We start from the raw sequence: 57,671 nt of genomic DNA, 5'->3' as shown, positions 1-57,671 counted from the left end.
CCAATATTTGATATCGATCGGCATATTGAAGTGGCGATCAAACTTCGTTTTCACTGCCTTGACCCCGTGGGCAACGCCTACTCCCACAAGCGCCACCCCTACCCCTCCGACCAGCCAGCGGCCGAAGGACTGACTCATCAACCAGGTAGCGGCGTCTTTGGAGCCGCTCCCCGAGTCCCCGGAGGAATCACCGAGGGTGAGAAGCAGGCTGGCTGTAAAAACGGCGAGCATGGTATGAGATATGGCGCTTACGAAGAGACCGGCCCGGATAAGGATGCCCTTGGCATCCGTGCCGTGGTGGTCGGCATCCTTGACCGCCTGGATGCCGCGCCACAGCCCAAACCCCAGGAGACCTACAACCATGATGCCGAGGAGCACGTCACCCCAGGGAGCAAGCATAAGGCGCTCCAGGGCACCACGGCTACCGGTAGTCTGGCCGCCTTGCCCAAACGCAGCCAGAGCCGCCAGCCCGCCTACCAGAAGATAGACAATACCTCGTGCTCCATATCCTGCCCGCGCCAGGACGATAATCGCATCGCGGTGATCCGGGTTGCTCCTGCTGGTCGCCATAACAATTCCCTGTTTACGCTGGCAGTATGTGGGGGACGGAACCTACACAATAACTGAGCTACTATCTTAACTCTAGTTGACGGACGGAGACTATCAATGAACCGCGTTGCTATCATTACCGGCGCCAGCCGGGGTATCGGTGCCGCTACGGCAAAGCTGCTGGCATCCAGGGGTTACGCGGTTTGCGTCAATTTTCGCTCCCGGGTTGAACAGGCTGAAGCTGTGGTTGCAGAGATTGTGGCGAGTGGCGGTAAAGCCCTTGCCTTTCAGGCGGATGTCAGCGTGGAGAAGGAAGTGGCTGCCCTGTTTGATGCTACGGAACAGACCTTCGGGCCGGTTACGGAGTTGGTGAACAACGTGGGCGTGCTGTTTCATCAGTGCCGGTTGGTGGATATGGACGTGGAACGATTTGCCCGGATAATGACAACCAATGTCACCAGTTGCTTTCTCTGCTGCCGCGAGGCTATGCGGCGAATGCCGGACGGCGGCGCCATCGTGAACGTCTCGTCCCTCGCTGCTCGTACCGGCTCGCCTTTCGAATATACCGATTATGCGGCCTCAAAAGCCGCCATGGACACTCTTACCAAGGGGTTGTCTGCGGAGGCGGCGGAACGGAATATACGTGTAAACGGCGTCCGCCCCGGGTTTATTCACACCGACATCCACGCTGACGGTGGCGAGCCCGGTCGTGTTGAACGCCTGACGCCGTCCATCCCCCTGAGACGTGGCGGCCAGCCCGAGGAAGTCGCCCAGGCGATTGCCTGGCTGTTGTCGGAGGAATCTTCCTATGTGACCGGCTCATTGCTGGATATTGCCGGTGGGCGGAAATGATGGGATCCCTTCCCGCCTGGCTGCCCATCGAATCAACCCAAGCTACCATCAGCATTATCCTGTTGGGCGCCATTCTGTCCGCCAGCATTTTCGCCGATACCATTGCTCGTCGTACCAGGGTGCCCCGCATCTCCATTCTTATGTTGGTGGGCATTGGTATCGCTTTCGTGCAGCAAGTGTGGATTGGCAATCAGAACGGTGATTTGCTGGGCGGGCTGAGTGAGCCCCTGATACAGGTAGCGCTGGTGATGGTGGCTTTTCTGCTGGGTAGCGAATTGAAGCTGGACCGGCTACGCAATACCGGGCCGTTGATTCTGATCATTTCACTGTTCGTGATAATCGGTGGGGGCCTGGTGGTTGGCGGTGGCCTGCTTGTTCTGGGGTTTCCCCTTGTGGTTGCAGTATCGCTGGCAGCCATTTCAGTAGCGACCGACCCGGCCGCCGTCAGTGAATCGGTTCGTGAGAACGGCAAATCAGGCCTGTTACCCAGGATACTGCTGGGGATTGTCGCTATTGATGATGGCTGGGGCATCGTTGTTTTCGGGCTGAGTATGGCTGTTCTCGGCTGGCTGGTTGGCGGTGACGGTCAACAGGCCTTGCTGCATGCCTTCTGGGAAATGGGCGGGGCCATAGTGATAGGGACAGCTATTGGCCTGCCAGCGGCCTGGCTGACCGGGCGCCTCAGGCCCGGAGAGCCCACTCAGGTAGAAGCAATCGCAATAATCCTGTTACTCACCGGGCTGTCCTCATTACTGGGTGTGTCTGCTTTGCTGGCGTCCATGGTCGCCGGTAGCCTGGTCGCCAACCTGTCCCATCACCATACCCGCTCGTTCCGGGAGATTGAGCACATTGAATGGCCGTTCCTGGTGTTCTTCTTTGTGCTTTCCGGAGCAAGTATTGATCTGTACAAGGTGGATGATGCGATACTGCTGACCATCGCCTACCTTTCACTACGACTGGCCGGCCGGGTGTTAGGCGGCCATCTTGCAGTGACAGTCAGCCGGGCCAGGCACGAGTCGCTGCCCCGGAATATTGGCCTGGCGCTGACCCCTCAGGCAGGTGTGGCGATTGGTATGGCATTGCTGGCAGCGGAACGATTTCCGGAATTCAGCAACACCATTCTGCCGGTGGTGGTTGCCTCAACCATTATTTTCGAGCTGATCGGCCCGGTGCTGGTGAAGCGGGTTCTGCATTGAAGAAAAGGAGATTCTTATGAAAACGATTGGCCTTCTTGGCGGCATGAGCTGGGAATCCACCCAAACCTATTACCGATTGATCAATGAGGGTGTAAAGACGCGACTTGGCGGCCTGCATTCCGCAAAACTGGTGCTTTTCAGTGTCGATTTTGCCGAGATTGAGGCGCTTCAACATAAGGGAGACTGGGCGGAAACAGCCCGAATCCTCTCCCGGGCCGCTCAGTCGCTTCAGAATGCGGGGGCGGGCTTCCTGGTGATTGGCACCAACACCATGCACAAAGTGGCGCCGGAGATTGAACAGGCCATTGATATTCCCCTGCTCCATATTGCCGATGCGACTTCCAGGGTGCTCGCCCAAGACGGCATCACCCGCGTGGGGCTTCTGGGCACGCGTTTCACCATGGAGCAGGCGTTTTACCGCAACCGCCTGGAAGCCGCAGACATTGAAGTGCTTGTTCCGGATGACGCCCAGCGAAACACGGTTCATCAGGTTATCTACGAGGAACTTTGCCAGGGTGAAATCAATCCGTTGTCCCGCGAGGCGTATCTCGACATTGTCGCCTCACTGGCGGAGCGCGGCGCACAGGCCGTTATTCTTGGCTGTACCGAAATCGGCCTGCTGATCCGGCAGGCCGATACGCGCGTTCCGCTTTATGACACAACTGAAATTCATGCTGCACAGGCGGTTGAGCAGGCTCTTGCTGGGCCCCCGTACGCTTAGGAAAAGGCAACCTTCAGACCGATGCCCATCATCAGCAACGCAAAGAGGTTGTTCTGGGCCCTCTGGTACCTGGAATTTTCCGCAGGGAGGGCCCATAACCAGCGGCCCATGAGCGCGTAACCAATATCGAAAGCAAAACCGGTTAATACCAGTACCAACGCCAGAATGGCAAATTGGCTTGCCACTCCGGAAAGTTCCGGGTTGATGAACTGGGGAAGCAGCACCGAGCAGAAAATCAGGGATTTTGGATTGAGCAGATTGGTGGCCAGGCCTCGGTGTAAGGCAGGCAGATAACCGCGGCTCACCGAGCCGACCGTTGCCCCGGTGCTTTGAGCAGGCAAATCGCCGGCCTTACGAAAAAACTGCCAGCCCAGGTAGATCAGATAGGCAGCTCCCGACAAGCGAACGGTATGGTAAGCCCAGGGTTGTGATTCGAAAAGCGCAGCGAGCCCCACGGCTGCCAGCAAAACGTGGAGGGATCTGGCCACGGCGAGGCCCACCGCAGTGGCAATGGCGGATCTTACCCCCTGGCTGACAGTCGTGCCCAGAATAAGAATCATGTCTGGCCCCGGCGCGAGATATATCGCTACAAGGGCCAAAAAAAACAAAAGAAGCTCAGTCACTTCAGCATTGCTCTCGCGGGAATAAACACCTTGAGTATACCGCTGCCCTGGTAGCGAAGGGTTGCTTTGTGAGCCAATGGATGCTTTAAATTTGGTATCCAAAACCAATTTCAGGCGATTTATAAGTTAATCATGCCAAAACACAAGTTAGACCGATTCGACCGGAGAATTCTGGAGGCGCTACAGAGGAACGGCCGCTTGCCCAATATCGATCTGGCTGCGGACATCGGCTTGTCCCCTTCCCCCTGTTCACGCAGGGTCCGTCAGCTTGAGGAATCCGGAGTCATCAAGGGGTACAGTGCGATTCTGGATCAGGAGCAAGCCGGTCTGGGGCTTACGGTGTTCGTAGGCATCAAAGTGGAGCGACATCGTGAGAAAGAGGCGGAGACCTTTCGCGAGGCGGTCAGCGATTTACCGGAAGTGGTGATGGCCCACCTTGTTTCCGGTGAGTCCGATTTCCTGCTGCAGGTGGTCGTTCCGGATCTCCGATCCTACGAAAACTTCCTAACCAGGACGTTACTCAAGATACCGGGCATCAGGGACATTCGCAGTAACTTTGCGATTCAGACCGTTAAACCTCTCTCGCCGCTACCACTGACACACCTGCCGGACTAAAAACCTGCCGCCGGACTGTGCAGTTTTTCATCATCAGGTTTCTGTTATTTTGATGAATTCAACGCCCATGGCACAAGGAGGGTTTCGCCATGCATGCCCCATCAAAGTTCTCGTTAATCAGCGTTTTGTTTACCGCCGGCCTTCTTCTGCAAGGTTGTTCCGATAGCGGTGAAAGTGAGGATGAAGAGCCCATTGCGCAGGAGGAGGCGACCACGGAAGAAAGGGAGGGCGCCACTGAAGATACCTCCAGTGAGCGCACCAGCGCGCCACCAGAAGCAGAAGTGACCATACTGACCCCGGAAGATGGCGCCTCAGTTACCAGTCCGGTGACCGTAGAATTCGCCATAGAAGGTATGGAAGTTGCCAAGGCGGGAACCGACCGTGAGAATACCGGCCACCACCATTTGCTGGTCGATCTGGATGAGCTGCCGCCTATGGATGCACCACTGCCGTCAACGGACCAGGTTATTCACTTTGGTGGCGGCCAGACCAGTACCGAGCTGGAGCTGGAACCCGGGGAACACACCCTGCAATTGCTGTTGGGGGATCATCTGCACGTACCCCATGAGCCTCCCGTCATGTCGGAAAAGATCACTGTTACGGTGGAATAACTCCGCAACGCACGGGCAGCCGATGCAGCCAGGGACCGCCCCAGCCAACGAATGCGCCTTTACTGCGATTTAATCCTCACGGGGTGGCAAAGAGGTATTGAAGAGTGCACCGTGTACACCGAATAGCCCTGCAAGGCTACCGGCGTAACAACACTCTGCGATGAGCTTTCGATGACCACTGCTACCTGGTTTATATTACTTGGCTCACTACTGCTGGTGGTGGGCTTTACCGCCTCGTATATCAAGACCGTCCCCGCGACGTCCGCCATTGTGTACCTTTTTATCGGTTTCATCGTCGGACCGATGGGTTTTGGCCTGTTTCATTTCAATCCGCTGGAAGAGTCAGCACTGATGGAGCTGCTGACAGAAATTGCAGTGCTGATTTCGCTTTACTGTGCCGGGGTTAAGATGCCCGCACCGGTCACCCTGAAGCGCTGGCGCAATCCTCTGCAACTTGCCGTTATATCGATGACGCTGACCGTTGGCCTGGTGGCGCTGTTTGGGTACTACTGGCTAGCGCTGCCACTGGGTGCCGCGGTACTGCTCGGCGCCGTGGTGGCCCCGACAGACCCTGTGCTTGCCACGGAAGTACAGGTTCGCCATGCCGATGACCCGGACCGCCTCAGGTTTGCACTGACCTGTGAGGCCGGAATAAACGATGGCAGCGCCTTCCCGTTTATCATGCTGGGACTCGGCCTGCTGGGATTGCACGATCTTGGCGATAACGGCTGGCGCTGGCTGGCCATTGATGTGGCCTGGGCCACCGGCGCGGGTGTTGGTATCGGAGTACTGGCAGGCTATGCCGTTGGCTGGCTGGTGCAGAGGCTGCGCACCTCATTCACCACCCCCGAGTTCCTTGAAACCTTCCTGGGCCTGGGGCTGATTGCCTTCGCCTATGGCATCAGCCTTCTGGTCAATGCCTGGGGGTTTCTGGCGGTGTTCAGCGCAGCGGTGGCACTACGGCATACTGAATTGAAACTGGCGGGGCTCATGCAACAGTATTCGGACCCAACCTCCGGAGAAACGCGACCAGGCGCGGAACCCGAGGCTATTGCCCATGTGCATCAGAGCTCCCTCGTGTTCAACGAACACCTGGAAAGGCTGGCCGAGATCGTGTTGGTATTGCTGATTGGCGGCTCGCTTTTCTGGGATTCATGGAGCTGGCGTGCCGTCGGATTTGCGGCATTCGTGTTCTTTGTGGCGCGCCCCATCAGCGTTCACCTTGGCTTGCTCGGAACCAACGCTCCCATGCGCATGCGCAACCTTGCAGGCTGGTTCGGGGTGCGCGGTATCGGCTCGCTCTATTACCTGATGTACGCCGTTCAGCATGGTCTGCCAGAGGAAATCGCACTGGAACTGGTTCATCTGACGCTTGTGGTGGTGGCTTTGTCGATAGTGGTTCACGGCGTAAGCGTAAAGCCCGCCATTTCCCGCTTCTGGCGGTCGCGAAGATCCGTCCGCTGAGATTGGACACTGAGCGCTGCGGGTTCCTATACTCGAAGTTCATTCAGCTGGAAGACTCTATTTATGCGCGTTTTCGCCAACCCTGTCGGTTCCGGCTCCCTCTGGTTCGATAATCTTGCCACTGCGGACGGAACCCCCGTCGCTTACGATCCACAGGCGCGGGCCTTCCTGCCCATGCCGCCGTTCTGCGCCAACCGGAATGTCATTGGCTGCAACTGGATTGCACCGGAGCAAGGTGCCTTCTGTCGTGCCTGTGCCATGACGGCGCTGGCGCCGGATCCGTCGATTCAGAATGCGATGCCCAACTGGGCGCACACCGAGGCGGCCAAACGCTGGGTGCTCGATAACCTGGGCCGCTGGCACTGGTTCCGCCCGGAAGACCCCGGCGCACGGCCGGTTTTCCACATGCTCGCAGAGGGTCCTACGCCTGTTCCCATGGGCCATGCCCAGGGCGTAGTTACTATCAGTGTGGCAGAAGCTGACCCGGTACTGCGCACAACCCGCCGGGAAGCACTGGAGGAGCCCTTCCGGACCATGATTGGCCACATGCGCCACGAGATAGCCCACATGCTCTGGTGGCGTCTGAGCCTGCGTGAGGACTTCCTCGAGGCGTTCCGGGCCATGTTCGGTGATGAGCGCATCAGCTATCCGGGGGCGCTCCAGCACCACTATGAAAATGGCCCGCCAGCAGACTGGAAACAGTATTACCTGACCAGTTACGCCTCGGCCCATCCCCACGAGGACTGGGCCGAGACCGCTGCCCACCTGCTGCACCTGACGGACCTTACTGACAGCTTTGTGGCCGGAGGCCTGACCTCACCGCACGTTCCGGGCCCGAACTGGGATCCGTATTCCGAGCCGGACGCGCAACGGCTGATTCATATCGCCGCCTCGATCGCCGTGGGGGTGAACCACGTGAACAGGTCCATGGGCCTGGAGGACCTTTACCCATTCGTGCTATCCGACTTTGCACGGCACAAACTGTCTTTTGTCCATGACTGGCTGCGCAGGGGTGCCCAGGGGCTGTAAGGGGGACGGCTCAGCTGTCGCCCTGCTCTCGCTCCTTCCCTTCGCGGATGTTTTCCCTGGCTTCCTGCTCCTCTTCCTTGTCGGCCTCCGGTGCTTCGTGCTCGTCCTTGCGTGAGGGACGAAAACAGAGGGTTACCAGTATGGGAAAGTGATCGGAGCCGAAAGCTTTGAGACGGCGAATATTCTTCAGGGTGAAGTGCTCGGTGATAAACACATGATCCAGCGGCCAGCGCAGGTACCACCTTTCTGCATGGAAGGTACTGAATGTGCCCCGGCCACGACGCGGATCCAGCATGCCGCTGACACGGCAGAACAGCCGTGTGGTTCTGGACCAGGCAACATCATTCAGATCACCGGCGACTATGGCTGGATACCCCCCTTGTGCGACCTCTTTTCCCACCAACAGCAGTTCCGCGTCGCGCCAGAGCGATTCCTCGCTTTCACTGGGGGCCGGTGGGCGCGGGTGGAGGGCGTGTAGGCGGATACGGTCGCCACTGGGCAATTTCAGCCAGCCATGGATGGAGGGGATATCGTCCTGAATCAGGTATTTCACCTCAGCGTCTTCCAGAGGCAGACGAGAGTAAAGGTGCATACCGTAGAGATTGTCCATAGGTATACGAATAATGGTAGGCCAGTCTCCGAAAGCTTCGTCCAGTTGATCCCCCCACCATTGGTCCGATTCCAGGGTCAGCAGTACATCAGGCTGCCGGTCCCGTACCTGGCGGATCAGCCCTTCGCTATTGCGGTTGGGGGTGAGAACATTGGCAACCATCAAGGTAACGCAACGGTCTGCGTTGCCAGGCTCCGCCGTCTGGACCTGCAGGGGCCATAGCCGTGTCCATGGCAATATACGGTAGGATTGCAACACCAGTACTATGGAACACAGCGCGAGAATCCAGATCTGCAGTTCGCCCTGCCCGACGAACAGCGTCGCGACAGCCGTGATCACGGCCAACACGACGATCTGTACCCTTGGAAACTCACAGGCACGTATCCACCAGTCGTGAAGCCGCACTTTCCCGAGTACTGTGACTGCAAGAAGCACCAGCGCCACAATCAACAGTGTGTAGGTTATCAAATAAGCCTCCTGGCCATTATTGCCTGTTCGCCAACACCCTCACCCGTTCGAAATCCTCTTCACTGAATACGCCATTGACCCCTGAAATTGCCGCCAGCTTCATGCCGTGCTTCAAGCCAAGCTTGTAGATTTCCCTCACTTTCTCCCACTCGATATTCCGGCCCAGGGTGAAGTTCTCGAACCGGCCCTCCAGTGTCAACACGATTGTCTCGGCCAGACAGGCATAGGCAATGCCCTTCGGCAGGCCAATGTCCTTCATGGTCACATGCCCGGGCAGCTCGATTTCTCCTGACTCAATCACCATCACGTCCGGCCGTTTGGCGACGTCTTCCGGGGAAATGTCCAGCGGACGGGCAACATCGGTGATCACGCAGCCGGGCTTTACCCGCATAATATCCAGTACCCGTTTTCCGGCCCCGGAGGTGGCAGTGACGATCATGTCCATGTGTTCAAGGTCACGGTCAGCCGTACCCGCTATGTGAACAATAGCGCCTTCCGTCTCCCGTTCTATCGTCTCTTTCAGGGACAGGAGTTTTGCCGGCTCAGGCGCGGCCAGATAGATTTCATCCACGGCCTTGGCCAACAGGCGCGCGCAAACCGAACCTATGGCTCCCGTCGCCCCCACCACCATGGCTTTGCCCGCCATCTTGCCGCTGGCACCTATGCCCACCAGACCAATTTTCTTCATCGCCTCATGGGCCGCCCAAAGCGCACCAGATGCAGAGTAGCTGTTACCCGTTGTGATAGGCAATGGCGCACGCTTGGCGACGGTAATGCCTGCGTCGCCTACCACCTTGGTAAAAGCGCCAAGGCCCATGACCTGGGCACCAAGCTTTTTGGCCAGCCGCGCAGCCGCCAGCAGCCGGCTATAGGTAAACTCAGGGCCATGAGCCATGATTTCACGTGGTGTGCCGCCTACGGTGATGAGCCAGCCTTCGGCTTCGTCCCCCGTTGGTGACTGCACCCCTGTCACTTTGCAATAGATAAACGGCGGAGTGTAGGCCACCGCTTTTTCCACCATATTCATGACCACCGGCGGTGAAACACTGGCGATCCAGTCCAGCGGTGGGGTTTTGGTCAGGTATTGCTGCGACAGCGGATGAATCACAAAGGCAAACCGGTTAACCCGACGGTAACCGCCCGGATAGAGTATCCGGGGTTTGATGCCCAGCGTCTGGATAACTTCCAGAAAGTCATCCGGCCCCATTTGATCCGGGGTGCGGGCCAGCGCTGCGCTGATCATCGCTTCCATGACGTTGACCCCCACTGGCCGGCCATCCAGCCAAGGGCTGTAGTCCACCATCATGGCCACCCGCCGCGAGCGCATCCAGTCCAGTGTCTGGTCATCCACCCGGGACGTTATAACGGTTTTACCATCCAGCTGCTCCTGGCTGAGATCTCCCAGTTCATCCACCGCCGCAACGATAACATGGGCGTTTTTTACCGCTTCCCGCAGCGAGCCCGCTACCAGCTTTTCACCGAGGCGGAGCAGCGGCAAATGCAGGATAGCTTCCACAGCCCTTGCCGTTGCCGGCCGGAACATTATGGGGGCACTCAGAGCGGTATAGGTTTCCAGCTGGCTCAAGGAGGTTAACAGCCTTGGGACGCCAAAATCCGTGTAAGGGTCTGCAAACAGCAGGTTGTCTGTGTATTCCGATAAGGCCCTGGCTACGCGATACCCCGCCTGGCCACTCATGAACAGCACCCTGGCATTGTCGAAGAAATGACCAAGCTCGGACTGGGTGTGTCTGACAGCCCACTCCTGCAGGATGCCCCGCAATTTCGCGCCGGTGGTAACCGGCTTATCCAGGACACTGGCCTTAAGGCGCGTAATATCGGGATGTTCCAGTATTTCGCGGCCGGCATGGTACTGGTCATGAATGACGCTCAGGCCAATAGCGTCCGCTTCTGTTTTCACCGAATCCAGTACCGCTTCGCCTCGAGAAAGATCACCATCCGTTCCGATACGAATAATGCGGAAAGGCTGCCCTAGAAATTCTGTTTCAAGATCATAGTCAAACTCTGATGATCTCTGGCTGACGCTCACCACTGTCTTCACGATTCGTGCTTCCCTGGTCTGAAGTAGTTATGAACTCCGGATTAAGAGTTGTTATGGACTCCAGATTAGATGACTTCATCTGTTACTGTTATAGCCTAGGTCAAATTTCAATCCGACATTGAGCGTCTACAATTAAATCTCAGCTGACTGTCGTTATTGACTCATCGCGCACTTTTAAGGAGACCACCATGACCATTCAGGACGAACTCAACGCAACGATTCAGGCTCTGACAGAACCGGGCAAGGGGATACTGGCGGCAGATGAAAGCAACCCCACCATTGCCAAGCGTTTCAAGGCGGTAGGTGTGGAATCGACGGAAGAGAATCGGCGACAGTACCGCAATCTGATTCTCGACGCGCCAGGGCTCGGGGAGTTTGTCAGTGGTGTAATCCTGTTTGAGGAGACGCTCGGGCAGCATGCCGATGACGGTACTGCCCTGCCCGCGGTGGCAGCACGCCAGGGCGTGGTGCCCGGTATCAAGGTTGACAAGGGCAAGGGCCCATTGGTGAATGCGCCCGGAGACGAGATTACCGAAGGGCTCGACGGACTGGCCCAGCGCCTGGAGCACTACAAGGAGTCCGGAGCGCGATTTGCCAAGTGGCGTAATGTGTATCACATCACCGACACCAATCCGGGCCAGGCCGCCATTGAGGCGAATGCCGAGGTGCTTGCCCGCTACGCAGCGATTTGCCAGTCCTGCGGGATCGTCCCCATCGTGGAGCCTGAAGTGTTGATAGATGGCAGCCACACTATCCAGCGTAGCGCAGATGTAAACGAAGCCGTGATCGGCGAGGTGTTTCGTGCCCTTCGGCGCCATCGTGTTGAACTGGAAACGATGATCCTCAAACCCAGCATGGTTACACCCGGCAACGCCACCGGCAACAAGGCCAGCCCCGAAGAAGTGGCAGAATACACCCTGAGAGTTTTCCGGCGAGTAGTACCGGCAGCGGTACCTGGTATCAACTTCCTGTCTGGCGGCCAGACCCCGGAAGAAGCAACGCTGAATCTGAATGCCATGAATGCGGGCGCCGCTCAGCCCTGGAACCTCAGCTTTTCCTACGGCCGTGCACTGCAGGAACCGGCACAGAAAGCCTGGGCTGGCATTTCCTCCAATCGTGAGGCGGCACAGGCAGCGCTGGTGAAACGGGCCAGGTTAAACAGCCTGGCCAACCTCGGGCGTTATTCAGCGGATATGGAGGAGAGCTGACCGCAACGGCTCGCGCCCTGGCTTAACAGCTCACTGATCTAACAGCCTTCCGTGCAACTGGCGCTGCCATCGAAGCTCATGGTCTTCCCGCTCAAAGGAACGTGAACCGGTACGGAAGAGAGGCTGACAAATTTCGCGGTACGTGTGTTTTCGCGCACCGCGCCATTCTCCGTGGCCGCCTCATTGGCGTGTGAGGCAATGACAGCTTTGGGCCGAACCAGGTCGTTGATCACGTAAGCAGCCTCTTCAGGCCCGGTGGTGAAGGTGTCACCGATATTCATCACCACCAGTGCCGCCCCGTAGTGTTCGTTAACCACCAGTTTCTGTTCGGCAGTGATACCGGTATCCCCTGACAGATACACCACCAGCCCGTTGGAAAACGTCAGCACGTAGCCGGTAGGGGGCCCTACACTGGCGCCTACACCCGCCGCTTGAAGGTGTTCCGCCAGCGGCCCGGTCAGGAACGAGGGAGCGACGCCGTTACTGTGAACGGCAGGCACAGTGGTTATGGCCACACCGCCGACTTCCCGCTTACCACCAAAACGCACTAGCAGAGAGTTCTCGGCGTCACCACCGCCGCCCTTCAGTTTGGCGGCGAAAAAGGCAGGCATTTCACTGCCGGTCACGATTTTCGCCTCATGCTTCAACGCAATATCCACCGTGTTGGACTGCGGTAATGTCGACACACCAGTATCGGGTGATCCGCAACTGCCCCGGTTGGTCTCCTCGATGCGCTGGTCACCAACGTGGTCACCGTGCATATGGGAAACCAGGACTACATCAATCTTGCCCAGGCGGGGATCGTCGGGGCCGGCAACGGTTCTTCCGGCATCGTAAAGAATCCGGGTACCGCTCGGGTCCTCAAAGACCAGCGCCCGGTCACGGCTGCAGAACTCGCCATCGTGGCTGCCAAGGGGCGTGACTTTGACGACGCCCTCACCAGCCTGGACCAGCGTGGTTCCTCCTACGAATAAGCACGCAGCGGCCCCGACGGCGGCCACGGTTTTGTAGAAATAACGGTTGCGGAAATAACTTTGCGACATGATATCCCTCCTCCCCACCTGTTTTATTGTTGATAGCAATACTGATACGAACGGCAGAGCCATTGGTACCAGTATAGCCAGCGGAGGTGACTTGCGTTTGGGGAGGACCTCAGGCGGCGCGGGAGTCGGCGGCCGGCACGGGCTGTTCCAGGCAGGCCAGCATGGGCGCCACCTGACGGATTTTGCGGGCCTCTGGCCACCGTGCTTCGGCTTCGGCAAATCCCTGGCGAAGGAAATTGAGCCATTGCTTGATGCGACCGGTCACGTAGCGGTCTTCCAGCCAGCCCTGCAGCACGGTGGCATATTCTCGAACCAGGGCGACGGCTTCCGGCCAGGTCATATCCGGTACTGCTATACCCTGCTGGCTGGCCTTTATCTGCCGGGCCAGGTCCGGCCGCGCAATCAGGCCCCGGCCAATCATCACATCAGCGCAGCCGGAGACTTCACGGCAGCGCCAGTAATCCGCCACTGTCCAGATTTCTCCATTGGCAATGATGTGGGTTTTTACTGCCTCCCGGGCGCGGGCAATTTCCTCCCAGTACGCAGGCGGCTTGTAACCGTCGACCTTGCTACGGGCATGGATAACAATTTCTTCGGCGCCGGCAGCTTCCAAAGCCTGTGCACAGGCCACACCCATGGAACGGTCGTCGTACCCGAGACGCATTTTTGCGGTAACCGGCACGTTGCCCGGTACCGCCTGGCGCACCGCGGCCACTATCTCATGCATCAGTTCCGGCTCACGCATCAGCACGCAACCCCCCTTGTGCTTGTTCACGGTTTTTGCGGGGCAGCCAAAATTGATATCCACCTGAGTGGCGCCCAGTTCGGCGGCTTTCACTCCGTGGCGAGCCAGTTGGTGGGGGTCGGAGCCAAGCAACTGAACCGCAACGGGTGTGCCGACTTCGGTCAGTGACTGGTTGTGCAGTTCGGGGGCGTACTTGTAGAACACTCTCGGGGGCAGCATGCCATGGGTTACGCGAATGAACTCGGTCACGCAGCGGTCAATCCCGCCCACCCTGGTCAGGGTTTCGCGAATGGGTGCGTCGACCAGCCCTTCCATCGGGGCAAGGATGATTCGCATGGGTGCTCCAGCAGAGAAAAAGTCTGAAAAGATTGAGACTGATCAAAAATCAGGCGGGGCGGATTGTAAGGAATTTAGCGGGAAGTTGGTAGCCGGGCATCCTGAAATCAGGACGCCCGGCCGGTTTTTACGACGTTACTGGCAAATTATGCCGGTACGTCGAAGCGGTCGCTGTTCATGACCTTGGCCCAGGCGGAGACGAAGTCCCGGACAAACTTCTCGTGATTGTCGTCCTGAGCATAAACCTCAGCGTAGGAGCGCAGAATGGAGTGGGAACCGAACACCAGGTCTACCCGGGTAGCAGTCCACTTTTTCTGATCAGTCTTGCGGTCGCGAACCTCGTACAGATTCTCGCCCACCGACTTCCAGCTGTAGGACATGTCAGTCAGATTGACGAAGAAATCGTTCGTCAGTTGGCCTTCCCTATCAGTGAACACACCGTGTTTGGAGCCACCATGGTTGGTCCCCAGCACCCGCATACCACCGATCAGTACGGTCATCTGGGTTGCGGTCAGCCCCATCAGCTGGGCGCGATCCAGCAGCAACTCCTCCGGCTTGACTACGTAGTTCTCCTTCTGCCAGTTGCGGAAGCCATCGGCCACCGGTTCAAGCACATTGAAGGACTCAGCGTCGGTCATCTCGTCAGTGGCATCACCACGGCCCTTCAGGAAAGGTACGTGTACTTCATAGCCGGCGGCTTTCGCGGCTCTCTCGATGCCCACGCTTCCGGCCAGTACGATTACATCTGCGAGGCTGGCACCGGTGTCGGCAGAGATCTGCTCATACACTTTCAGTACCCTGGCCAGGCGCTCAGGCTCGTTACCAACCCAGTCTTTCTGGGGAGCAAGGCGAATACGGGCGCCATTGGCACCGCCACGCAGATCGGAGCCACGGAAGGTACGGGCGCTGTCCCAGGCGGTTGTGACCATGTCGCTGATGGACAGGCCGGCATCGGCAATCCTCTCTTTGACCACCTCTTCGATATAATCAGTGGGGCCAGCAGGAATCGGATCCTGCCAGATCAGGTCTTCAGCCGGCACTTCCGGGCCGATGTACCGGGATTTCGGCCCCATATCCCTGTGGGTCAGTTTGAACCAGGCGCGGGCAAACGCATCCTGGAACCGCGCAGGATCCTTGCGGAAATCCTCGAGGATCTTGCGGTACGTCGGATCCACCTTCATGCCCATGTCGGCATCGGTCATGATCGGATTGTGACGAATGGACGGATCGCTGGCGTCCACAGGCTTGTCTTCTTCCCTGATGTCCACCGGCTCCCACTGATTGGCGCCGGCAGGGCTCTTCTTCAACTCCCACTCGTGATCCAGCAGCATGTCAAAGTAGCCCATATCGAACTTGGTCGGCTCGGTGGTCCAGGCACCCTCGATCCCCGAGGTAATAGCGTTGGACGCCCTGCCTTGCATGTTGGGGTTGTCCCAGCCCAAACCCTGGCCGACCACATCGGACCCTTCCGGTTCGGAACCCAGGGCACCGGCATCGCCGTTGCCGTGACACTTACCAACAGTGTGACCACCCACGGTCAGTGCTGCGGTCTCTTCATCATCCATCGCCATCCGGGCAAAGGTTTCTCGCACCTGGGCCGCGGTCTTCATGGGATCCGGCTGACCGTTGACGCCTTCGGGATTCACATAGATGAGACCCATCTGCACCGCGGCCAGCGGGTTTTCCATGGTGTCCGGCTTACTGACGTCTTCGTAACGGGAATCGGAAGGTGCCAACCATTCTTTTTCGGCGCCCCAGTAGATGTCTTTTTCAGGGTGCCAGATATCTTCCCGGCCGAACGAGAAACCGAAGGTCTTTAGGCCCATGGATTCATAGGCAACGTTACCCGCCAGGATCATCAGGTCTGCCCAGCTGATTTTGTTGCCATACTTTTTCTTGATTGGCCACAGCAGCCGACGAGCCTTGTCGAGGCTGGCGTTGTCCGGCCAGGAAGCAATCGGGGCAAAGCGCTGGTTACCGGTACCACCGCCACCTCGGCCATCGGCCATCCGGTAGGTACCGGCCGAGTGCCATGCCATACGGATCATGAAGCCGCCATAATGACCCCAGTCAGCCGGCCACCACTCCTGGCTGTCGGTCATAAGGGCGTGCAGGTCCTGCTTGATTGCATCGAAGTCGAGCTTGCGGACTTCTTCCCGGTAGTCGAAATCCTCGTCCATCGGGTTGGTTTTGCCATCGTGTTGATGGAGGATGTCGAGGTTGATGGATTCAGGCCACCAGCCGGTCACATTCTGGCTGCTGGCCGTATTGGCACCGTGCATGACCGGGCACTTTCCGCCTGAACTGTTGTTCTGGGTCATTTCTCTCTCCTGATTCGGTTTTGGCAAAACGACACTACTTTTATTAGCACCACTAACTATAGGACAAATAACGTGCTCTACTCTGAGTATTTATTATGCCCCGTATAGAGAATGCCTATCGTGTTTCCCGCATATCACAAATGATCCTGTCCTGTTTAACGGGAACATTTCCACAATAACCCCGCGCAGATCACTTAATACAATTAATTAAAAACACAAACCTGAAAGTTTTTAGCAATAACCAATATAAGAGGGAGGATCAGATTGATCAGAGTCTTTCAATGGAGGTGAACTTCCCGGCGTCGTCAAAAAGAATCCGGAAGCTGCCGCGGATGCCGTCATTGAGGTAAAAACGGGAGAGGATACGGGCCGGGAAACGGACGGAACGCCCGTCCCGGGCCGTGGTGTGGACATCGGTGGCAATGCCCTGGTAGAGCTTTATCCACTCGTCAGGGTTGATCTGGATGTCCACAATGATCTGCTGCATAGAACCCTTAGTTCGACAGTTCCAGCAGCAGGCGGTTGAGGCGGCTCACATAAGCACCCGGGTCCTGCAGCTGCTCACCACTGGCCAGTGTTGCCTGGTCCAGCAGTACCGCAGACAGCTCTTTGAAGCGGTCCTCACCCTGCTCGCTTTCCAGGCGCTGCACCAGCGGGTGGTCCACGTTGATTTCAAAAATCGGCTTGCTGTCGGGCACCTTCTGGCCGGCAGCTTCCATGATTTTCTTCATCTGGGCGCCCATATCGAAATCGCCAACGACCAGGCAGGCCGGAGAGTCGGTCAGACGATTGGTGACCCGCACGTCCTGCACCCGGTCGGTCAGCGCCGTCTTGATACGTTCAAGCAGATCCTTATGTTCCTCAGCGGCCTCTTCCTTGTGCTTCTTGTCTTCCTCGGTCTCCACCTCGCCAAGGTCGAGATCACCCCGTGCCACGTCTTGGAACTGCTTGCCGTCGTATTCGTTCAGGTAGCCCATCATCCACTCATCAATCCGGTCAGAGAGGATCAGCACCTCAACGCCCTTCTTGCGGAAGACTTCCAGATGCGGGCTGCTCTTCGCCGCCATGAAGCTGTCGGCAGTGATGTAATAGATCTTGCTCTGGCCTTCTTTCATGCGGCCGATGTACTCATCCAGCGACACATTCTGGGCATCTTCACCGGTATGGGTGGAGGCAAACCGCAGCAGCCCACCGATTTTCTCGCGGTTGCTGAAATCTTCCGCCGGGCCTTCCTTCAATACGGTACCGAACTCGTTCCAGAACTGCTGGTATTGCTCAGGCTCTTTTTTGGCCAGCTTCGAGAGCATGTCCAGAACCCGCTTGGTAACCGCAGTACGAATGCTGTCCACGGTGCTGTCGTTCTGTAGGATCTCGCGGGAAACGTTCAGTGACAGATCGTTGGAATCGATGACGCCCTTGGTGAAGCGCAGGTACAGCGGCAGGAACTGCTCGGCGTCGTCCATGATGAACACGCGCTGCACATACAGTTTCAGCCCACGGGGTGCTTCCCGGTTGTACAGATCAAACGGCGCTCGGCCCGGAACGTACAAGAGGCTGGTGTAATCAAGCTTGCCTTCCACCTTGTTGTGGGACCAGGTCAGTGGATCTTCAAAGTCGTGAGAGATGTGTTTGTAGAATTCCTTGTACTCTTCGTCCTTGATCTCGCTGCGTGAGAGGGTCCACAGGGCTGTTGCGTCGTTAACAGTTTCTTCCTTGCCCTTCTCGCCCTCTTCCTCGGACTCGGACTTCATCACCACAGGGAACGAAATGTGGTCGGAGTATTTCTTCACCAGGTTGCGCAGGCGGAAGCCATCGGCAAATTCCTTGGCGTCGTCTTTCAGGTGCAGAACGATCTTGGTGCCACGCTCGTTAAGATCCACATTCTCAATGGTGAACTCGCCGTCGCCTTTGGATTCCCAGTGCACACCTTCCTCAACCGGCGCACCGGCGCGGCGGGTGAAAACTTCCACTGAGTCCGCAACAATGAAAGATGAATAGAAACCAACACCAAACTGACCGATCAGCTTGCTGTCTTTCTTCTCGTCACCAGAGAGCTGTTTCAGAAACTCGGCAGTGCCGGACCGGGCGATGGTACCCAGGTTCTGAACCACGTCCTCACGGGTCATGCCGATGCCGTTATCGGACAGGGTGACGGTGTTCTTTTCGGCGTCATAGTCCAGGCGTATTTTCAGCTCGGGATCGTTTTCGAAAAGGCTGTCGTCTTTCAACGCAGCAAAACGCAGCTTGTCTTCTGCATCCGACGCGTTTGAAATCAGCTCACGAAGGAAAATTTCCTTGTTCGAGTACAAGGAATGAATCATCAGGTTAAGCAGTTGCTTAACCTCGGTCTGAAAACCCAACGTCTCTTTTTGCGATTCAACCGTCATGGCTTGCTTTGTCTCCTGCTGTTTAGGTTCGGAGGAGCGGTGCGGCTGGGTAAACCTTTCCAAAACACGCTGTGAATACGTCCATGTACGCTCCGCTCCGCCATCCATGGCTCCGCAGGGTTTTGGAAAGGTTTACCCAGCCACCCCACCCAACTGTGGAGTAGTCTCCGTTCTAGCACCGAAGCCGGAGCGAGCAGTTGAGGATGGGTTTACGAAACCGTGCGGAGCCATGGATGGCGGAGCCCGAGCCGCACAGGGACGTCTCGAGGCGTGTTTCGTAAACCCATCCTCAACTGCTCGCCTGCACCAATGCTTAATATGCTGAGTTCGGAAATGGGGTTCATCCGGGGCATTTCAACCCCGACCAGATGAATTCAGTCTTCCAACAGGAAGTGGGCCCGGGCGGTAGCAATAGGCTGGGAGCGGGATTTCTGCCAGGCTGTGATCATCACGTTGGCCACGCGATTGCCCTGGCGGGTGAGCTGGCACTCGGCGAAAGTCTCACGGTTCAGGCCCGCACGCAGATAATCCAGGGAAAAATCCACAATCCGTGGCATGCGCAGGGTTTCCTGGGACATCATCAGATAGATCACCGCAGAGAGTTCCATAAAACCACCGATAACCCCACCATGAATGGCGGGCAGAACCGGGTTGCCCAGGTTTTCCTCCTTTTTGGGCAGGCGGAAAATCAGGTCGTCACCAAAGCGATCGCATTCAAGTCCAATGAACATGGCGTAGGGAATGCTTTCCAGCATACGGGAGAAATCGCCCGTTTCCTGTGTGAAGCGGAGGATGTCGGGATTCATGATTCTTTTCCCCCTTCGATAAGGTCACGGAAAGACTTGGGCATGGCTTCCTTGCCGATACGCATGAAAGTACCTACGCAGTTGGCAATGGTCTCACCCGGGTCCTGAAATGCCTCGCAGCGGGTAAAAATGATATTGCGGGTAATCCTGTAGGTTTCTGCGCGGGCGAAGACAGGCTTATGGGGTTCCGCCGGTCGCATGTAGTCCACTCGCAGGTCCAGGGTCGGGCACAACTCAAAGTCCTCCAGGGCACACATGATCACCGATCCCGACGCGGTGTCCATCAGTGTGGTGATGGCGCCGCCATGGATTACTCCAGTATCCGGGTTGCCGATGATCCGGTCGCTATAGGGCAGACACAGGGTCAGCTGACCTTGTTTGGCTGATATTACGGTCAGGCCCAGCTCTCTGCCCTGGTTGAGGGTTTCTATAAAACGGCGAACACGGTCCATTCTCATGGAATCGTTCATAAAGTATGGCTCGTCAGATCAGTTGTGGGTTTCTTTATCGGTGTCCTGCCTGGGCGCAGGTTCCTCGAACGTCTTTCCGGAACGCAGTGCCAGCAGTGCGTCTGAACGGAACTCCCGGCGGTACAGGACGATCACAGTAAGGGTGGAGGCCCCCATGAATACCACGGGGTGAATAAACCAGGACACCACGGCCAGAGCATAGTAGTAGGAGCGCAAGCCCAGGTTGAACGCATCTCCGGCCATGTTGCAGACGTTGCCTGCACTCTTGGCGAATGCCTCCCGTGAAGCAGGGCTGGCTTTGGTATCGGTTGTCAGCGGGGCGCTGCCAATCAGCACCGCCACAAAGTTGTACATGCGCATCGACCAGGTGAATTTGAAGAAGGCGTAGATGAAGATCACCATCAGTACCAGCATCCGCATTTCCCAGATTTCGCGGCTGGGCAGGGTTCCGAACGGCATGGTGCTGAACACTTCCATTACTTCCTGGGTATAGCCCAGGGCAGTGATAATGCCTGCCAGAATCAGCAGACAACTGGAGGCAAAGAAGGCGCCATTGCGTTCCAGATTGCCTACCACAGAGGCATCCGATATACGGTTATCCCGTTTCAGCATCACCCGCATCCAGTCTTCCCGGTACAGGTCCAACGTATTGGACAGGCACGGGCGATCATTGGCCTTGCGTTTGGAGTACTCGGTATAGCCGAGCCAGCAAACCAAAAACCACACGAGTGCGATCAGCTCCAGATAATTGCCCATGAGAGGGTTCCGGGTAATGATGAGTAAGGAGGAGTAAACGATAATGATAACGCAACCGCGGAGCACCCTCCAGAAAGCAGGCCCTTCGCTGTAGTAACACCGCATGCACCGGGGATATGGTATAAACGTAACTAACCGTATTAAAGGCGATATAACCGAACCGGAGTGTCGCCCAGGGAATCGACCAAGGAGCTCTACCCGTGACTATCCACGCTGGATTACGATACCTCACCGTTATTATTGTGCTGGCCATTCTTTCCGGATGCTCAACCAATCCTGTTACCGGAAAGAAGCAGCTTTCGCTGATTCCGGAAAGCCAGGAGTTGTCCATCGGCAGCGAACAATACAAGCCAACCCAGCAGACCCAGGGTGGCCGCTTTTACCTGGACCCGGACCTGAACCAGTACGTTGCGGAGGTGGGCCAGAAACTGGCAAAGGTCAGCGACCGCCCAGACCTCCCCTACGAATTCGTGGTTCTGAATAGCAGTGTGCCGAACGCATGGGCACTGCCCGGTGGCAAAATCGCGATCAACCGCGGCCTGCTGACAGAGTTTGAAGACGAAGCCCAGCTGGCGTCGGTGCTTGGCCATGAAATTGTGCATGCTGCCGCACGTCACAGCGTGCAAAGAATGCAGCAAGGCATGCTGATCAGCGCCGGTGTGGCGGGACTGGGTTTCGCACTTTCAGATAATGAATGGGCCGGGCTGATCATGGGTGGAGCCGCCATGGGCGCCCAGCTCGCCCTTGCACAGTACAGCCAGGGCGATGAACTTGAGTCAGACCATTACGGCATACGCTATATGAAAGAGGCGGGCTATGACCCTCAGGCGGCAGTGGAGCTCCAGGAACTCTTCGTAAAACTCTCTGAAGGCCGGGAAACCAGCTTTATCGAAGGCATGTTTGCCACTCACCCGCCGTCACAGAAACGGGTCCGGGAGAACCAGGAGCTGGTCGACAAGATTGGTGCTGGCGGCTATCGCGGACGTGAAGAGTACCAGAAGAAAACGGAACTTCTGCGTAGTCTGCAGCCCGCTTACGATGCCCATGACGAAGCCCTGAAACTCGCCAGTGACGACAAGCTCGATCAGGCGCTGGCCAAGGTGAACGAAGCCATCCGGATCGAGCCAGAGGAAGCGGCATTCTATTCCCTGCGCGGTCGTATCTACCGGGCCCAGGAGAACCCGGAAAAAGCCGAAGCGGACTTTGACAAAGCCACCTCTCTTTACCCTGAAATGTTCACCTATCAGCTCCACAGTGGCCTGAATGCACTCGGGCTGGAAAAACTGGACAAGGCAAAGGAGCGCCTGAACAAGGCCAACGAATCCGTACCAACATCAATTGCCTATCTGCGACTGGGCGATATTGCCGTACAGCAGGATCGCCGGGAGGACGCTATCCAGTATTACAGCACCGCGGCAGAGGCTGAAGGCGAGATTGCGCAGGAGGCAAAACAGAAGCTGGCCCAACTGACGCAAAACTAACGTCATCGTCCGCATTGACTTTTAGAGCAATAACTCTAAAAATCGAGATATCGAAACAACAATCGGACGATTGCCATGCTCGCGAAACGTATCCAGCCGATGGTCTTCCAGGCCCGCCGGCTTTATGTGGAGCTGATGTTCCAGGTCATGGGGCGCGCGCTTCAGGCCGTCAGCGAAATTGACGCTGCCGTACAGAAGGAAGCCCGGGCCCTGCCCGACGGCTTCCTGTTTGAAATGATGGTGATGCCTGACGGTTCCCGGCTTATTGTGGAGCACATCGGCAATGGCCGATTCCACTACCATGGGAACACCGCCCCCCGGCCAGTCGACCTGTCCATCCAGTTCAAGCACATTGCCCATGCCTTTCTGGTTCTGTCATTCCAGGAGAAAACGTCCGTAGCCTTTGCCAACGACCGCATGCTGGTCGATGGGGATATCAGTTATGCAATCCGCATGACCAGGATTCTGAACCGGCTTGAAACCTTCATTCTGCCCAAACTGGTGGCAGAACGTGCCGTAAAGGAATACCCCTCGAACCTGCACCTGCCCGAGAAACTCTTCAGTGCGGCTCGTATTTACCTCAAGGTAGCATCCAATTTTGTCGAGACGGTGAGAGCATAATGACCAACCAATACTATGAGTTTTTCTGCCCGGTTAAGGTAATTGCCGGTAAAGCGGCGCTGGAACACATTCCCTATGAACTGACCGGCCTGGGCGCCAAGCGTCCGATGATTGTGACCGACAAAGGCGTTCGCGCCGCTGGCCTGCTTGACCCGGTCATTGCTGCCTGTGAAGAAAGCGGCCTGGAAATCATCAGTATCTACGATGATGTTCCGCCAGACTCCTCCACCGGCGTGGTGAAGGATATTGCCGGGATCTACCGCCGTGAAAAGTGCGACTCTCTCATTGCGGTGGGTGGTGGCTCCGCCATTGATACCGCCAAGGCGGTGAACATCCTGGTCTCTGAAGGTGGCGACAATATTGCCGAGTACAGCGGCGCGGGCATTATCAAACACCCGCTTAAGCCATTTCTGGTGGTACCAACCACTGCCGGCACCGGATCTGAAGTCACCTCCGTTGCAGTAATAACCGACACGGCCAAGTCCGTAAAACTGCCATTCACCTCGTCATTCCTGCTGCCCAACGCCGCGGTTATCGACCCGAGAATGACGCTTACATTGCCGCCGCACATTACTGCGGCAACAGCAATGGACGCCATGACCCATGCCACGGAAGCGTTCACCTGCATGGCGAAGAACCCGCTCAGTGATGCCTATGCAACGGCCGCGATCAAGAAAATCAGCGCGTCACTGCTGAAAGTAATGGACAATCCCAAGGACAGTGACGGCCGGCTGGAGCTGGCGCAGGCATCAACCATGGCCGGCATTGCGTTCTCCAACTCCATGGTCGGCCTTGTTCATGCCCTCGGCCATGCCACCGGTGCCATCTGTCACCTGCCCCACGGGTTGTGCATGAGCCTTTACCTGCCTTACGTTCTGGAATACAACCTGGAGACGATCCGGGGCCCGCTGGGCGAACTGCTGCTTTATATCGAGGGGCCGGAGGTTTATGCCGCCACCCCGGCCAGTCGCCGCGCCGAAGCCAGTATTTCCGCTCTTCGCAAGCTGCGTGATGAACTGTTCAAGCGTTGCAAGTTGCCCCGTACCCTGAAAGAAACCGGCACTGTAGAAGAGCACCAACTGGACACCATTGCCGAGATGGCCATGGATGACGGTTCCATGATGTTCAACCCGAAAGAAGTGACGCTGGAAGACGCCCGGGCGGTTCTGAAAAGAGCCTGGGCCTGAGCGAACGGGGAGGCCCGGGCACAGCGATATATGGCGTGTCCGGGCTGTAGTGACACAGATCAAAACAGCCCTCTGTGACAAAAACATTCTAATCAAATCATTGAAATCAACACAGGAAAAAGTGACAATTCTGACTCGCTGGCAGGGATGTAGCCGGGTTTGTTCTTTTGATGAATTCAGAGCCTCGCATCTATGCGCACCGCATCATCCAACCGGCACCTGCCGCTAGTTTTTGTTTTACTGTCACTCTCACTCCTGTCGGGAACAAACGCACTCGCCACAGAGCAAGCAGCCACCCGGAATGCTGAGCGGGTTGTCCGCTTCAATGTCTCTCCCAATGGCTACCCGCCCTATCTCATCAACGAGAACGGAAAACAGTCCGGCATCATGTGGGACGTGGTCACCGCGATTGCAGACCGCCTGGACTACGTGGTAATTCCTGAACAGATTCCTCGCAAACGCGTGGACCAGATGCTCAAGGAAGGCTATATCGACGCCACTCCCCGCGCCAGGGAGTGGACCGACAATCCCGATGAGTTCGCCTTTACCGACCCCATCGTGGATATCGAGGAAGTGCTGTTTGTGCCCAAGGATTCAGCCCTGGAATTTGAAGCGCCTGAGGACCTGTTCTCACGCACGCTGGTGACACACCTCGGTTACCATTACCCCGCTCTGGAACCTCACTTCCTGGCGGGCACAATCAAGCGTTTTGATGTTTCCCGTGACAAAGACATGTTCCACTATGTACTCCACGGAGAAGACATGGATGCTGCAGTTGCAGACCAACTGGTCGGCAGGTGGATACTGCGCAACGAAAACATGCAAGGTGAATTTCGCACCACTTCGACCAAGCTGAGCCAATACGGTTTTCGACTGATGCTCAGGAAAGACTGCGAGAGCTTTGCTCAATCCTTTAACCGTGAGCTTCAAGCCATGAAGGAAAACGGTGAGCTGGAGGAGATACTCTCCAACTACCGTTAATTCCCGACTCTCAGCCAGCCGTGCTTGCGCAGCCCCGCTGCGCTACTCCAGACGCCGCAGCAGCAGCATTGGCGACACACTCAGCACCGGTTTCAACTGCCAGCGGCCAAACATCGCGAGTACCAGCGCACTGAGTAGCGGAATTGGCAGAATGGCCTGCCAGTGCCAGCGAAATTCCCCCTCAAACATTCGGAACTGCAGTGCCCAGACCGCGCCTTCCGCGGCCGCCACCCCAAGGATGCCGGCAAAGAAGCCAAGCAATGCAAACTCCAGCATGGTGCTTCTCACCAGCAGCGACTGCCGGCCACCAAGGGTTCGTAGTAAGGCACCTTCGCGCTGCCGGTCCTGCATGGTGGCGCTGACCACGGCGGCCATAACCACCAGGGCCGCGGCCAGAATCAGTGCCAGGATGGCTTCGATGGCCTGTGTTACCTGCCGCACGATTTCCTGTATACGCTCAATGACATGGTCGATTTCCAGCACAGACACGGTCGGGAATTGTCGCGAAAATTCGTTAAGTTTTCCTTTCATGTCGGGCGGAAGGAAGAACGCGGTAATCCAGGTAGCCGGCATATCGTCAAGCCCGCCTCCGGGCGGAAATGCCATGTAGAAATTGGGCTTCATGCTGTCCCACTGGACCGTCCGGATACTGGTAACTGTCTCTGTCACCTTGTCTGACCCGATGGTGAAGCCAAGCTCATCGCCCACTTTGACTCCGAGTTTGCCGGCCAGCTCCGCCTCGATGGACACGCCGTCGGTTTGCCCCCTGGTAAACCACTCTCCTGCCACGATTTCATTGTCTTCGGGCAATGTGTCCATCCAGGTCAGATTGAGTTCGCGGTTGAGGGCACCGACACGCTCTTCCTTGGTTACCGCTTCCTTGACAGGCTGTCCGTTCAGCTCGGTAAGCCGGCCGCGCACCATGGGATACAATTGCTCCAGCGGATACCCGCGCTCTGCCCAGAATTCGTCTACCTCATCGACTGCCTGGGGGGCGATGTTGATAAGGAAATGATTGGGCGTATCTTCCGGCAACTGTGCCTGCCAGTCACTCAGCAACGAGGTTCTGACCAATATCAGTGTGGCCGCCAGCATCAGTGTCATTGCAAACACGGCAATCTGGGAGAGACTGGCCCGACGATGACGATACAGCCCGACCAGTGCAAGCCGCCACGCATTGCCGCCGCCACTGATCCTGCGCAGGGTGCTCACCAGCAACCATCCCAACAACCCGAGGGTGCCAAGCAGCAGTACAAGCCCACCCAGCAGCGACAACACCAGGGACACTTCCCGGGCATACATCCAAACCAGACCAAATATGGCCACCACTGCAATGATCAGATCCGGAATCGCCTCGCGGCCGGATTCGCCAGGCTGGCTTCGCAATACTCTCATGGCCGGAACATTGCGCAACCTTCTAATGGGCGGGTAGGCAAACGCAAACAGGGACACCAAAGCGGTCAGAAGTGCTGGCACCAGTGCGTTGGGGTCAAGCTGATAATCGATCTGACGCTCCAGGACATCCCCCAGCACGCTGGAGAGAAGCCAATACAGAGGCAGGGCCACCAGCAGTCCTCCGATAGCACCTGCAATCCCCCAGAGAGCGAGGCGACGGATATACAGCCGGCCTATCCCTTTGCTGCTAACGCCCAGGGTTTTCAGCAGGGCAACGGTGTCCCTCTGTGATAACGCGTACTGGCGACTGGCCACCGCAACAGCAACCGCCGCCAGCATTACCGCCAGGCTGCCACCCAGCAGCAGGAAACGCTCTGCCCGCTCCAGAGACTCGGAGAAGGTTTCTCCGTCGCGCACGCCTTCCCACTCATGGCTCGGCTCCAGCTGTGGTTGCAGCCAGCGGTAGTAATCGTTCAAGGCAGACTCATCGCCTGCAAACAGATACACATACTCCACCCGGCTGCCTTCCTGAATCACCTCGGTGGCTTCCACGTCATCCACGTGCATCATTACCCGCGGCGCCAACGAGGACATTCGGAAGCCCCCATCGGGCTCACGAACCAGCAGGCCGGAAATGCTCAGCTCATGGTTACCCACCTCCAGGGTATCGCCAACTTCAAGTTCCAGTAACCGCAACAGGCGTGGGTTAAGCCACACTTCTCCGGGCCCCGGCCCATGACTGACCGTTTGTCTGGGCGCGTCCAGGCCTTCCTGGTATTCCACCTGGCCCCGCAACGGATAGGCGTCATTCACCGCCTTGATCGACACCAATTGGAAATTGTCCGCACCATAAACCATGGTGGAAAACTCGATCATGCGACCGGTTTCCAGCCCCCTTTGCTCGGCCTCCTGCATCCAGGCTTCTGGGACGGGCCTGCCGTTTTCCGCTTCCAGCTGTCGATCGGCCGCAAGGAAAGAACTGGCAGAAGACACCAGTGTGCGCTGAAGTTGGCTGGCAAACAGGGCAATGGTAGCCACCGTAGCAACCGCGATGATCAGCGCGGAGAGAACAACGCGGACGTCTCTTTCGCGCCAGTCGCGTTTGACCGACGTCAGCTTCTTCGAGGCGCCCATCAGTTCACCGCTTCCGGCTGCTCTGAGACGGACGGTTCGGTCAGGATACCGGCTTCAATGTTGAAGTGTCGGGCGCACCGGGCGGCAAGCCGCTCATCATGGGTGACCATGACCAGCGTTGTTCCCTGCTCCCGGTTCAGCGTCATCAACAGGTCTGACACCTCCGCGCCAGTATGGTTGTCCAGATTACCCGTGGGCTCATCGGCAAACAGGATGGCAGGTTCTGAAGCAAAGGCGCGGGCGATGGCCACGCGTTGTTGCTCGCCGCCGGAGAGCTGCCTTGGGGTGTGGGACAGGCGTTCCCCGAGCCCGACCCGTTCCAGCAAATCCCGCGCTTTTTTGTCCGGGCTGTCAAAACCGCCGAGTTCCAACGGCAACATGACATTCTCCAGCGCCGTCAGGGCGGGCAACAACTGAAATGACTGGAACACGAAACCGACCCGGCGGGACCGGAGTTTTGCGCGCTCATCCTCGCTGAGCTGGCTGATCACCGCCCCATCAAGCTCAACGGTGCCTTCAGATGGGGTATCCAGCCCGGCCAGCAGCCCCAGTAAGGTGGTTTTGCCGGAACCGGAGCGGCCAACAATCGCGACGGACTCGCCGCGGTTGATTTCCAGACTGACCCCCTGCAAGATCGTCAACGTATCAGTCTCCAGGCTAACCTTGTGGGTCAGGTCACTGACTTTCAGGATAACGCGCTGACTATCCGATTTGTGCTCGCTTAGGTCGCTCACGGGTTCTCCACAACGGGTTTATTGGAAGTAACTACTCTATGCATACGGTATTTTTACGCCTGAGATCAATAGTTTTCATAGCTTTAATTTGTGTCGGTGTGCAAGCACAGGCCAGCCAGAACACACTGATGATTTTTGGTGACAGCCTCAGTGCAGCCTATGGCGTACAGACCGAAGAAGCCTGGGTCGCCCTGCTGAAGGAACGCCTGGACGAAGAAGGCCTTGATCAGTGGCAGGTGGTAAACGCCAGCATAAGCGGAGAGACCACCGACGGCGGCTTGCGGCGCCTGCCCAAACTGCTGGAAAAAAACGACCCGGACATCGTCATTATCGAACTCGGGGGCAACGACGGCCTGCGGGGCTTCCCGCCTCAGGTCATCCGTCGCAACCTCTCCAGCATGATCGAGCACGTGAATGAAGCCGGCGCCAGGGCACTGCTCGTAGGCATGCAGATTCCCCCCAATTATGGCCAGCGCTATACCAGCGCCTTCGCGAAGATTTATCCGGAGCTGGCGAACGAACAGGACACCGAACTGGTGCCTTTCTTCCTTGATGGCATCTATGACCAGGAAGGCATGATGCAGGATGATGACATTCATCCGACGGCCGAGGCGCAGAGCCAGCTACTGGATAATGTCTGGCCGGTACTGGAACCCATGCTGCGCCACTAATCAACCCCGTTTTTAAGCCAGCAGTGACCTGGCATGAGCAACAGCCCGGCGTTCAGACCAGTAGTAACCGTCGCCGGCGTGCTCGACAAACCCCACATGACCACCCCAACGGGGCGATTCCAGACGAACATGCGCCCCCAGTTGCGCATGGGACTCCGGAAAACACTGCCTGGACAGAAACGGGTCATCACCGGCATTGACGATCAGCGACGGCACGCGGATATCTTTGAGCTTCCCCAATGCCGAACAGTTTTCCCAATAGTCCCGGGCATCCCGGAAACCGTGCAACGGCGCCGTATAGCGATCGTCAAACTCATGGAAAGTGCGAATCTTATCAAAGCCCTCGGTATCAATGAGGTCCGGAAACCGCTTCGATTTCTCTTCCATCTTCACCCGCAGGTCCCGCAGGAAGCGACGCATGTAGATGCGCCGACTGGGCAGCGCCAGCGTATCCGCACTGCCGGCAAGGTCACAGGGTACGGAATAGGTAATGGCACCGCAGATGCGGCTGTCCACCTGCTCCGACTGCTGGCCAAGGTACAGCAGGGTGAGATTCCCACCCATGCTGAAACCCGAGAGAAACGCGGCTTTATACCCGTTTCCAAGCCCGTGCTTCACCACCCTGTCGAGATCGGCCGTTGCCCCGCTGTGATAGAAGCGGGGCTGATGGTTCATCACGCCGCCGCAGGAGCGGAAATTCCAGGTCAACACGTCCCAGCCGTCATTGAACAGCGCGCGTGCAAGACCTTGCATGTAAGGGCGTCGACTATGGCCTTCCAGACCGTGGGATAATACCGCCAGCCGTTCGCTGCCCTGCCGGTACCAGTCCAGATGCAGCTCGTCGTTGTCATCGGTAGGCAAAACCTCCCGCACCGGCGCTGCAAACGCTACCTTGCGAAACAGCGTCGGCCAGACCGACTGGATATGGCCGTTGCGCAACCAGGGCGGTGGTCTGTAGTCCAGAAAGTGGTAGTACAAAATTTAACCTTTCAATTCATGGGGTTGACGCCACCGGGGAAAGTGCCTATTATGCGCGCCATTCCGACTTTGTTCCCCGATAGCTCAGTTGGTAGAGCAACGGACTGTTAATCCGTTTGTCGCTGGTTCGAGCCCAGCTCGGGGAGCCACTTACAGCACCTCCCTCCGCTGCATGAACTCCCGCAATACTCTGAACAGCATTACACCGTCCCTGGTTCCAGCCAGTTCCCGAATGGAATGCATGCCAAATTGCGGCACGCCGATATCCAGCGTGGTTACCCCGAGGTTGCCGGCAGTCAAAGGACCGATCGTGCTGCCACATCCCATATCACTACGCACTACAAAGGTCTGGTACGGCATGTCCAGCTCATCACTGATGTGGCGATACAGTGCCGCCGAGCGGCTGTTAGTCGCGTAACGCTGGTTGTGGTTAACCTTGATCACCGGCCCCTGGTTCAGGATCGGCCCGTGATTTTCATCATGCCGGTCCATATAGTTGGGGTGAATACCGTGGGCGTTGTCCGCCGAGATCATCATTGAACGGGCAAGCGCACGCGACCGGCCAGCGCCACACCAGCGGTCCAGTACCGCAGACAGAAATGGTCCCTGGGCGCCCTCTGCAGACATGCTACCCACCTCCTCATGGTCATTGCACACCAGCAGGGAAGGCTCCTCCCCTGACGACTCAACCAGCGCCTGCAGCCCGATATAGCAACTCAGCAGATTGTCCAGCCTTGCCGAGGCAATAAAGTCTCCACGCAGCCCGACGATCGATGCCGGCTGAGCATCGTAGAAACCCAATTCATAACCCAGGATCTTGCGGACACTGATATCCGGCTGCTCCCGTACGAGCTGGTCGGTGAGCAGGTCGGCGAAGCGGGTGGTGTCATCCTCTGGCACCTGCATCAGAACAGGCGGCAGATCTGTTTGCGGGTTAACCGTACGGTTGCTGTTGGCCTCCCGGTCCAGGTGAATGGCCAGGCTGGGGATGTAGGCCACGGGTTTGTGGAAATCCACCAGCGCATCTTTCACGCGGCCAGAGTCGTCCACGTAGGTTACCCGGCCGGCCAGGGACAGGTCGCGGTCAAACCAGGGGTTCAACAACACGCCACCATAGACTTCCACGCCCAACTGGAAAAAACCCTTGCGGCGAAGTTCGGGGTTCGGCTTCACTTTCAGGCAGGGGCTGTCAGTGTGGGCGCCCACCATGCGAATACCCGCTTCGGCCGCATCCCGCCTACCGGTGTGAAACGCCACGATAGACGAGCCATTACGGATGGCGTAGTAGCCCTGCCCGGCCTCGAGAGTCCAGTCTTCCTTCTCGTCCAGAGCCTTGAAGCCTGCCTTGTCCAGCCGCTGCTTCATGGTGGCAACAGCGTGCCAGGGCGTGGGGGAGGCGTTGAGAAATTCGAGCAGATCGTTGTTAAATTCAGCGTGTTCCATGATGTCCCTGATAAACTGATAATTGCGGCGCCAGTATGGCATGATGGCGCCCGACGTCATATCCGTACTAAACGGCTGCCAGAGCGCAGCCCGGCTACCCGGAGAGTGTACCTTGCCCGCACCGCGTTTTCTCGATATCGAATACTGTCAGACCGACGACGTACTGTTCCCCGTGGCCATGGCCTGGTCGCTGGAAGACGGGCAGATGAAAACCGTCGTGATCGCCCCTGCCGACGAATGGATACCGGAAGACGCCGACCTCGGTGACATAGACCTGCTCTACCTGGAAGAACAGGGTGTGCCGCTGATCGAGCTGGCTCAAGAGCTACACCAGGACCTGCCCGACCAGACTGTGTACGTGGACGGCATGGATCCGGACGAGGTTCTGGTGGACCTCATTTTCACCGCCGTCAGCATGGACGCCCCCTTCGAAATCGCAGGGATCGAAGAGCTCGTCACTACCATGCCCCGGGAGGCCCTGGACGACCGGCGACGCCAGTTGCTTTCGGACGAGGGCCTTGAGCCCCAGTTGCCGGAAAACGGCGTTTACGCACTGCTGTTGATCGCCCGGGAAGAAGGCCTCATCGAATAATCCGCTCTCTGCAACGCTTCGGTCAGGGCGAACTGTGACTTGTGTCGACGTAACAAACAGTTACAGAAGGCAGAATCTGTCGGAATCCGACAATGCCAGGAAGCCCGATAACAATGACCACGCTGTTGCGACATTTCTCCACGGCTGCCCTGATAACGGCCGCCCTGCTGACAACCACAACCGCTATCGCCCAGGACAGAAAATCCCGCGAAGGCATGACCTACGTCGGGCTCCTGGCGACGGGCCTGAATCACCGCTCGGTGGGCCAGAACACCCTTGAAAAAACCTGGTCTTCAACCGGTTCCATGGTGCTCGGCACGCATATTTCTGACCATTTCCACGTGGAAGTCCGTGCAGGCGCGGGCACCACTACCGGCGAAATAGACAACGAGCTGGAGCTGGACATCGAATATTTCGCCAGCTGGTATATCGGTGGGCATTACCCGGTGACCGACTACGCCAATGCCTACGCACAGTTCGGTTTTTCCCACGTGCAGGGGGAAGCCAACCTTACCCCCTTAGGCAAGGCCCGGGAGGCCGATCCCGAAGACCGCTCCCCTTACGCCTCACTTGCTGATGAATACCCTGACAGTTCATTCAGCGTCAGCTGGCTGCTAGGCATGGATTTCGAGGTAATTGATAACGGATTCATTATGCTGGAAGGCGGCCGGTTGTTCGAGGACACAGAGACCGGCGCCAATACCTTCCAGTTTTCAACCGGCTTCAAATATGAGTTCTGATGTGCCAGCAACGGTGAATCCGCGCATTGCGCTGGAAATCCCGGTCAAGCGTGTCGCGGGTCACCTCTTCAATGGCGAACTCTTCTTCAAGGCTTTCATCCAGCTTGAAGCGCCTGAAGTTGGTCGAGAATATCAACAGCCCTTCAGACGTTAGCCGCTGCATCGCCTGGCGAATCAACCGGCCGTGGTCCTTCTGGATATCCAGCACACCGGCCATCCGGGCCGAGTTTGAGAACGTGGGTGGGTCCATGAAGATCAGGTCAAACCGCTGGTCCGGGGAGGGTTTGGCCGCCAGCCATGCCAGACAATCCGCCTGCTCCACCCGATGATAGGAAGCCTCCACACCATTAAGCGCCAGATTCTCTTCAGCCCAGTTCACATAGGTTTTCGACATATCCAGGCTCAATGATCGGGTCGCGCCGCCGACCGCTGCATGAACGGTTGCCGCCCCGGTATAACAGAACAGGTTCAGAAACCGCTTGCCCGCCGCGTGCTGCTGAATCCAGTGCCGCACCGGGCGGTGGTCGAGGAACAACCCGGTATCCAGGTAATCCTTGAGATTCACCTTCAGCACACAGCCATGCTCGCTCACATTGAAAAATTCACCGCTGGCTGCCTGCTTCTCATACTGGCTGGTACCGGCCTGGCGTTGGCGCTGCTTACACACCATGTCTTCTCGATCCACACCCAGGGCGTCGGGAATGACCGCCAGCGCTTCAGCCAGCCGCTCTCGTGCGGAGCGCTCGTCCACTGATTTGGGTGCAGCATATTCCTGGATGTGAACACGGCCCTCATAGATATCAATGGCCAGGGCAAATTCCGGCATATCCGCGTCGTACAGGCGGTAACAGCCGATGCCCTGCTTTCGGGCCCAGTGGCCCACTGTCTTGAGATTCTTTTTCAGGCGGTTGCGCAGCATGTCTGCGCGTTCCTGATTGGCGATCCGGGGCGTGACTTCGCCGGGAACGTCAGGTTCCCTCGGTGTCATGGCACTGGCGTCATCCACATTGAACAGCAGCAGTTGTGCCGGCAGCTTACCGTTGTAAAGACGATATTGTTTGTAGCTACGCAGACCGACGGACTTTCCGTACTCAGGCGCGCCGGTAAACACCCCGAGCCGCCAACCTGGCAATGCGGCTTTTACAGCCTCGCCGAGGCTGCGGTACAGGTTGCCCAGCTCCTTGCGTTCGCTCAGGCGCTCGCCGTAAGGCGGGTTTACCAGCACCAGACCATTCCCGGCCCAGCTTTCACCCCGGGTGAACTCACTGATTGCCCGCTGTTCAACGGTCACGATGCTTTCAAGCCCGGCGCGCTGCAGGTTATTCCGTGCCGTCTGGATCACGCCCCTGTCCTGGTCAAAACCCAGGAACAATGGCACACGGCCGTCGATCCCCTGCTTGCCTTCATAGGCACGCCTCTCGGCCTCCTGACGCAACGCCAGCCACATATCCGGCTGATGTCCCGGCCACCGCTCAAACCCGAAGCGTTCGCGCTTACGGCCCGGTGCCAGGTCCAGCGCCATCATGGCCGCTTCAATCACCAACGTGCCGGAGCCACACATGGGATCCACAAAATCGCCCCCTGCTTTCGATATGTCTGGCCAGCCACATCGCATCAAAAGAGCTGCGGCCAGGTTTTCCTTCAGCGGCGCCGCCCCCTTCTCCGTGCGATACCCCCGCTTGTGCAGGCTGTCGCCACTGAGTTCGATACCCACCGACAATTTGCCACGATTGAGGCGGGCTGACACCGTCACATCAGGATTTTTCGCATCCACGGAGGGCCTCTGGCCGCTGGCGCTGCGCAATCGATCAACAATGCCGTCTTTTACTCGCTGCGCACCAAACTGGGTGTTGCGGATCGCCTCGTTCTGGCCAACAAAGTTGACGCGGAAAGTGCCGTTCACAGGGATATGCTGTTGCCATTCCAGATCCGTCACACCACCAAGCATCTGATCGCCTGAGGTGGCATCCACATCCGCGAGGTGGAGGATGATCCGGTTTGCCAGTCTCGACCACAGGCAGGCGCGATAACCGCTCTCCAGCGTGCCGTTGGCCCAGACACCTGCCGGCGCATTACGGACCGGATCCATGCCAAAGGTACGCAGTTCGTCCTCCAGCAAATATTCCAGGCCCTTGGGGCACGTTACGAAAAAGTTAAGGTCTGACACGTTCGACTCCTGAGTCGTTTCTGGTGTGGCTGGGCCAAGGTCGTGGAATAGCGCATTCCCCCGGTTTTTCCGGGCTTGTTATGTCACACAACTATAAGAAAAGCTTCATATAGATTAAATAAATAGTGTACAAGGGCGTTGGTTTAGTCCTACCTTGTAGGTGACGCGTCGTTCCGGGGAGCCAAAAAAAGGGCTCTCTGTTAACAGGATCCTGACTGCTCTGGCCAAACCTGGCAATAGTGGGTTACCCCGGAAGGGTTGCCACGAATGCCGGCCACTGCAGATGTGTACACGCTTGTTCTGTTAATCCATTAGTGAGGAACGGCATGAAAAGACAGAAAAGAGATATGTACGCTCGTGCATTCAAACGGGGTTATCTGGCCGGCGTGTCCGGTAAAGCAAAAGACAGCTGCCCGTTGGAACAACCAGAAGTTCGCCAGGAATGGCTCAACGGGTGGCGAGAAGGCCGCACAGATCAATGGGAGGGCATGACCGGCGTATCCGGTATCCACAAACTGGCGAACGTAACAGCATGACGCTGTTTGACCAGGCCCCTAATCTTTAATCTGATCTTTCAACAACACACAATTTGACGCAGTACTCAGAGCAACCGAAACGGGTCCTCCCGACCCGTACCATGCGATGAAGCGCCACGGGGTTCATTCCCCGCACGGGCCCGCTAAGCGGGCCCACTTTATTTCTGCCCCAACTGCCGAATCGCCTCGACTGACTCCCGGATCAACGCCGGCCCCCGATAGATAAACCCTGTATACACCTGCACCAGTTTTGCACCGGCCCGAATTTTTTCGGCGGCACTGGCCCCGTCGGTTATGCCACCCACCCCGATAATCGGCAACGTGTCACCCAGCTCTGCGTACAGCGCCTGAATGACCCGTGTTGAGGGTGCCCGCACGGGAGCGCCACTCAGCCCGCCCGCCTCTTCCGCGTACCGGTGCCCTGCCACGGCGTCACGGCTGACGGTTGTGTTGGTTGCAATCACCCCGTCGAGCCCGGAGTCTTTCAATGCGGCCGCGACAAAGCGGATACCGTCATCGTCCATATCCGGAGCAATTTTTACCGCCAGCGGCACATAGCGGCCGTACTCTTTCTCACATCTGGCCTGCTCATCCTTGATGGCATGCATCAGCCCCTTCAGTGAATCGCCAAACTGAAGATCCCTGAGCCCCGGCGTATTGGGAGAAGACACATTCACTGTGATGTAGTCGGCACGGGAATACACAGCGGCGATGCCTTTGCGATAGTCCGATTCAGATTCCTCGTTGGGCGTCACCTTGTTCTTGCCCACGTTGATGCCAAGCACACCTGTGTAGCGGCGCCCGTCCACACGAGCCAACAGGTGATCGAGGCCCTGATTGTTAAATCCCATTCTGTTGATAATCGCCTGATGCTCAGGAAGCCGGAACATACGCGGCTTAGGGTTACCAGCCTGGGCAAGTGGCGTGACCGTGCCAACTTCAATAAACCCGAAGCCCAGCGCACCCAGGGCATCCAGGTGGTCGGCATTCTTGTCCAGGCCGGCGGCCAGGCCAACCGGGTTGGGAAAATCCAGGCCCATCACCCGCACAGGGAGCGGCTCCGGCTCGGTAACGAATGCCTTCAGCAGCCCCAGTTTTCCGGCCATATCCAGCCCGGATAAGGTCAGATTATGGGCGGTTTCCGGTGGCAGCCGGAACAGCAATTCGCGCATAATGCCATACATACAGAATCTCCCTGATCGAGAATGACGCGGAGTATACCGGAACTTTTCCACAGCATCGCCTTACACCACTCATATGACAGCAAAATGTCTGTAGCGTTAAGGTGTTGTGACCTTTTCCACGGAATCTGTGGATAACCCTGTTGAAAATCGCGGGGCAACGTCGTCGAACCCTTGATATCCGCGCCAGCCTACGAATTGATCATTTTTTGATCAGTTTATTTCTTATTTAATATCAGTTAGTTGCGCTTGTTTTTATCCGACAGGAAGCACCATGGCCCGAAATATTACCTTGAAGTCATTTTCCGGAGATGTGTATAAATCATCCAGAATCTGTAGTGCACGACCCTATGCGAAGCTTGCCGGAAATATCGTTATACTGGTTTTCCTGGCCGCCGGAGCAAAAAAATGAAAGACCACCCGAGCCCACTATCAAAGCGCAAGGAAAACCTGCCTGAAGAGCGCAGAGCCGCTTCCAGAGTGACCGTAATCGGTATGCTGCTGGATGCCGTTCTGGGAGTAATAAAAGTGGTCGGCGGAGCATTGTTCCACTCCCAGGCATTGATAGTGGATGGGATTCACTCATTCAGTGATGTGGCGTCGGATATCGTGGTTCTGGGGGTCATGCGCGTGTCCCGTCAGGGGCCTGATGCCGATCACCCTTATGGCCATCAGCGCATTGAAACCATGGGCACCATGGTATTGGGCAGTTTTCTGATTGCCGTGGGAGCAGCCCTTGCCTGGGATAACACCCTTCGTCTGATGGCAGACGGCGCAACAAACCTTCCGCAGTGGCCTATTCTGGTAGCCGCTGCCATCTCAGTCGGCAGCAAGGAATGGATTTATCGTTATACCCGCCATATAGGGATCAGAATTCGCTCGGACCTGATCATTGCCAACGCCTGGCACAGCCGGACCGACGCCTTTTCCTCAGTGATTGTGCTGTTTTCCACCCTCGGCGCCATGCTTGGCTATGTATGGCTCGACATCCTGGCTGCTGTTGTCATTTCCATCATTATTATTCATATCGGCTGGAAGTTTACCTGGGACAGCGTCAAGGAGCTGGTAGACACGGGGCTGTCCCCGGAAGATACCGCCCTGCTGAAGCAGGTGGCCTTGAGTATCGATGGTGTGCGGAACATTCACGAGCTCCGCAGCCGCCGCATGGGTCACGACATAATGCTGGATGTGCACCTGGTGGTACGGCCGGAAATCAGCGTTTCCGAAGGGCACCAGATCGGCATGCAGGTGGTCTCTGCCATGCGCGAACAGCTGGATAATATCCTCGATATCAACTTCCACATTGATGCAGAAAACGACGAAGCCCAGCCGCAGACCTCAGAGCAGCTGCCCAGCCGCGAGGAGATACGGGACAAGCTAGGCAGGCATATCAGCAACCTGCCACCTAACAGCCGCCTCAGGCTGCATTACCTGCGTAACAAGGTCCACATGGAACTGTTTATGGAGATCCCCGAAACCGAAACACTTCCCGATGCCCAACGCATCAGCCGTGAACTGGGAAGCTACCCCTGGTTCGGCAGCCTGAGAATCTGGCACGCCCACACGGATAGTCACCCGGTGGTCTAACGGCGGCGTTTTTCCTCCATGCGGGAGAGGAATTCCTGCATGATCAGGGTGTACAGCTCTCCCCCCAGGAAACGATCTTCCACTCCCCCATCGATGCTGGGGTTGTCGTTGACCTCAATGACGGCAACACGGTTGCCTGATTGTTTGATATCCACGCCGTAAAGGCCGTTACCGATCAGTCTGGTGGCGTTCAGGGCCGCCTGAATAACATTTCGCGGCACCTCGTAGGTGGGCATGGTCTCAAAACCACCGCTATCCACTTCCGCACCACCGTGCTGGTAGATCTGCCAGTGCCCTTCCACCATGAAGTACTTGCAGGCATAGATGGCACGTCCGCCGAGTACGCCGATGCGCCAGTCATAGTCCGTATAGAGGTATTCCTGAGCAAGAACCAGGGCGGACTGTTTGAACAGCTCTTTCAGACCAGCGCGCAGAGATTTTTCATCCTCCGGTTTGGTGACGCCCCTGGAAAACGCCCCATCCGGAATTTTGATGACGACGGGAAAGCCCAGTTCACGCATGACCTGTTCGGCACTGTCTTTCTGGTCTTTGGACAGGATCAGGGTCTTGGGTGTGGGGATCTTGTTGTTCTTCAGCAAGTCCGCCAGGTACACCTTGTTGGTGCAGCGCAGAATGGACACCGGATCATCAATCACCACCATCCCCTCGGCCTCCGCCTTGCGGGCAAAGCGATAGGTGTGATGATCGATGGCAGTCGTCTCGCGAATAAACAGACCATCGTATTCCGGCAGCCGCATATAGTCACGGCGCCCGATCTGCTCGACATTGATGCCCAGCTTCCTGCCGGCTTTCTCGAATTTTTCCAGTGCTTCCCTGTCGCTGGGCGGCATTTCTTCCTCGGCATTCACCAGCATCGCCAGGTCGAAACGATAGCGACGGCGGGTGCGGGGCTTGCGCCAGACCATGCTGCTGAATCGGTCGAACGCCGCCGCAAACGCGTCCTGTTCTTTGCCTTTGAGATCCGCCGGACAACCCGGCTTCATGGACGCGATCTGCCAGGTTTTCCCGCGGCGGAAAACCACCTCTAGCACCGGGCACGGAAAACGATCAAATAGCGCCCGCGCGACCGGCTTCAGATCCGCGTGCTCGGCCTGGCCAAAGTAGGTTCGAATGCGCACTTCATGAGTGGCATGGCTATTGTCGCCTGCTGGCTCTATTTCAGAACCGGACGCCTCAAGCCAGTTGATAACGCTGGCATCCAGCTCATCCAGCTGCAGAGAGAACAGGCCCTTGCGGCTGAGGTCGTTGAGCGTCATCACCGAAGGCACCACATGATGCCCGCGTGCCTCGGCGAGCAAGGAACAATAGTAGCCCCGGCTGAGGTAACGAGCACTCTGGCAGAGATTGATCACCCGGACGCGGCTGGAAGCAGGTGCGGAAAACTGCAGGTACTGATCAAAGGTCAGCACGTCTTCGCTGGGGTAATACGGCGCCCAGTCTTTCGCCCGGTCGACAACAATCAGTAAACGTGACATCAATAACATTCCTCCATGAAGGCAGTGCCGGATAGCGGACAATAAAACAGGGCAACCGCCTGTCAGCCGGGCCTGTACAATGTCGCAACAATACGCCGGAAACTCCTGACCTACAATTAGCAGGAAATGCGTGCTTTTACGCATAATTGCGCGCTACCGGCAATGACGGCACTCACTCATAATAGCCGCCAGAGCTGCAACCGGCTAAGCCGCCACTTTTGCGTCACCCAGAGTCCCGAGACTATGACATCACTTGAATTTCGTCACGCCACCGGCGAAGACCTGGACGCGTTGGTTAAGCTGGAAAACCGCTGCTTCACCGAGGACCGGATTTCACGGCGTAGCTTCCGCCGTTTTCTGGACATGCCCCGGGACCGCCTGATTGTCGCCGTGGCCGGGGAGGAACTGGTGGGTTATTGCCTGGTGCTGATGAGCCTGGCCACCAGACTGGCGCGAATCTATTCCATTGCGGTGTCACCCTCTGAACGCGGGCGCAATATTGGCGAACGACTGGTCCGCGAAGCTGAAGCGGCTGCGGTAGAGGCCGGCCGCATCGTCATGCGGCTGGAAGTTCGCGAGGACAACGCCCCGGCGATCCGGTTGTACCAGCGCCTGGGTTACCGCCAGTTCGGCACCCTAAGAGACTATTACGAAGACCATGGCACTGCCCTGCGTTTTGAACGCCGCATTCTGTTCTATGAGCCGTCCCGGGAATTTCCGGAAGTGCCCTACTACCCCCAGACTACGGAATTTTCCTGCGGCCCGGCGGCTCTGATTATGGCCATGGCAACGCTCGACGAGCAGCAGATGATGACCACCCTCGAAGAGCTCAAGCTCTGGCGCGAAGCCACCACCATCTTCATGCTCGCCGGCCACGGCGGCTGCGGCCCACACGGCCTGGCACTGGCAGCCTGGCATCGTGGGTTTCATGCCAGCGCTTATATCAGCAAGGAAGGGGCGTTATTCAAGGACACGGTGCGCAATGAGGACAAGAAACGGGTTCTGGAGCTGGTGCACGAGGGGTTTCTCTATGACATTGGCCAGACCGGCATCGAACTCCACCACGACCCGCTCACCCTGGATGGCATGCAGGCGGCCCTTCACGACGGTCGGGTTCCGATCATCCTGATCAGCACCTGGCAACTCAATCGCAGCCGCGTTCCCCATTGGGTGACGGTGTGCGCCATCGACGACCAGTTTGTCTACCTGCACGACCCGGAGATTGATACAGACATCGGCGAAACAGTCGCCGACAAACAGTATCTGCCGGTAGACCGTCGGGTGTTCGACCGCATGTCCCGCTATGGCAAGAACCAGCCGCTGCAGGCGGCGGTTATTGTCGGGCCCAAACGGGACGGCCAGACCGCTTCGCCGCCACGTAGGTCGGATCAGGCAAAGCCGTAATCCGACAACCACTAGCCAGTCCGCAAAGCTGCCTCTTTAAGCTCAGATATATCATCCCGCAACCGCGCAGCCGTCTCGAAATCCAGGTCGGCGGCGGCCTTGTACATATCGTCTTCCAGGCGAGTGATTTCCTTGAGGATCTCCTCCGGAGAACGGTTACCCGTCTTCGCACGGTACCTTTCTGCCTCTTCGGCAGCCTTCTCCCCGGGACGCTCCGCCTTGCGACGGCCGCGACCACCGCCGCCGCTGGCACCCTCCATAATATCCGCAATCTTCTTGTTCAGACCCTGAGGCGTAATGCCGTGCTCTTCGTTATGCGCGGCCTGTTTGGCTCGGCGACGCTCAGTTTCGTCAATCGCCCGCTGCATGGAGCCGGTGATCCTGTCGCCGTAGAGAATCGCCTTGCCGTGGAGGTTACGGGCGGCGCGGCCAATGGTTTGAATCAGGGAGCGTTCCGAACGCAGGAAGCCCTCCTTATCGGCATCGAGGATGGTAACCAGCGACACTTCCGGCATATCCAGCCCTTCCCGCAGCAGGTTTATCCCCACCAATACGTCAAACTCACCCCGGCGCAGATCCCGGATAATCTCGACACGCTCCACCGTATCGATGTCCGAATGCAGGTAGCGCACGCGGATGTCGTGTTCCATCAGGAAGTCAGTAAGGTCTTCCGCCATGCGCTTGGTCAGCGTGGTCACCAGCACCCGTTCGTTGACATTGGTGCGCAGGCGGATCTCCGAGAGCAGGTCGTCCACCTGGGTAGACGCCGGGCGAACTTCGATTTCCGGGTCCAGCAGGCCGGTGGGCCGGACCACCTGTTCCACAACCTGCCCTGAATGTTCGGCTTCGTAGTTGCCGGGGGTAGCAGAAACAAACAGCATCTGGGGCGCGATCCGCTCCCACTCGTCAAAACGCATGGGCCGGTTATCCAGTGCTGAAGGCAGCCTGAAACCGTACTCCACCAGTGTTTCCTTGCGAGACCGGTCGCCTTTATACATGGCGCCAATTTGCGGAATAGTCACGTGGGATTCGTCCACCACCAGCAACGCGTTGGGCGGCAGGTAATCGAACAATGTGGGCGGTGCCTCGCCCGGCCGGCGCCCGGAAAGATAGCGTGAGTAGTTCTCGATACCGTTGCAGTAGCCCAGCTCCAGCATCATTTCGATGTCGTAGCGGGTGCGTTCTTCCAGGCGCTGGGCTTCCACCAGGCGGTTGTTATCACGCAGTTGCTGCAGGCGCCCGTCCAGTTCCACCTTGATGTGCTCCACCGCGTCCAGCACCGTCTGTCTTGGAGTGACATAGTGGGACTTGGGGTAAATGGTCACCCGTGGTACCCGGCGCAGCACCTCGCCCGTCAAGGGATCGAAGTAGCTGAGATTTTCCACTTCGTCATCGAACAGTTCAATGCGGATAGCCTCTTTCTCGGATTCCGCAGGAAACACGTCAATCACATCACCACGCACCCGGTAATTGGCCCGGTGAAATTCGATATCGTTGCGGGTGTACTGCAGTTCAGCCAGCCGCCGGAGAATGTAGCGTTGGTCGATCTGATCGCCCCGGTCCAGGTGGAGCATCATTTTCAGGTAGGACTGAGGGTCACCCAGACCATAGATAGAGGAAACCGTTGCCACAATAATCGCGTCTGGCCGCTCCAGCAGTGCCTTGGTGGCAGAGAGGCGCATCTGTTCTATGTGCTCGTTGATGGACGCGTCTTTTTCAATAAAGGTGTCGGACGAAGGAACATAGGCTTCCGGCTGATAATAGTCGTAATAGGAAACGAAATACTCTACCGCATTGTCCGGAAAGAATTCCCGGAACTCCCCATACAACTGGGCCGCAAGCGTTTTGTTGTGGGCCATGATGATGGTTGGCCGCTGCACCTGCTGGATAACATTGGCAATGGTGAACGTCTTGCCCGAGCCGGTCACACCCAGCAGTGTCTGATGAGCAAGGCCGGAATGGATGCCGTCCACCAGGCCTTCGATCGCTTTGGGCTGATCGCCAGCAGGCTGAAACGGGGAATCCACCTTGAACGCGCCGTCTTTCATCAGCGCGCCAGTTTCTGAAGTGGCCATAGTCAGAAGACATCCTCTGTTCGATCGGGTTAGAGAAACTTATCGTCACGCGGGCTTCATGATACCATCTGTGGCATCCAGGGCGGTCTGAACATGGTGTAATCCACTACCTCTCAGCCGCCCGAGCCCTAATCAGACGCAGCTTTAAGGAGCGCAAGTTGGACCTTCAACTTTCCAGCCGAGTACAGGCAATCAAGCCATCCCCCACTCTCGCAGTGACCAACAAAGCCGCAGAACTGCGCGCTGCTGGCCAGGACATTATTGGCCTTGGTGCCGGCGAGCCGGACTTTGATACGCCCGCTCACATCAAGCAGGCAGCCATCGAAGCTATCAACAACGGCCAGACCAAGTACACAGCCGTGGATGGTACGCCGGCCCTGAAGAAGGCGATCATTGCCAAGTTCAAACGGGACAACGGCCTGGAATACGAAGCCAACCAGATCCTGGTAAGCAGTGGTGGCAAACAGAGCTTTTTCAACCTGGCCCTGGCTACCCTGAACAAGGGCGACGAAGCCATTATCCCGGCGCCCTACTGGGTTTCCTACCCTGATATGGTACTGGTCGCCGAAGGCAAGCCGGTGATCATCGAAACCGGGGCCGAAACCCGCTTCAAGATCACCCCGGAACAGCTGGAAAACGCCATCACCGAGCGTACCCGCCTGTTCGTGATCAACAGCCCGTCCAACCCCAGCGGTATGGCCTACAGCCTGGACGAGCTGAAAGCGATTGGCGAAGTGCTGAAAAAGCACCCGCAAATCATGATCGCCACCGACGACATGTACGAACCTATCCTCTGGACCGGCCAGCCGTTCTGCAACATTCTGAACGCCACACCGGAGTTGTATGACCGCACCTTCGTTCTGAACGGCGTTTCCAAGGCTTATTCCATGACTGGCTGGCGCATCGGCTACGCCGCAGGCCCGGCGAAGATCATCGGTGCCATGAAGAAAATCCAGTCCCAGAGCACCTCCAATCCGGCGTCCATCTCCCAGGCAGCCGCGACAGCCGCCCTGGACGGCCCGCAGGATTGTGTGCAGGAAATGGTTACGGCTTTCAAGGAGCGCCACGACTACCTGGTAGAAGCCCTGAACGCCCTGCCCGGCGTTGAGTGCCTGCATGGCGACGGCACTTTCTATGTGTTCCCGAGTTTCCAGGGTGCTATTGATGCTGAATCTGATGTCAGCAATGATGTGGAATTTGCCGAGAAACTGCTGAAGGAAGCAGGCGTTGCCCTGGTACCGGGCTCCGCCTTTGGCGCACCGGGCCATATGCGCCTGAGCTTCGCCACCAGCCTGGATACCCTGAAGCAGGCCATTGAACGCCTGAAAAAGGCCCTCGGGTAAAATTGTTGGCAAGGGGTTGACGAGGCGTTGGGGTAACCTTAATATACGCGCCTCGTCACATGACGACGTTCCCCGATAGCTCAGTTGGTAGAGCAACGGACTGTTAATCCGTTTGTCGCTGGTTCGAGCCCAGCTCGGGGAGCCACTATTCCGAAAAGCCGCTAGTCCTCTGGATTGGCGGCTTTTTTCGTTTTGGTTCTTTTGTTTTGGCTTCGGCCCTGGCCTGCTGGTCTTGCCCTAGCCTGCTAGTTGGTGCTCGGCGCGGTGGGGCCTCCCTCACAAAAACCGCTTCGAGTACATCCATGTACGCTTGAGCTCCGCCATCCATGGCTCCGCACATTTTTGTGAGGGAGGCCCCACCGCACCGGTTTAAACATTTCAGATATCGCTTGACTGATTCGCAGGCAAATATGGGTTTGATCACGCCGACCCGACCTACATTGTTATGGCGATAACTCCAGAGGCCGGAACCGGCGGGGTAGAACTGCCTTCCCGAAAATGTGCGGAGCCAGGGATGGCGGAGCCCAAGCGCACACGGACGTGCTTGTAGCGTTTTTCGGGAAGGCAGTTTTACCCCGCCGTAGCACCGTTACCAGCAGGCTAAAGCGCACCACACCAGCAGGCCAGGGCCGAACTAGACCAGATTCCACAGTGTCAGAGCCCAACCACCTCAGCATGAATAGCCTCCAACGCAGCCAGAGGGTCGGTAGCCTGGGTTATCGGGCGGCCGATGACCAGGTAGTCGGAACCGGCTTTGAGGGCGTCCGTGGGGGTCATGATGCGTTGTTGGTCGCCTTTGTCGGCAGACAACGGGCGGATGCCGGGAGTGACCAGTTTGAAGTCGGCACCCTGCTCGGCTTTTAACGCCGGAGCCTCCTGCGCTGAACAGACGACGCCGTCCAGGCCGCAGTTACGGGTCAGGGTTGCCAGGCGGGACACCTGGGCCTCCGGGGAATCCGTGATGCCGATACCGGCGAGATCATCCGCACCCATGCTGGTCAGCACCGTGACCGCAATCAACAACGGCCGGTCCTTACCGAAGGCTTCCAGCCGGTCGCGGCAGGCGGCCATCATTTTTTCACCGCCGGAGGCGTGCACGTTAACCATCCAGACACCCAGCTCAGCGGCGGCCGCTACCGCTGCCGACGTGGTATTGGGAATGTCGTGAAACTTGAGATCCAGAAAGACATCAAAACCGCGCCCCTGAAGCTTGCGAACCAGGTCCGGGCCGGATCGGGTAAAGAGTTCTTTCCCTACTTTCAGTCGGCATTTTGCCGGGTCAAGTTGGTCAGCCAGGGCAAAAGCAGGCTGGTCGGAAGGGAAGTCCAGGGCAACAATGATTCGAGGATTATCGGGGGTTAGCACAGTCGGTTTCCTGCAGAGTGTCGTAAATTCGGGTTATTCGGCTTCCACACCCTGGATCGGGCGAACGGTTTCCCATTGCTTGCAGCTCGGACACAACCAGTGGAGCTGCTGGCCCGAGAAGCCACAGTTTACACACCGGTACACCGGCCGGTTTGCCAGAATCAGGTGGCCGATGCGGCTGACAAGGCGGCCTTCGTCCGTTGTCATGCCCTTTTCGTAGCCGGCCAGTTCCACCAGGCGCAACAGGCCCCGCACACTGGGCCGAATTTCCAGCTCGCGGCGCAGCAGCTCAATGGCTGCCATTCGGCCTGAGGTACGTTCAACGGCTTCCACCAATGCCAGCAACAGGCTGGTGCTGGGCCAGGCTTCGTAGAACTTTCCGAGCTTCTTCACCAGGCGCCCTACGTCACCATGCTCCCGCTCGAGTTTCATCAAGCGGTCCACCGCCTCAGAACTGAACTCGGGGTTCTGATCAAAAACCTTCAGACTCTGATTGGCCGCATCCCGGTAATTACCCTGGCGAACAAGGAGTTTCATCAGGATAAAGGTGGCCCGGACACAGGAACTGTCATATTCCAGCGCTTCCTTGGTCAGCTTCTGGGCCTTCCAGCGGTCGTCATGTTTGAGGGCATCTTCCGCGATTTCGCAGGTGATGTAGGCCAGCATCTTGTACATTCCCGGATCATGGTCGCCGGTTGTCAGGGTTCGGGCTACCTGGCCGGCCTTGCCCCACTCCTTCTCCTGCTGGTAGAGCTCAATCAGTTGCAGCGAGGCTTTGCGGCCATACTCCCTGTCTCCCATCAGCTGATGGAGCAGCGCTTCTGCCCGGTCCAGCAGGCCTGCATTCAGATAGTCAATGGCGAGTTCGTAGGTTACTTGCTGGGAATAACGTGATGGCAGTTCTGGGCGGGCCAGGAGATTCTGGTGAATCAGGATAGCGCGATCGGTCTCACCCTTATGCCGAAAATGCGCACCGATCGACAGATGCAGACCAACCGTCTCCTTGTTGACGGCCAGGGATTGGACAAAATTCTCGACGGCCTGGTCGGAATAATTGGTAAACAAAAACTGCAAACGATCCTTGACCGACTCTTCACTCGAGATGGCCGTTTTCGAGCGATCCCTGGTATTGCCCATGCGCCCGACAAACCAACCTGCAGCTACCGCAATCGTCAATAGCAGCCACTGAAGCACTATATCCATCAAAGCGTCCGGTCGTTCTGGGCCCTGGATTTCTCCAATGCCTGCTCGGTACGAGCAAGTCGTTTCTCAAGGTTACGGCGGGAAACCGATGTGCGAACGGTTGCAAGCATGGTAATCAGAACTCCGATCAAAGCACCGATCACGAAAGACATAATAATCCAGACCGCAACCCCGTGGGGCTGGGTCTCGAAAAGGAGAAAGTTGAGGGACACCGCCATCTGATTATTAAGGGAAAAAACAAGGGCCACCAGAACCAGAAACAAAACCAGCAGAATAAGAAGGACCTTCTGTAATCCGGCCATAGTCGCAACGCTCCACGCGGGCCTGATCGTCTAGACCAGGACCTGGTTAAAAACTTTCCATGTAAAGGGTAATCAGAAACCCTTTTTCAGACTGTCATTGACCTGTTCCCGCAACTCCTTACCAGGTTTGAAGTGCGGAACAAATTTAGCTGGTAACTGAACAGCCTCACCGGTCTTGGGGTTTCGCCCGGTTCTGGCCGCCCGATGGTGCAGTGAAAAACTGCCAAAACCACGGATTTCAATTCGCTGGCCATCTGCCAGTGACTGGGACATATGTTCTATGATGGTTTTCACAGCCAGTTCCACATCCTTCACTGAAAGCTGCGTCTGTTTGGACGCAATCAGCTCTACCAGTTCAGATTTTGTCATTGGGCTCATCCCTCTTCACATTATTATCGGATAGCCGGTTACCAGCTCCTTGGCTCTAGTTTAGCCAAACCAGAAAAAAACACAAAAAAAACGGGCTCTTAGAGCCCGTTTTTTTATACCAACCGGAAATCTTACTCCTTGTTGGCGTTTTGTTGCTGCATCTGCTCCTTGATGAGATCACCGATAGTGGTCGCACCAGAGGAGGATTCAGCCGTCTTCGCACGTACACCTTCCAGTGCCTGCTTGTCGTCTTCAACATCCTTCGACTTCACAGACAGGTTGATGACGCGGTTCTTACGGTCGATGCTGATAATCTTGGCTTCAACTTCGTCGCCTTCGTTCAGCGCATTGCGTGCATCTTCAACACGGTCACGGCTGATTTCGGAGGCTTTCAGAACAGCTTCAACTTCGTCGTTCAGGGTGATAGTCGCTGCTTTTGCGTCTACAGCGGATACCGTGCCCTTAACAATGGAGCCCTTGTCGTTCAGCTGTACAAACTCGGCGAACGGATCGCTTTCCAGCTGCTTGATGCCCAGGGAGATACGCTCACGCTCGGGATCAACAGACAGGATAACGGTTTCAACTTCGTCGCCCTTCTTGTATTCACGAACGGCTTCTTCGCCAGTTTCGTTCCAGCTGATGTCTGACAGGTGAACCAGACCATCGATGCCACCGTCCAGTCCGATGAAGATACCAAAGTCAGTGATTGACTTGATCTTGCCGGAGATACGGTCGCCCTTGTTGAACCTGCTGGAGAAATCTTCCCAGGGATTGGCCACACACTGCTTGATACCCAGGGAAATACGACGACGCTCTTCGTCAATATCCAGAATCATCACACCCACTTCGTCGCCAACCTGAACGACCTTGGACGGATGGATGTTCTTGTTGGTCCAATCCATTTCGGAAACGTGAACCAGACCTTCAACACCTTCTTCCAGCTCGGCAAAGCAGCCGTAGTCAGTCAGATTGGTTACACGTGCAGTAACCTTGGTGCCTTCCGGATAACGACCCTTGATATCAACCCAGGGATCTTCACCCAGCTGCTTCAGACCCAGTGATACGCGGTTACGCTCACGGTCAAACTTCAGCACCTTGACACTGATCTCATCGCCCACATTGACGATTTCGCTCGGATGCTTGATGCGCTTCCAGGCCATATCGGTAATGTGGAGCAGGCCGTCAACACCACCCAGGTCTACGAATGCACCGTAGTCGGTCAGGTTCTTGACGATACCTTTGATTTCCATCCCTTCGGTCAGGGTTTCAAGCAGAGCTTCACGCTCGGCACTGTTTTCAGCTTCCAGAACGGCGCGGCGGGAAACAACCACGTTGTTACGCTTCTGGTCGAGCTTGATAACCTTGAATTCGAGTTCCTTGTTCTCCAGGTGCGCGGTATCGCGAACCGGACGAACATCTACCAGAGAGCCCGGCAGGAAGGCACGGATACCAGCCAGATCGACGGTGAAACCACCCTTGACCTTGCCGTTGATAATACCCTTAACCACTTCCTCAGCTTCGAAGGACTTCTCGAGTACCTTCCAGGCTTCAGCGCGCTTGGCTTTCTCACGGGACAGACGGGTTTCACCGAAGCCGTCTTCTACAGCGTCGAGAGCTACGTCAACAACGTCGCCAATAGCAACTTCCAACTCGCCTTTTTCATTGAGGAACTGGGAGGCGGGGATAACGCCTTCGGACTTCAGTCCGGCGTTAACGGTGACCCAGTCGTTATCGACGTCAACTACGGTTCCCTGAACAATGGAACCCGGTTGCATGTCAATTTCTTTTAGGCTTTCTTCAAAAAGATCCGCAAAGCTCTCGCTCATTATGTGTCCTATGTGATCAACGCAAGTTTACTCCGTGCTACCAGCAACACGGTCTGTTAGTTTCAATCCGGATTCAGCCAGTGGCTGGCCGATAACGCCGAATCCGGAATTTCAACGACAAAAAGGTGTAGTCAGGCCTGACCTGCTGCGGCCATAACCCTGACTAACACCTCTTCTATACTCAACCCTGTAGAATCAATGACTTGCGCATCGTCCGCAGGCTTGAGCGGGGCGGCGGCGCGGTTCATGTCCCGCTCATCGCGCACCCGTATCTCCTCTAAAAGGGCGTCAATATTAACATCGACCCCTGCGTCCTTCAACTGGCTGTAACGTCTTTGCGCACGCTCTTCGGCGCTGGCCGTCAGAAAGATCTTTACCGGCGCATCCGGAAACACCACTGTGCCCATATCGCGACCGTCTGCCACCAGCCCAGGGAGCTTGCGGAAGTCGCGCTGACGCTGCAGCAGCGCATCACGAACAGACTGCATCACGGCCACCTTTGAGGCGTTGTCCCCGCAGGTTTCTGTACGTATATCTGCGGTCACATCGTGGCCGCCCATCAACACCTTTGCCGGCTCACCCGGGGGTGTTGGTTCGAAGGCCACATCCAGGTTAGCGGCAAGCTTCACCAATGCGGACTCATCATCCAATGGAACGCCCTGCCGCTCGGCAGCAAGGGCGGTAAGACGATAAAGCGCGCCGCTATCGAGCAGATGCCAACCAAGTTTGCGGGCCAGCATCTGGGTAATGGTGCCCTTGCCGGAGCCGCCAGGGCCATCCACAGTGATAATGGGCGCCTTGCCTTCAACCATCATTCAGCTCCCTCGGCTGAGATATTGATACCGGTGCGCTTCGCCAGCCCCACAAAATTCGGGAAAGACGTCGCTACGTTGGCGCAATCGGTCACTTCAATATTGCCGCTGGCTCGCAGGGAGGCCACCGAGAACGCCATGGCAATCCGGTGGTCACCGTGGCTGTTTACAGTGCCGCTACCCATGGTCTGGCCCCCCTCAATAACAATGCCGTCCGGTGTGACGGTGGTGTCCACGCCCAACGCAGCCAGGCCATCCGCCATCACCTGAATACGATCGCTTTCCTTGACGCGGAGTTCCTCGGCCCCACGCAGGACAGTTCTGCCCTCCGCGCATACAGCGGCGATAAACAGCACTGGGAATTCGTCGATGGCCAGGGGCACCTGGTCTTCCGGAATGTCGATACCCTTGAGGTCAGCAGAACGAACACGGAGGTCGGCAACCGGTTCACCACCAATCACCCGCTCCTCGAGCACTTCAATATTGGCCCCCATCATGCGCAGGATGTTGATGACTCCTACCCGAGTCGGGTTCATGCCTACGTGACGGATGGTGAGGTCAGAATCCGGGGCAATGCTGGCCGCCACCAGGAAAAACGCCGCAGAGGAAATATCCGCCGGTACGTCAATCGCAGTGGCCGTCAGACGCCCGCCCCCGGTAACGCTGGCTGTGGCCATGTCACGATGGACGTGATAGCCGAAGCCTTCCAGCATGCGCTCTGTGTGATCCCGGGTTGGCGCCGGCTCAGTCACTGAGGTCACACCTTCAGCGTAAAGCCCGGCAAGCAACAGGCAGGACTTTACCTGGGCGCTGGCCACGGGCATTTCGTAGTGAATACCCGTCAGCGCCTGGCCACCGCGGATTTTCAGGGGCGGCCGGCCGCCCTCAGCAGTATCGATTACAGCGCCCATAGCCCGCAGCGGATCCGCGACGCGCCCCATTGGCCGCTTGGACAGACTCTCATCGCCAGTCAACTCTGAATCAAATGGCTGAGCTGCCAGCAAACCGGCGAACAGGCGCATAGCAGTACCGGAGTTACCCAGATAGAGCGGGCCGCGCGGCGCCTGCAGGCCATTGATACCCACACCATGGATGCGAACAAGGCCTTCGTCCGGCCCTTCAATGGTAACACCCATATCACGGAAAGCCTGAAGCGTAGCCAGGCTATCTTCCCCTTCCAGGAAGCCTTTCACCTCAGTGATGCCGTCGGCAAGTGCACCCAGCATAATGGACCGATGGGAAACGGATTTGTCGCCCGGAACACGAATTTCACCGGAAATCCGGCCGCCGGGCTGAAGACGGAATGTTACCTGTTTCTGACTGTTGTTGGTCACGTAAGCCTTTCCTGAAAGCATTTTGGAAAAATGTTCCCGCGCCGCTTTGGCGCGACTGAAAACCCGTAGCAGGGTTGCACCGTCCTGATCGGCAATGGCAGTGCGAAGCTGGTCCAGATCGTGGGTGAAGTGATCAATCACCCGCAGCACCGCATCGCGGTTGGAGAGAAAAATATCGTGCCACATCACCGGGTCGCTGGCCGCAATTCGGGTAAAGTCACGGAAGCCGCCTGCCGCGTAGCGGAATATGTCCAGATTCTCATCCTCACCCGCCAGGGTGTCTACCAGCGAGAAGGCAATCAGATGCGGAAGGTGGCTTGTGGCAGCGAGCACTTCGTCGTGATAGGCCACGGACATGGTCAGCACCGTGGCACCACAACCCTCCCACAGCGCCTTCAGCTTCTCCAGGTCCGGCGCACTGACATTGTCCGCCGGAGTCAGAATCACTTTATGATTGGCAAACAACCCAGGGTCGGCGGCCCGGATACCGCTCTTTTCAGAACCTGCTATGGGATGACCAGGAATCACCTTTGCCGGTAACTCACCAAACACCTCACGCACGTCCTTCACGAAACTGGACTTGGTACTACCCACATCCGTAAGCACCGCGTTGGCGCCCAGATGTGGGCGAATCTCTTCCAGTACGGTTTGGGTTGCTTTGACCGGTACCGCAAGAACGACCAGATCGCTACCGGCCACGGCCTCGGCGACGGTCGCAGCCGCCTCATCAATAATACCCAACTCCCTGCCCAGAGCCAGATCTTCCCCACGTTTATCGGCGCCAACAACAGTCACGGCGAGGCCGTTATCGCGGATGGCTCTGGCCAGGGACCCGCCGATGAGGCCGAGGCCGATAACCGCAACGCGCTGAAATAGCGGCTGGACCTCAGACACCTTACACTCCCCGCCCGGGTTCAGAGGCCGATAGCGTATCCAGGGCGCGGGCCAGGGATTCGATAAAACGGTCATTCTCCTCGGGCAGGCCGATGGAAACCCGCAGATGCCCGGGCATCCCGTAGCCAGCAATCGGTCTGACAATAACGCCCTGCTCCAGCAATAACTGATTGATATCCGCAGCCCGCTCTCCCACATTCAAAGCAATAAAATTGCCGGCGGAAGGAATATACTCCAGCCCCATTTCGTTAAAGGCCGTCTCAAGCTGTTTCATGCCTTCGGCATTGACTTCCCGGGCGCGCTGAAGATATTGCTCATCATCCAACACCGCGGTAGCTGCAGCCAGGGCCAGAGCATCTACATTAAAAGGCTGTCGTACTCTATTGAGAACGTTAGCGATTTCAGGAGAACTTACACTATAACCAGCGCGTAGTGATGCCAATCCCCAGGCCTTGGAAAAGGTACGGGTAACGATCAGGTTGGGGTACCGCTCAAGCAGTGACAGGCCGTCCACGTAACCGTCGCCCTGCAGGTATTCGCAGTAGGCTTCATCGAGAACCACCAGTACGCGCTCCGGAATCCGGTCCAGGAATGCCTCGATGGCCTCAGCACCATGAACGGTGCCGGTAGGGTTATTCGGGTTGGCAACAAACACCAGTTTTGTGCGGCCAGTTACAGCCTCAGCCATGGCATTCAGATCGTGACCATAATCCCTGGCCGGAACCGACACGCCAGTGGCGCCAATCGCCTGGGTTACCAGCGGATAGACGGCAAAAGCATACTGGGAAAACACCACTTCCGAAGTCTGGTCTGCAAAACACCGGGTAATCACTTCCAGAACGTCATTGGAACCATTGCCCAGGGTAATCTGCGACGGCCTGACGCCATAGCGAGCAGACAACGCCTGCTTGAGATCAAAACCGTTGCCATCCGGATAGCGGCAGAGCTCGTCGAGCCCCCCCCTGACAGCGGCCAGCGCTTTGGGACTGGGCCCCAGCGGATTCTCGTTGCTGGCCAGCTTGATAATGCGGTCCGGGTTGAGGCCCAGCTCCCGGGCCAACTCATCAATGGGCTTACCCGGCTGGTAGGGGGATAACGCCTGCACACCTTTGACCGCCAGGCTTTGGTAATCAGTCGACATTGAACCCTTCCTCAGCAATTCGTGTTGCTTTACAAAACCCCGATGGGGTAGGAACCAAGGCGTTTCAGTTCCACGGCCTCTTCATCAATCTCGGCAAGCACCTTGCTCACCTGTTCGTCATCCACATGGCCTTCGAAATCGATATAGAACACGTAAGCCCAGGTGCCACTGGGAGACGGTCGGGTTTCGATTCGGGTCAGACTCAGGCCGTGCTTGTGGAAAGGCTCCAGCAACTGGTAAAGAGCACCCGGTTTGTTGCGCATGGACACCAGAATAGAAGACTTGTCATTGCCGCTGGCCGGTACTTCCTCACGCCCGATAATCAGAAAACGCGTGGTGTTGTCCGGCCGGTCTTCAATGCTGGTCGCCAGTACTTCCAGGCCATAGAGTTCCGCCGCCATATCCCCGGCGATAGCAGCCGTACCCGGCTCTTCCGCTGCACGCCTTGCCGCTTCGGCATTGCTGCTGACGGTTACCCGTTCAATACCATAGCGGTGAGTATCCAGCCACTGCCGACACTGGGCGAACGACTGCTGATGGGAATAGATACGGACGATTTCCTCGTCCTTATGCTTTGGCGACACCATCAGGTGATGATGAATGCGCAACTGGACTTCACCGCAGATTTTCAGCGGCGAAGACATGAACATGTCCAGAGTATGATTGATCATGCCTTCCGTGGAGTTCTCCACCGGAACCACGCCATAGTGGGCGGCACCGGATTCCACCTCGCGGAAAACGGCATCGATCGCCGGCAACGGCACACTGATCACGGAGTGACCAAAGTGCTTGAGCGCCGCTGCCTGGGTGAAGGTCCCCATCGGCCCCAGAAAAGCGATGTGCATGGGCTTTTCCAGGGCGAGGCAGGCAGACATGATTTCCCGGAACAACCGCGCCATCTCTTCGCCCGACAGGGGGCCGGGGTTGCTGTCCTTGATGCGACGCAACACCTGGGCTTCCCGCTCCGGACGGTAGAAAAACACGTCTTCGCCCGGATTGGCTTCCGTCTTGACCCGAGCCACTTCCTGGGCGCATTCGGCGCGCTTGCTGATCAGGTCCATAATGTCCCGGTCCAACCGGTCGATCTCGTCCCTCAATTGCCCCAGACGGGCCTGCTCATCACTGCTCATGATCAGCCCCGCTCCTTCGCAAATACGGTCATATAGTCGATCAACGCATCCACGCCGGCTTCCGGCATGGCGTTGTAGATACTGGCCCGCATGCCGCCCACGGAACGATGGCCCTTCAGGTTCAGCAGGCCGCGCTCGTTCGCCCCTTTAAGGAAGGCATCATTCAGCGCGTCGTCCGCCAGGGTAAAAGGAACGTTCATCCAGGAACGAAAGCGTGGCGAAATCGGATTGGCGTAGAAATCGTTCTCGTCTATAAATCCGTACAGCTTGCTGGCTTTGCGGCGGTTGATCTCGCCCATTGCCGTAACGCCACCCTGCTCTTTCAGCCATTTGAACACCAGGCCAGCGAGGTACCAGGAATAGGTGGCGGGCGTGTTATACATGGAGTCGTTATCTGCGATCACCTGGTAGTTCATCATCGTGGGGGTGATCTTTAGCGCCTTGCCCAGCAGATCCTTTCGAATGATGACCGTCACCAAGCCGGACGGACCAATATTTTTCTGGGCGCCAGCGTAGATCAGGCCGAACTTTGACACGTCCACCGGGCGCGAGAGCATGGTGGATGACATGTCCGCCACCAGTGGCACGGAACCGCTCTCCGGCACGAAATCAAATTCCAGGCCACCAATGGTTTCGTTGGGCGTGTAGTGCAGGTAGGCCGCATCCGCACGGGTATTCCAGGTGTTCTGGTCGGGAACGGTGGTGAATCCGTCCGTTTCACTGCTGGCCGCCACATTCACCTGCGCATACCGGCTGGCCTCGGCGATGGCTTTCTTCGACCAGATACCGGTGTTGACGTAATCCGCCGATGTCTTGTCGCCCAACAGGTTCAGCGGAATGGTCGCGAACTGACTGGAAGCTCCACCCTGCATGAAGAGTACGGCGTAATCACCTGAAATACCGGCCAATTCCCGAAGGTCTCTCTCGGCAGTTTCGGCGATTTCCACGAACTCGTCACTGCGATGGCTCATTTCCATCACCGACATACCGGTGCCGCGCCAGTCCAGCATTTCATCCCGCGCCTGTTGCAGCACGGGCTCCGGCAAGGTTGCCGGACCTGCACAAAAATTATACGCCCTGCTCATGATCCTGTGATCTCTCAAGTATTGCCAATTAAGGTGCCGGCTTATTCCTCGCCGGCACTCTCTCCCGCATCACCTGCGCCTTGTGCACCTTCTTCGCCATCAGACTCAGACGCAGGCGTTTCCTCACCATCAACCTCTTCGGCATCAGTTTCAGCAATACGCTCAACGCCCACAAGACGCTCGTCTTCCTGGCTCAGCTTGATCAGGCGAACCCCCTGGGTGTTGCGGCTCAGAACCGATACTTCGTCGGTGCGGGTACGCACCAGCGTGCCCTTGTCCGAGATCAGCATCATTTCGTCGCCTTCGAACAGCTGCAGCGCCGTGACCAGGTTACCGTTACGCTCGGAACACTGCATGGCGATGACGCCCTGACTGCCCCGGCTGTAAGTCGGGAACTCGTCGAAGGTGGTTCGCTTGCCGTAGCCGTTTTCACTGGCTGTCAACAGCACCGCGCCTTCCTGGGGAATAATCAGCGACACCACATGATGCCCTCCGGGCATCTTGATGCCACGCACACCACGGGCGGTCCGGCTCATCGGGCGTACCGCTTCTTCGTTGAAGCGAACCGCTTTGCCGGCTGAAGAGAACAGCATGACTTCCGCATCACCCTTGGTGATGGCCGCGCCAATCAGGGTATCGCCCTCGTCCAGCGACAGGGCAATCAGGCCACTGCTGCGGGGACGGGAGAAGTTCGGCAGCGGCGTTTTCTTGACCACACCCGCCGATGTTGCCATCAGCACATACTGGTCTTCCGGGTAATCACGTACCGGCAGGAAGGTGGTGATACGCTCACCCTCGTCCAGTGGCAGGATATTCACCATCGGGCGACCGCGGGAGGCGCGGCTGGCACGCGGAATCTCGAAGACCCGCAACCAGTAAACCTTGCCCCGGTTGGAGAAGCACAGAATGGTGTCGTGGGAGTTGGCAACCAGCAGCTTCTCGACAAAATCCTCGTCTTTCATGGATGTGGCGGCCTTACCACGGCCACCACGGCGCTGGGCCTGATAGTCCTCGACTGCCTGGGTCTTGGCGTAACCACCGTGAGAGATCGTTACTACCAAGTCTTCCTCGTCGATCAGGTCGGCAATGGTCAGGTCACGCTTGGAACTGGTGATCTCGGTCAGGCGCTTGTCGCCAAACTCGGTAACAATGGCTTCCAGCTCTTCGCGGATAACCTGCATCAAACGGTCCGGATCCGCCAGAATCTCCAGCAGACCGGCAATTTTCTCAAGGATTTCCTTGTACTCGTTCTGCAGCTTTTCGGTCTCAAGACCGGTCAGGCGATGCAGACGAAGATCCAGGATGGCCTGAGCCTGCTCCGGCGACAGATGATACAGGCCATTGCGCAGGCCAAATATCTCCGGCAGGTCGTCCGGGCGACAGGCATCTTCACCTGCCCGCTCGAGCATCGCCAGAACGTCACCGGGCGCCCAGCCCTGGGCCATCAGCTTCTCTTTTGCCTCGGCAGAGCCCGGAGATGCCTTGATCAGGGCAATAATCTCATCGATGTTTGCCAGTGCAACCGTCAGGCCTTCCAGGATATGACCACGTTCCCGAGCCTTGCGCAGCTCGAAGATGGTCCGGCGGGTAACCAC

General features: G+C 57.3%; 50 protein-coding genes and 2 tRNA genes (2 of these 52 cut by a window edge). 21 read left to right on the top strand and 31 right to left on the bottom strand.

Annotated elements, in window-relative coordinates; all coding sequences use genetic code 11:
* Window positions 1-570, bottom strand: partial view of a DUF1206 domain-containing protein gene (locus FO268_RS17630; RefSeq protein WP_150994547.1) — the 5' portion only. It extends 243 nt beyond the left edge of the window; 570 of the gene's 813 nt are visible here — the first part of the coding sequence; the start codon lies at window positions 568-570; its stop codon lies off the left edge, out of view.
* 96 nt (window positions 571-666) lie between these two features.
* Here FO268_RS17630 and FO268_RS17625 point away from each other — a divergent pair, with 96 nt between their 5' ends.
* From FO268_RS17625 to FO268_RS17615, 3 genes are read left to right on the top strand one after another with little or no spacing between them, the layout of a single operon-like run.
* Window positions 667-1,401, top strand: coding sequence for a glucose 1-dehydrogenase (locus tag FO268_RS17625; protein ID WP_150994546.1), 735 nt, complete (start codon window positions 667-669; stop codon window positions 1,399-1,401).
* Window positions 1,398-2,597 carry a cation:proton antiporter gene (locus FO268_RS17620; protein WP_150994545.1) on the top strand — a complete coding sequence of 400 codons (1,200 nt, stop codon included), beginning with the start codon at window positions 1,398-1,400 and terminating at the stop codon, window positions 2,595-2,597. The genes FO268_RS17625 and FO268_RS17620 overlap by 4 nt, the downstream gene beginning before the upstream one ends.
* A 16-nt stretch (window positions 2,598-2,613) precedes the next feature.
* Complete coding sequence (locus tag FO268_RS17615; RefSeq protein ID WP_150994544.1) at window positions 2,614-3,318, top strand: aspartate/glutamate racemase family protein; 705 nt, start codon at window positions 2,614-2,616, stop codon at window positions 3,316-3,318.
* On the opposite strand, the gene FO268_RS17610 is transcribed toward FO268_RS17615, so the two are convergent.
* Window positions 3,315-3,941: a LysE family translocator gene (locus FO268_RS17610; protein ID WP_150994543.1), complete on the bottom strand. Its 627-nt coding sequence runs from the start codon at window positions 3,939-3,941 to the stop codon at window positions 3,315-3,317. The two genes, FO268_RS17615 and FO268_RS17610, sit on opposite strands and share 4 nt — an antisense overlap.
* 132 nt (window positions 3,942-4,073) lie before the next feature.
* Here FO268_RS17610 and FO268_RS17605 point away from each other — a divergent pair, with 132 nt between their 5' ends.
* The 4 genes from FO268_RS17605 to FO268_RS17590 all read left to right on the top strand — a co-directional run bounded on the left by FO268_RS17605 (window position 4,074) and on the right by FO268_RS17590 (window position 7,660).
* The gene (locus tag FO268_RS17605; protein ID WP_150994542.1) at window positions 4,074-4,556 is read left to right on the top strand and encodes an Lrp/AsnC family transcriptional regulator; all 483 of its coding nucleotides are present in this window, start codon (window positions 4,074-4,076) and stop codon (window positions 4,554-4,556) included.
* A gap of 89 nt (window positions 4,557-4,645) precedes the next feature.
* On the top strand, window positions 4,646-5,167 hold the full coding sequence (locus tag FO268_RS17600) for a DUF4399 domain-containing protein (protein ID WP_150994541.1): 522 nt from the start codon (window positions 4,646-4,648) through the stop codon (window positions 5,165-5,167).
* Between the two features lie 171 nt (window positions 5,168-5,338).
* Window positions 5,339-6,631: a cation:proton antiporter gene (locus FO268_RS17595; RefSeq protein ID WP_150994540.1), complete on the top strand. Its 1,293-nt coding sequence runs from the start codon at window positions 5,339-5,341 to the stop codon at window positions 6,629-6,631.
* A 63-nt stretch (window positions 6,632-6,694) separates the two neighbouring features.
* Entirely contained in the window at window positions 6,695-7,660 is a 966-nt protein-coding gene (locus FO268_RS17590) for a zinc-binding metallopeptidase family protein (RefSeq protein WP_150994539.1), read from the top strand.
* A gap of 10 nt (window positions 7,661-7,670) precedes the next feature.
* Here FO268_RS17590 and FO268_RS17585 read toward each other — a convergent pair whose 3' ends face one another.
* Together FO268_RS17585 and FO268_RS17580 are read right to left on the bottom strand one after the other, a co-directional pair.
* Window positions 7,671-8,738, bottom strand: coding sequence for an endonuclease/exonuclease/phosphatase family protein (locus tag FO268_RS17585; protein WP_150994538.1), 1,068 nt, complete (start codon window positions 8,736-8,738; stop codon window positions 7,671-7,673).
* Window positions 8,739-8,754: 16 nt separating this feature from the next.
* The gene (locus FO268_RS17580; protein ID WP_150994537.1) at window positions 8,755-10,797 is read right to left on the bottom strand and encodes a dehydrogenase; all 2,043 of its coding nucleotides are present in this window, start codon (window positions 10,795-10,797) and stop codon (window positions 8,755-8,757) included.
* Window positions 10,798-10,985: 188 nt separating this feature from the next.
* On the opposite strand from FO268_RS17580, the gene FO268_RS17575 reads away from it, so the two are divergent.
* Window positions 10,986-12,005, top strand: coding sequence for a class I fructose-bisphosphate aldolase (locus FO268_RS17575; protein ID WP_150994536.1), 1,020 nt, complete (start codon window positions 10,986-10,988; stop codon window positions 12,003-12,005).
* A gap of 38 nt (window positions 12,006-12,043) precedes the next feature.
* Here the strand turns inward: FO268_RS17575 and FO268_RS17570 are convergent, their stop codons facing one another.
* From FO268_RS17570 to FO268_RS17535, 8 genes are all read right to left on the bottom strand, one after another.
* The gene (locus tag FO268_RS17570; RefSeq protein WP_150994535.1) at window positions 12,044-13,048 is read right to left on the bottom strand and encodes an MBL fold metallo-hydrolase; all 1,005 of its coding nucleotides are present in this window, start codon (window positions 13,046-13,048) and stop codon (window positions 12,044-12,046) included.
* A gap of 109 nt (window positions 13,049-13,157) precedes the next feature.
* On the bottom strand, window positions 13,158-14,129 hold the full coding sequence (locus FO268_RS17565; RefSeq protein WP_150994534.1) for a tRNA dihydrouridine synthase: 972 nt from the start codon (window positions 14,127-14,129) through the stop codon (window positions 13,158-13,160).
* A gap of 146 nt (window positions 14,130-14,275) precedes the next feature.
* Window positions 14,276-16,450 (bottom strand): catalase/peroxidase HPI, encoded by a 2,175-nt coding sequence (katG, locus tag FO268_RS17560; protein ID WP_150994533.1) that lies wholly within the window; start codon window positions 16,448-16,450, stop codon window positions 14,276-14,278.
* A gap of 268 nt (window positions 16,451-16,718) precedes the next feature.
* Complete coding sequence (locus FO268_RS17555) at window positions 16,719-16,937, bottom strand: DUF2835 domain-containing protein (RefSeq protein WP_150994532.1); 219 nt, start codon at window positions 16,935-16,937, stop codon at window positions 16,719-16,721.
* Window positions 16,938-16,944: 7 nt separating this feature from the next.
* Window positions 16,945-18,837, bottom strand: a complete 1,893-nt coding sequence (gene htpG / locus FO268_RS17550; RefSeq protein ID WP_150994531.1) for a molecular chaperone HtpG — start codon at window positions 18,835-18,837, stop codon at window positions 16,945-16,947.
* A 374-nt stretch (window positions 18,838-19,211) separates the two neighbouring features.
* A complete protein-coding gene (locus FO268_RS17545) occupies window positions 19,212-19,646 on the bottom strand; it encodes a PaaI family thioesterase (RefSeq protein WP_150994530.1) in 435 nt (144 codons plus the stop codon).
* Entirely contained in the window at window positions 19,640-20,113 is a 474-nt protein-coding gene (locus FO268_RS17540) for a PaaI family thioesterase (protein WP_150994529.1), read from the bottom strand. The genes FO268_RS17545 and FO268_RS17540 overlap by 7 nt, the downstream gene beginning before the upstream one ends.
* Window positions 20,114-20,131: 18 nt before the next feature.
* Window positions 20,132-20,869, bottom strand: coding sequence for a DUF599 domain-containing protein (locus tag FO268_RS17535; RefSeq protein ID WP_150994528.1), 738 nt, complete (start codon window positions 20,867-20,869; stop codon window positions 20,132-20,134).
* A 200-nt stretch (window positions 20,870-21,069) separates the two neighbouring features.
* Between FO268_RS17535 and FO268_RS17530 the strand changes: the two genes are divergently transcribed.
* From FO268_RS17530 to FO268_RS17515, 4 genes are all read left to right on the top strand, one after another.
* Complete coding sequence (locus tag FO268_RS17530; RefSeq protein ID WP_150994527.1) at window positions 21,070-22,350, top strand: M48 family metalloprotease; 1,281 nt, start codon at window positions 21,070-21,072, stop codon at window positions 22,348-22,350.
* Between the two features lie 75 nt (window positions 22,351-22,425).
* Window positions 22,426-22,971, top strand: a complete 546-nt coding sequence (locus tag FO268_RS17525) for a hypothetical protein (protein WP_150994526.1) — start codon at window positions 22,426-22,428, stop codon at window positions 22,969-22,971.
* The gene (locus FO268_RS17520) at window positions 22,971-24,158 is read left to right on the top strand and encodes an iron-containing alcohol dehydrogenase (RefSeq protein WP_150994525.1); all 1,188 of its coding nucleotides are present in this window, start codon (window positions 22,971-22,973) and stop codon (window positions 24,156-24,158) included. Before FO268_RS17525 ends, FO268_RS17520 begins: the two co-directional genes overlap by 1 nt.
* Window positions 24,159-24,350: 192 nt before the next feature.
* A complete protein-coding gene (locus FO268_RS17515; protein WP_150994524.1) occupies window positions 24,351-25,139 on the top strand; it encodes a substrate-binding periplasmic protein in 789 nt (262 codons plus the stop codon).
* Between the two features lie 42 nt (window positions 25,140-25,181).
* Here the strand turns inward: FO268_RS17515 and FO268_RS17510 are convergent, their stop codons facing one another.
* Both FO268_RS17510 and FO268_RS17505 read right to left on the bottom strand, forming a co-directional pair.
* On the bottom strand, window positions 25,182-27,668 hold the full coding sequence (locus FO268_RS17510) for an ABC transporter permease (RefSeq protein ID WP_150994523.1): 2,487 nt from the start codon (window positions 27,666-27,668) through the stop codon (window positions 25,182-25,184).
* The gene (locus FO268_RS17505) at window positions 27,668-28,402 is read right to left on the bottom strand and encodes an ABC transporter ATP-binding protein (RefSeq protein WP_150994522.1); all 735 of its coding nucleotides are present in this window, start codon (window positions 28,400-28,402) and stop codon (window positions 27,668-27,670) included. The genes FO268_RS17510 and FO268_RS17505 overlap by 1 nt, the downstream gene beginning before the upstream one ends.
* Window positions 28,403-28,440: 38 nt before the next feature.
* Here FO268_RS17505 and FO268_RS17500 point away from each other — a divergent pair, with 38 nt between their 5' ends.
* Complete coding sequence (locus FO268_RS17500) at window positions 28,441-29,073, top strand: arylesterase (protein WP_150994521.1); 633 nt, start codon at window positions 28,441-28,443, stop codon at window positions 29,071-29,073.
* Window positions 29,074-29,085: 12 nt separating this feature from the next.
* On the opposite strand, the gene FO268_RS17495 is transcribed toward FO268_RS17500, so the two are convergent.
* Window positions 29,086-30,051, bottom strand: a complete 966-nt coding sequence (locus FO268_RS17495) for a YheT family hydrolase (RefSeq protein WP_150994520.1) — start codon at window positions 30,049-30,051, stop codon at window positions 29,086-29,088.
* A gap of 73 nt (window positions 30,052-30,124) precedes the next feature.
* Here FO268_RS17495 and FO268_RS17490 point away from each other — a divergent pair.
* A tRNA-Asn gene (locus FO268_RS17490) sits at window positions 30,125-30,200 on the top strand.
* 1 nt (window position 30,201) lies between these two features.
* On the opposite strand, the gene FO268_RS17485 is transcribed toward FO268_RS17490, so the two are convergent.
* Window positions 30,202-31,494, bottom strand: a complete 1,293-nt coding sequence (locus FO268_RS17485; protein WP_150994578.1) for a M18 family aminopeptidase — start codon at window positions 31,492-31,494, stop codon at window positions 30,202-30,204.
* Between the two features lie 112 nt (window positions 31,495-31,606).
* On the opposite strand from FO268_RS17485, the gene FO268_RS17480 reads away from it, so the two are divergent.
* Window positions 31,607-32,086 (top strand): hypothetical protein, encoded by a 480-nt coding sequence (locus FO268_RS17480; RefSeq protein WP_150994519.1) that lies wholly within the window; start codon window positions 31,607-31,609, stop codon window positions 32,084-32,086.
* A gap of 113 nt (window positions 32,087-32,199) precedes the next feature.
* A complete protein-coding gene (locus FO268_RS17475) occupies window positions 32,200-32,826 on the top strand; it encodes an outer membrane beta-barrel protein (protein WP_150994518.1) in 627 nt (208 codons plus the stop codon).
* Here the strand turns inward: FO268_RS17475 and rlmKL are convergent.
* On the bottom strand, window positions 32,810-34,993 hold the full coding sequence (gene rlmKL, locus FO268_RS17470) for a bifunctional 23S rRNA (guanine(2069)-N(7))-methyltransferase RlmK/23S rRNA (guanine(2445)-N(2))-methyltransferase RlmL (RefSeq protein ID WP_150994517.1): 2,184 nt from the start codon (window positions 34,991-34,993) through the stop codon (window positions 32,810-32,812). The two genes, FO268_RS17475 and rlmKL, sit on opposite strands and share 17 nt — an antisense overlap.
* A 326-nt stretch (window positions 34,994-35,319) precedes the next feature.
* Here rlmKL and rmf point away from each other — a divergent pair, with 326 nt between their 5' ends.
* Entirely contained in the window at window positions 35,320-35,529 is a 210-nt protein-coding gene (gene rmf / locus FO268_RS17465) for a ribosome modulation factor (RefSeq protein ID WP_027831734.1), read from the top strand.
* Window positions 35,530-35,687: 158 nt separating this feature from the next.
* Here rmf and FO268_RS17460 read toward each other — a convergent pair whose 3' ends face one another.
* Window positions 35,688-36,713 carry a quinone-dependent dihydroorotate dehydrogenase gene (locus FO268_RS17460; protein ID WP_150994516.1) on the bottom strand — a complete coding sequence of 342 codons (1,026 nt, stop codon included), beginning with the start codon at window positions 36,711-36,713 and terminating at the stop codon, window positions 35,688-35,690.
* Window positions 36,714-37,118: 405 nt separating this feature from the next.
* Between FO268_RS17460 and FO268_RS17455 the strand changes: the two genes are divergently transcribed.
* A complete protein-coding gene (locus FO268_RS17455; protein ID WP_150994515.1) occupies window positions 37,119-38,297 on the top strand; it encodes a cation diffusion facilitator family transporter in 1,179 nt (392 codons plus the stop codon).
* On the opposite strand, the gene FO268_RS17450 is transcribed toward FO268_RS17455, so the two are convergent.
* Complete coding sequence (locus FO268_RS17450; RefSeq protein WP_150994514.1) at window positions 38,294-39,793, bottom strand: RimK family protein; 1,500 nt, start codon at window positions 39,791-39,793, stop codon at window positions 38,294-38,296. The genes FO268_RS17455 and FO268_RS17450 overlap by 4 nt on opposite strands.
* A 243-nt stretch (window positions 39,794-40,036) precedes the next feature.
* On the opposite strand from FO268_RS17450, the gene rimI reads away from it, so the two are divergent.
* A complete protein-coding gene (gene rimI, locus FO268_RS17445) occupies window positions 40,037-41,197 on the top strand; it encodes a ribosomal protein S18-alanine N-acetyltransferase (RefSeq protein WP_150994513.1) in 1,161 nt (386 codons plus the stop codon).
* 11 nt (window positions 41,198-41,208) lie between these two features.
* Here rimI and uvrB read toward each other — a convergent pair whose 3' ends face one another.
* Window positions 41,209-43,245, bottom strand: coding sequence for an excinuclease ABC subunit UvrB (uvrB, locus tag FO268_RS17440; protein WP_227716536.1), 2,037 nt, complete (start codon window positions 43,243-43,245; stop codon window positions 41,209-41,211).
* A gap of 185 nt (window positions 43,246-43,430) precedes the next feature.
* Here uvrB and FO268_RS17435 point away from each other — a divergent pair, with 185 nt between their 5' ends.
* On the top strand, window positions 43,431-44,615 hold the full coding sequence (locus FO268_RS17435) for a pyridoxal phosphate-dependent aminotransferase (protein WP_150994511.1): 1,185 nt from the start codon (window positions 43,431-43,433) through the stop codon (window positions 44,613-44,615).
* 69 nt (window positions 44,616-44,684) lie between these two features.
* Window positions 44,685-44,760: transfer RNA gene (locus FO268_RS17430), tRNA-Asn, on the top strand.
* A gap of 509 nt (window positions 44,761-45,269) precedes the next feature.
* Here FO268_RS17430 and pyrF read toward each other — a convergent pair.
* The 11 genes from pyrF to gyrA all read right to left on the bottom strand — a co-directional run.
* Window positions 45,270-45,980 carry an orotidine-5'-phosphate decarboxylase gene (gene pyrF / locus FO268_RS17425; protein ID WP_150994510.1) on the bottom strand — a complete coding sequence of 237 codons (711 nt, stop codon included), beginning with the start codon at window positions 45,978-45,980 and terminating at the stop codon, window positions 45,270-45,272.
* A gap of 33 nt (window positions 45,981-46,013) precedes the next feature.
* On the bottom strand, window positions 46,014-47,183 hold the full coding sequence (lapB, locus tag FO268_RS17420) for a lipopolysaccharide assembly protein LapB (RefSeq protein ID WP_150994509.1): 1,170 nt from the start codon (window positions 47,181-47,183) through the stop codon (window positions 46,014-46,016).
* Entirely contained in the window at window positions 47,183-47,485 is a 303-nt protein-coding gene (locus FO268_RS17415; RefSeq protein ID WP_027831725.1) for a LapA family protein, read from the bottom strand. The genes lapB and FO268_RS17415 overlap by 1 nt, the downstream gene beginning before the upstream one ends.
* 72 nt (window positions 47,486-47,557) lie before the next feature.
* A complete protein-coding gene (locus tag FO268_RS17410; protein WP_007154691.1) occupies window positions 47,558-47,854 on the bottom strand; it encodes an integration host factor subunit beta in 297 nt (98 codons plus the stop codon).
* A gap of 131 nt (window positions 47,855-47,985) precedes the next feature.
* Window positions 47,986-49,680 (bottom strand): 30S ribosomal protein S1, encoded by a 1,695-nt coding sequence (gene rpsA, locus FO268_RS17405; protein ID WP_150994508.1) that lies wholly within the window; start codon window positions 49,678-49,680, stop codon window positions 47,986-47,988.
* 131 nt (window positions 49,681-49,811) lie between these two features.
* Complete coding sequence (cmk, locus tag FO268_RS17400; protein ID WP_150994577.1) at window positions 49,812-50,492, bottom strand: (d)CMP kinase; 681 nt, start codon at window positions 50,490-50,492, stop codon at window positions 49,812-49,814.
* Window positions 50,492-52,720, bottom strand: coding sequence for a bifunctional prephenate dehydrogenase/3-phosphoshikimate 1-carboxyvinyltransferase (locus FO268_RS17395; protein WP_150994507.1), 2,229 nt, complete (start codon window positions 52,718-52,720; stop codon window positions 50,492-50,494). The genes cmk and FO268_RS17395 overlap by 1 nt, the downstream gene beginning before the upstream one ends.
* A gap of 1 nt (window position 52,721) precedes the next feature.
* The gene (gene hisC / locus FO268_RS17390; protein WP_150994506.1) at window positions 52,722-53,861 is read right to left on the bottom strand and encodes a histidinol-phosphate transaminase; all 1,140 of its coding nucleotides are present in this window, start codon (window positions 53,859-53,861) and stop codon (window positions 52,722-52,724) included.
* 29 nt (window positions 53,862-53,890) lie between these two features.
* Window positions 53,891-54,991: a prephenate dehydratase gene (pheA, locus tag FO268_RS17385; protein WP_150994505.1), complete on the bottom strand. Its 1,101-nt coding sequence runs from the start codon at window positions 54,989-54,991 to the stop codon at window positions 53,891-53,893.
* 2 nt (window positions 54,992-54,993) lie between these two features.
* Entirely contained in the window at window positions 54,994-56,076 is a 1,083-nt protein-coding gene (serC, locus tag FO268_RS17380; protein WP_150994504.1) for a 3-phosphoserine/phosphohydroxythreonine transaminase, read from the bottom strand.
* Window positions 56,077-56,117: 41 nt separating this feature from the next.
* Window positions 56,118-57,671, bottom strand: partial view of a DNA gyrase subunit A gene (gyrA, locus tag FO268_RS17375; RefSeq protein WP_150994503.1) — the 3' portion only. It continues 1,080 nt past the right edge of the window; only the last 1,554 of its 2,634 coding nucleotides appear in the window; its start codon lies beyond the right edge, outside the window; it ends in the stop codon at window positions 56,118-56,120.

This window comes from Marinobacter denitrificans (assembly GCF_008795955.1).
Classification (GTDB): domain Bacteria; phylum Pseudomonadota; class Gammaproteobacteria; order Pseudomonadales; family Oleiphilaceae; genus Marinobacter; species Marinobacter denitrificans.
Note: the sequence above shows the minus strand (reverse complement) of the source record. Positions and strands in the feature narration are given on the sequence as shown.

Coding starts and splice junctions, on each gene's coding strand:
- rmf (WP_027831734.1), top strand. CDS start 35,320: ATGAAAAGACAGAAAAGAGATATGTACGCTCGTGCATTCAAACGGGGT.
- FO268_RS17500 (WP_150994521.1), top strand. CDS start 28,441: ATGCATACGGTATTTTTACGCCTGAGATCAATAGTTTTCATAGCTTTA.
- FO268_RS17570 (WP_150994535.1), bottom strand. CDS start 13,048: ATGTCGCAAAGTTATTTCCGCAACCGTTATTTCTACAAAACCGTGGCC.
- FO268_RS17535 (WP_150994528.1), bottom strand. CDS start 20,869: ATGGGCAATTATCTGGAGCTGATCGCACTCGTGTGGTTTTTGGTTTGC.
- FO268_RS17475 (WP_150994518.1), top strand. CDS start 32,200: ATGACCACGCTGTTGCGACATTTCTCCACGGCTGCCCTGATAACGGCC.
- FO268_RS17590 (WP_150994539.1), top strand. CDS start 6,695: ATGCGCGTTTTCGCCAACCCTGTCGGTTCCGGCTCCCTCTGGTTCGAT.
- FO268_RS17410 (WP_007154691.1), bottom strand. CDS start 47,854: ATGACAAAATCTGAACTGGTAGAGCTGATTGCGTCCAAACAGACGCAG.
- FO268_RS17515 (WP_150994524.1), top strand. CDS start 24,351: ATGCGCACCGCATCATCCAACCGGCACCTGCCGCTAGTTTTTGTTTTA.
- FO268_RS17600 (WP_150994541.1), top strand. CDS start 4,646: ATGCATGCCCCATCAAAGTTCTCGTTAATCAGCGTTTTGTTTACCGCC.
- uvrB (WP_227716536.1), bottom strand. CDS start 43,245: ATGAAAGACGGCGCGTTCAAGGTGGATTCCCCGTTTCAGCCTGCTGGC.
- pheA (WP_150994505.1), bottom strand. CDS start 54,991: ATGAGCAGTGATGAGCAGGCCCGTCTGGGGCAATTGAGGGACGAGATC.
- rimI (WP_150994513.1), top strand. CDS start 40,037: ATGACATCACTTGAATTTCGTCACGCCACCGGCGAAGACCTGGACGCG.
- hisC (WP_150994506.1), bottom strand. CDS start 53,861: ATGTCGACTGATTACCAAAGCCTGGCGGTCAAAGGTGTGCAGGCGTTA.
- FO268_RS17615 (WP_150994544.1), top strand. CDS start 2,614: ATGAAAACGATTGGCCTTCTTGGCGGCATGAGCTGGGAATCCACCCAA.
- FO268_RS17595 (WP_150994540.1), top strand. CDS start 5,339: ATGACCACTGCTACCTGGTTTATATTACTTGGCTCACTACTGCTGGTG.
- cmk (WP_150994577.1), bottom strand. CDS start 50,492: ATGGTTGAAGGCAAGGCGCCCATTATCACTGTGGATGGCCCTGGCGGC.
- FO268_RS17540 (WP_150994529.1), bottom strand. CDS start 20,113: ATGAACGATTCCATGAGAATGGACCGTGTTCGCCGTTTTATAGAAACC.
- FO268_RS17485 (WP_150994578.1), bottom strand. CDS start 31,494: ATGGAACACGCTGAATTTAACAACGATCTGCTCGAATTTCTCAACGCC.
- katG (WP_150994533.1), bottom strand. CDS start 16,450: ATGACCCAGAACAACAGTTCAGGCGGAAAGTGCCCGGTCATGCACGGT.
- FO268_RS17575 (WP_150994536.1), top strand. CDS start 10,986: ATGACCATTCAGGACGAACTCAACGCAACGATTCAGGCTCTGACAGAA.
- FO268_RS17565 (WP_150994534.1), bottom strand. CDS start 14,129: ATGCGAATCATCCTTGCCCCGATGGAAGGGCTGGTCGACGCACCCATT.
- FO268_RS17555 (WP_150994532.1), bottom strand. CDS start 16,937: ATGCAGCAGATCATTGTGGACATCCAGATCAACCCTGACGAGTGGATA.
- FO268_RS17460 (WP_150994516.1), bottom strand. CDS start 36,713: ATGTATGGCATTATGCGCGAATTGCTGTTCCGGCTGCCACCGGAAACC.
- FO268_RS17510 (WP_150994523.1), bottom strand. CDS start 27,668: ATGGGCGCCTCGAAGAAGCTGACGTCGGTCAAACGCGACTGGCGCGAA.
- FO268_RS17455 (WP_150994515.1), top strand. CDS start 37,119: ATGAAAGACCACCCGAGCCCACTATCAAAGCGCAAGGAAAACCTGCCT.
- FO268_RS17625 (WP_150994546.1), top strand. CDS start 667: ATGAACCGCGTTGCTATCATTACCGGCGCCAGCCGGGGTATCGGTGCC.
- FO268_RS17620 (WP_150994545.1), top strand. CDS start 1,398: ATGATGGGATCCCTTCCCGCCTGGCTGCCCATCGAATCAACCCAAGCT.
- FO268_RS17415 (WP_027831725.1), bottom strand. CDS start 47,485: ATGGCCGGATTACAGAAGGTCCTTCTTATTCTGCTGGTTTTGTTTCTG.
- lapB (WP_150994509.1), bottom strand. CDS start 47,183: ATGGATATAGTGCTTCAGTGGCTGCTATTGACGATTGCGGTAGCTGCA.
- FO268_RS17450 (WP_150994514.1), bottom strand. CDS start 39,793: ATGTCACGTTTACTGATTGTTGTCGACCGGGCGAAAGACTGGGCGCCG.
- rpsA (WP_150994508.1), bottom strand. CDS start 49,680: ATGAGCGAGAGCTTTGCGGATCTTTTTGAAGAAAGCCTAAAAGAAATT.
- serC (WP_150994504.1), bottom strand. CDS start 56,076: ATGAGCAGGGCGTATAATTTTTGTGCAGGTCCGGCAACCTTGCCGGAG.
- FO268_RS17605 (WP_150994542.1), top strand. CDS start 4,074: ATGCCAAAACACAAGTTAGACCGATTCGACCGGAGAATTCTGGAGGCG.
- FO268_RS17520 (WP_150994525.1), top strand. CDS start 22,971: ATGACCAACCAATACTATGAGTTTTTCTGCCCGGTTAAGGTAATTGCC.
- htpG (WP_150994531.1), bottom strand. CDS start 18,837: ATGACGGTTGAATCGCAAAAAGAGACGTTGGGTTTTCAGACCGAGGTT.
- FO268_RS17525 (WP_150994526.1), top strand. CDS start 22,426: ATGCTCGCGAAACGTATCCAGCCGATGGTCTTCCAGGCCCGCCGGCTT.